Raw genomic sequence first — 57671 nt, forward strand, 5'->3', positions numbered from 1 at the left:
AATTATGTCCTCATTATTTTCTGTTATTATAGCTTCTTCCTTTATATCTTCGCTTATCTCTTCATTATTTTCTGCTATTATAGCTTCATTTTTTATATCTTCGCTTATTTCTTCATTATTTTCTGTTATTATTTCTTCGTTATTATATTTTTTCAAATCATTTGTTATATAGTTTAGTTTATCTATAATATATCCTATTGCAAATGTAGCTATTGAGTAGAATAGGAATGGTATAGAAGCCGTTCCAAAATAGTTTATTACACTTTGTAATTCATCCTTTATTACAAGACCTTGAGATCCTAGACTTGAAATATAAATGTATGAGGTATATATTGTAAATATTGTGTAAATACCTAAAAGTATTGATATTGTGTAAAACGCTAGAACTACTGGATTTTTACTTTTTTTGTTATCTTTTCTCATAATTAATATTACTCCTTTTTTATTTGTTTTTTTAGTTTTGTTCAATGGTTTAGATTATAGTATAGCATCCTTAATTTAACCTTAAGTAAATACTTAATAAGTAAAATACATTAAATTTAAGGTGATGAGAGTATCACTCTTATTTTCAATGAGTTATCGTCAGGTAAAATAAGTGAAACTATGGGAAATGTAAATAATACACCAAATGATTTAAATAGGAATATTACAATGATAGTTTTATCTAATAGTAATAATAATGTAACATCGTTGTTTGCATATCAGACTGATATATTTAACCTATATTATAAAATAAAAACACTATAAAATAACTGAGTTTTATGTTAGATAACTCAGTTATTCTTATAGTGTTTATATCAATAATATTTTAATCAATTTCTTTGTCTACAATATTTAATAATTGTAAAATTCTATCTAAGTTAAATTAAGATTTTATTTAACTCATGCGTTATCTTAATTGCTCCGGATTCACCCATGTGATCAAAATCTATAAAATCATCTTCTTCAAATATATCTATTTTTGAAAAATCAATTAAGGTAACTTCATTTTTTTCTTTAATACCATTTATAATTTTATAAAATTCGTCTTCAAATGTTTTATTTGCAAACTTACTATAATATTTAGTGGTTGGAAATACAACTATTATCGGCTCTACACTTTTTTCTTCTAAAAAATTTATAAACTCATTAAATATACTATTATATTCTTTTTTAGTTTCAGTAAACTTAGACAAATCATTATGTTGATTAGCTCTCAATTCACCTAATCTATATTTTTCATCTTTACTAATATTACTTAATTTAACTCCACGTAAAACACTAGTCATTTCTCTCGTGAAATTTTTATTGAAGTATCCATTATTTTCCCTATATACTAAATCTCTAAAATGGTCGTCCAAGAATTCTAGATTGAATATATAGTCTATTAAATCATTATTTATTACTTTTTTTAGATTTAATAAATCTATACCATCCACTTTTTCTGAGTGGTGTTTATCTTTTAATATAGGATAATATATATGTTTAACCATATTAACAGAATAATCACTCTTACCTTTAGATAAATCATGATTTACTAGATAATATCCAGCCCCTATAATACATCTTTTGATATTTCCATTCTTATTTATAGCTTCTTTTGCTAGTTTATAAGAATAATATAAATCTTGGCTAGATAAAGATACATTTACTGATTTATTTGATAAAGATTTAATGTCTATACCTGTTAATGGATAAGAGTTACCTACTACTAACGTATCTATATTTTCACATTTACACTTTTCTAAAGATTTTATTAAATAATTGTAATCATAATTTTCATAATATATTTTTTCACTTGTTTCGAACATAATATTCATTAATTTATCATAATATAATACATCATTAAAATATAAGTTAAAATCTAAGTCACTATATATGGTTTCTTCACTTAATATCAATACGTTAATTTGATTAGTCTTGAATTCATTATTTAAACGTATATACTCATCAATATTATCTATATATATAACTTTTTCATTTATACATTTATATATTATATTATATTTATCTTTTCCACAAAAATATAAACTAACTTTTATATTATTAATATCTTTTTTTAAGTTAGATAAGTTTTTGACTAAACTATCTACTCGATTCTTTTTACCTATACTTAAATCAATACTTTCATTATTGAAATCCTCTATTATATTTACTACCACATCTGCTAATTTATTAAATGATTCTAAGTGCTCATACTGAAGATTATTTTTTATAAAATCAGCTAAAGAATTAATAATATCTATTTCCATATCTGTATTAATATCATCTTTACTTAATGTACTTATAATACTATTGATGCTATTCTTTCCTTGTATATATTTGTATAAATCATATTTATTATTCATAGTCTCATATTAACTCCTTACACATTCTTGTTGTAAATCACTTAATAAACTATCTATGCTATCCCATACCCTAGCACTTGATTTTTCATCTTTGTGATAATAAAAAATATCTTTTATAGTGTTACGTTCTTTTTTATAATAATTTTTATCATTAATACAGTTAATTATTTCTTCGGATAAACTTCCTTGATTCTGTACTTTAGGTCCAGCTGCCCAGAAATCATAAGGTTCTAAAATTATCCCTCTTTCTTTTTCATATATTTCCATATCTGTATTTACAAATATCGTAGGCTTATCCATATATAAGAAATCTCCATATATACTTGAATAATCAGTAATTAAAATATCAGCTGCATTTAAAATTTCATATAAATCCAAATCTTTATTTTCTAAATCATTATTAGATATAAATATCATATTATCTAAACTTCTATTCTTTACTTTATTTGTAATACTTTTTTCTTCTCCATGATGTACCTTAGATATACAGATTATATTATTGTCTATTAAAAATTGATTAAATTTTTCATAATCAAAGTTTTTTATTTTTATAGCATCATCAAGTTCACTTGAACCACTTACTACCCCTGAATTATCATGTACATAAAATGTTGGCATATTAAATATAACTTTTTTGTTTTCTAAAGATATTCCTAATAACTTTTCTAAATTTCTTTTTCCATCAGATAACATAAGAATATCCGTTCTAGGGTTTCCTGTTATTTCATATTTATCTTCTGGAATAGAAGCAAATGCACTTAACATTAACATAGACATTTTAGATGTAGTATATATTTTATCTATCTTTTTATATTCTTCTGGCGTAAATGCGAAATTCTTATTTTTCTTATCCATTAATCCGCACCCTTTAAAACCTACGACCCCATGACCTACCTCGATATTATAAGTGAATTTTGGATAGGCAGTACAAAAAGTATTAAATCCCGAAACAGTAATAGGTGATATAAGAGGTACTTTAATTATATTTTCTAAATTGTAAACATCAGTTCCGTTAATAACATTTAGCTTATACTTATCTTTATATTGTTTTGGCATATACTTTATTAATGCATATACATTTGAGTCTGCTACATTAAATCTATTTAATGTTATTGTTCTTTTATAATCTTCATCTTTTAACCCTATCATAGTTTCATTATCTATATCAATAAGTTTAAATTCTCCCTCAGAAGAAAGTAATACCGAACAATTTTTTAATCCTTTTGACGCTATGTTTCTTATTACATCTATATAGTTAATATCATAAGGAACTATTACATCAAAACCTGAATAGTTATGATCACATACAAAATCGTCAATGCCTATAATTTCTTTATTTGTAATAACATAATCATCTTTTATGTATGCCCAGTTATTTGCTATATTATTTTCATATGAAATATGTATATATTCTTTGTTCATATCGTTGAAGTGACCGGCTATATACATTATTAAACTAATGTTATTTCCTTCTACATAAAAATTAGTTTTAACTTCGTTCAATACTTCAATATACTTTTTTGATGTTTTTTCATATTTATATAAATTATTTATGTCATTTATATAACTTGTATCATCAATGTATCTTAATGATATACTTGCATTCAATACCGATTTTAATTTTTCTCCTGTAATCATATATGTATATATTAAATTAAAATATGCATCTATATAGTCATACTTAATATTGATTGAGGTTTTATAACAACCTATTGCCGCTTCATATTCTTTTATTTTAGAACATAGAATACCCCTTAAATTCCAGTATTCCGCATTGTTTATATATTGTTTCTCATTTTCAATTATGCAATCATACGCATTTTCTATATCATTTTCTTTTATTAAATGTTCTATTTTATTTATTATTTCCATATTGATAATTCTCCATCGTATTTATAAATTAGTCTTCATGTTTAACCTTTAAATGTATTGCATTTTCTACTTTACTTGTGATACCTTTGTATCTTTTATATTGGTAATAATTAAATTCACCATTTTTACATTCCCTACTACATCTCTCCTTTTTACCACTGAACCAACAACAATTAAATTCTATATTATATGTAAATTAATACCAATCGGATTATATCTACTATTATATTCTATAACATACTCTAAAATCCTTCTTATTTTAACAAAATAATACTTCTTGTTCTAAAAAGGGACATTTATTTCAAGCATATCATGCTTCGATGACTCTATCACGATAGTTAATTTTTACATATAAAAGCTAATTAATTTCACTTAATTTTTCTTTTTTATATATGTTAACAAATTATTATTGTTGTTATGCTATTTGTAAATTAAACTAAAAAAGAGAGTAGCAATTGCGCTACCCTCTAACATATCTACACCAATTTTCTATCTACAACCACGATTTAGTATTCTAGTTTATTATTAATTATTAGATATTTACTTAAAATTAAATTCTTTTAAGTGAACTTTTTATTTCTTCTGTATATATTCCACCATGATAACATATTATCTTATCAATATCATAGTTTAAAAATTTATATACTGATTCCTTAGCTTCCCACAAATCTAGTGTATAATTTGGATTAGCTATAGTTAACTTATTATTCTCTATCACTAATGCATCTCCCGATATTAAAGTCTTACTTTCCTTAGCATAAATCGATATATGACCCGGCATATGACCTGGTGTTTCAATTATTTCCATACCCCCACACCAGTCAAATTTATCTCCATCTTTCAATAACATATCTACTTCAATATTTTCTATTGATTCAAGCATCTTTTGAAAATTCATAGCACCTTCTTTTTGTTCTTCTGGCAATTTATCATATATTAATTCAGCTTGTTGCAATCTTAAAGATTTTTCTTTTCCATTAATATATTTTTCATCTATTATGGACGATAGTATTTTTACGTTTGGATACTTTCGTTTAAAATCAGCTGCTGAACCCATATGATCAAAATCGTGATGGGTTATAATTAATTTCGTAAGTTCACTTAAATCTATCCCATTTTTTATTGCACTTTCTTCTATTAATGATAAAAAGTTAGGATAACCACAGTCAATTAAAATCATATCATTGTCGTCTCTTAATATAACCGGATATATTGCATCTATAATTCCATTAAATTCAAATTCTACTTTTAATACATTTAATTTATTCACTGTACTACCTCCATTGTATATAATCCCCTAATTCAGATTAAATTATATCACTAGAATAATCTAGGTAATAAGTTAATAAATAAGTCTGTATTAAACTTGATTGTAAAAAATTTTTATACAATCTCCTTTTGTTGTCTAATTATTCTTCTAATACTACTTTCAGTAAGATAATATTGATTAACAAGTTCTTTAACTGATATTCCTTTATTATATTTATTAAAAATTTCTTTATTTCTTTCACTTAACTCTTTTTTTATTCCGCTTTTTTCTCCCCACGATTTTTTAGTGTCTTTTTTAGTAGGTATATATAAGTATCCTCCATCTACATATTCTTGAATTAATTCAATTATATCTTGAGGTAATATCTCTTGTGCTTTTTTGTACTTCATAACCTTTTCTCCTAATCTATTATTTTAATTTATAAATAGTTAGGCAAAGACTGTACAAAACATACAAGCCATATTTAATTTTTTATTATGGCTCCAAACAAAACTTTTTTGTAATTGTCTTACAGTCTTTGCTTGGAGCTAATTCTATAACCATTTTTGATTTATTAAGCATTTGTACACTTCCTTTCTTAAATATATTATCATAAAAAAACACATTGAATATTTCATCAATGTGTCTTTCGTGGATTTCAATGGTAGAGAGACAAATCGTATAACTGATTTAATTATATTCGTAAAAATCCTAAAAAGTCTTCACCACTAAACCGAGGATACTTTAAATTAAATGTCAATGATATTTTTTCTTGATTTTAAGTAATATTAATTAACTTAATGAGATATATTTGTAATATAAAGATATAAATATATCACATTAACAGGGGGATTTATTTATGAATAAAGGTGTAAACAAGTATTCATTTTTCTTAGGATTTTTAGGCTTTCAAGGTTTTAAAGAATTAAGTGGTGATCCATTAGGGCTTTTAGCTTTTTGTTGGTTTTCATTTTTTTCTATTTATTGGTGGAACAAGCTAGGAAATTGTGAAGATGAGCGCTTAATTTATAATAAACATCGAGCAGGTTCCATAGCACTTTATACAGGCTTTGTTCTAGCAGTTGCAGCAAGTTATTTAATCAGGCTATATTCAGTAGATATACTAACACTTTATAGGATGCAAGTATTAATACTAGCACTTGCTTTTGCAATATCAATGAATTTATGGGCATTTTTAACTTACAAATTTGATTTTGGAGTTTAAATATCATGACAAAGTTTATAAGTAATTTAAAAAAATATCGCCAACTTAAAGAATTAACTCAACAAGAATTGGCTGATAAAGTAAATGTTAGAAGAGAAACTATCGCTCGTTTAGAGAATGCTAAATATAATCCTTCACTTGAATTAGCCGTTAGAATATCAAAAGTTTTAAATACTCCGATTGAAGAATTATTTATCTTTGAATTTTAACTAGTCACTCAATTTAAAATGTATCTGAATACATTACATAAAAAATAGGGGTAGCAATTAAGCTACCCCTGTTTACTCTATTTAAATCCCCTATCCAACGCCACAAATACAGTGTATTTGTCTGACAAATTAAACTTCTTTAGTGCTTACTCACTTCTGCCATAAAAAGGTATTACCGAAAAATCGGTAATACCTTTGTTGTTATATTTTTATAAATTAGCATTTTAAGTGATTTTTCTTAATCTCATCAAGTAACCCATCTTTTAAATAAATTTCTAATGCACATCCCACCATTGCCTTTACTGTTTTGTGAAGTTTATCATAGGCTTCCTTAGAATTTGCATAATTTAAAAACTCTTTTTCATGAACATATACCATTGGATTTATATCTAAAGCTATTTCTGTGTACATAGTAGGACAAACTTGGCTTACATTTCCTATATCTGTTGAGCCAGTTGGCCCATCTTTTCCTTCCAATATATTTTTTATCCCTACATCAATTAGATTCTTCTTTGTTATATCTTGAAGCACCCTGTTGTTAACTATATTGTCATAAGAATTTTCAAAATAACTGTAAGAAAGCTTAGCACCTGTCATTAACTCTGCACCTTTTGCACAATTTATAACCTTTTTAGTTACTTCATCTAAATAACTTCTTTCACTAGCTCTTATGTAAAACTTACAAGATGCCTTTTCTGGAACTATATTCGGAGCTTCTCCCCCATTTGAAACTATCCCATGTATTCTAACATCTGATTTTACATGTTGTCTTAATGCATTTATTCCTGCAAATGTAAGTTGTACTGCATCTAATGCATTAACCCCCATATGGGGGTGACTAGCAGCATGTGCTGCTACTCCTTCAAAACTAAACTCTAACGAATCTATTGCTAAGGCCTTGCAGTTTATATTATTAAAAGCTTCTATATGCATCTGATAACTTACATCAACATCATCAAAAGCCCCTGCTTTAACTAAATCACATTTTCCTCCTGTTGTTTCTTCAGCTGGTGTTCCTATTAATACAATTTTTCCTCTGAAATTCTCTTTTAACTTACTTAATACTAGACTAGCCCCTAATGTAGATGCTGCAATCCAATTATGCCCACAAGCATGAGCTGGTTCTTTATTCTCTCCATATCCAGGCAATGCATCATACTCTGCTAAAAATGCTACAGTAGGACCATCATTATCTCCTAGTTCCGCTCTAAAAGCAGTATCTATATTGCAGTATGGATAAGTTGTATCAAATCCATACTCCTTCATTTTATCAACTAAGTATTTAGATGATATATATTCTTCTTCTCCTAGTTCTGGATTATTAAATATAAAATCGCATACTTCTTCAATTTCTTTTCCCAGTTCATTCTCTATCTCATAAGATCTTTTCTTTATACTCTCTATCATAATTTACCTCCTATATTAGAACCCTATATATAAGCCTGTTGTTAAAAATACCATTGTAGTTATTACTAACACTATTATTAAAGGCATTACGAATCTTACCCACTTTGACCAAGGTATATTAGCTAGTGCTAGTGCTCCCATTAAAACCCCTGATGTAGGAGTTATTAAGTTAGTTACACCTATACCAAATTGATAAGCTGTAACTATCATTTGTCTAGATACATCTACTAAATCTCCCAGTGGTGCAAGAACTGGTATTGTAAGTGATGCAAGCCCTGATGCTGACGGTATTAAAAATGCTATTAAACCTTCTATTAAGAAAGTCAAATTTATAAATATAGCTTTTGGTAATCCATTTAATACACTTGCTGCAGAATTTAAGATTGTATCTATAATAAATCCATTTTCTGCTATTATTACTATTCCACGTGCAAATGCTATACATAATCCTGCTGATATCAAATCTTTTGATCCACCTATAAATGAACTAACTATCTCATCTTGTTTAAGCCCTGATGCTATTCCTGACATTACACCTATCGCTGTAAATATCATTGCAATTTCACTTATATACCATCCTTGTTTTAAAACTCCATATACCATAATTCCCATACCTAATGCGAAAATAGTTATTACCATAGCTTCTCTTTTTGTAAACTCTTTTATGTTTGTATCACTATTATCTATTGCTTCTTGATTAAGAGATAAATCCTGCACTAATGACTTTGTAGGATCTTTTTTAACTTTATTAGCATACAACATAACAAATCCAATACATATAGCCATATATATTATAAACATAACCACTCTAAACTCTATTCCAGAACCTGGCGCAATTTGTGAAAGTGCTTGTGCTATACCTACAGAGAAAGGATTAGTAGTGGCTGCTCCAAATCCAGCTGTTGCTCCTATAAATACTGTTGCCACTGCTGTTATTGAATCATATCCCATGCTAGTCATAAGTGGAATAAATATCATATAAAACGGTAGCGTTTCTTCACTCATTCCAAATGTTGTTCCACCTAGCCCAAATAAAATCATTGAGATAGGTATTATTAAAAATTGAGATTTCTTCATTTTATTTACAGTATGAGCTATAATTGCTTCTATAGCTCCTGTTCTATTAACTATTCCAAAGGCTCCTCCAACTATTAAAACAAATCCGACTACTTCAGCTGCATCTATAAACCCATTTATAGGTGCTTTAAATACTTCAGTAACTCCTTGTGGATTTGATGATACTTTTTCATAAGTTCCAGCTACAACAACCGATCTTCCTTCTATATCTACTCTTTCAAAACTTCCACTCGGTATTATCCAAGTAAGAACTGCCATTACTATTATTAGTAAAAATATTATAGTAAGTGTCTGCGGCATAGTAAACTTTTTCTTTCTTAAATTACTCATTTTTATAATACCCCCATTTTTTAAGTCAAAATATTTAATTGCTTTCCCTTTTTCTATCTTAGTTTGTATAGATGTAAAAAAGCCCAACATGAATACATGTTGAGCTGAATGTGCTAAAACAACATACCTACATCTTCCCTTTATCTTATTTAAGATAGCTCCCCATCAAAATTTGGGATAATTTTGATGACAGTACTGTATTTATTAAATACAGCCCCAGCACTAGCTTTGGACACTAGCACTTCGGCACTTACTCCTTTTATATTGCTTCAATGGCTTCCGACCTGTTCAATATTAATCTTAGTAAATGCGACCTCTACCTCGATCTTTTAATTAGATGAGGTATTCCTATTAAGTTTTATATATTGTATGTAATTGTAGCATAACATATCAAGATTGTAAATGTTTAAAGTTTTTTAGTATTTATTATATTTAAGTTATTTATACTCTATATGTAATAGTATTAACTACACAATTGAATTATAATTTAATATAAAAAATTTATATAAAGTTTATTATTGTGTGTTCTCTGCTATTTTTTTAATTGAAACACATTATAGCAGACATCAGTGATTATCTTATTTATTTAAAACCTGAAAATCAAAAAATTTTTATACAAGCAAAAACCATTATATTAGATCTTAGGGATAGTATTATCAATGAAGGTTATTGACCTTAAGTAATATTTAATGAGACAACTATCCAACGCCACTAAATACAGTGCACTTGTCTGACAATTTAATTTTCTTTAGTGATTATTCACTTCTACCACATATAGCATATAAATTATGTGCTTTTTATCCCTCACCATAATATTCTGCGAAATATAGAAACCCTTTCTTTGCGACTTTGTAGTTTCTTAACTCACCTTGTGTTGCTTCTTCAATTGGCGGATTTGTTAATGTATAGCACTTTGCGTTTTCCTTTTTCAAAAGTTCCTTGTCTATCTTGTTGTGATGTTCATCATCAATAACATTCGTTGTCAATGCTTTTATTGGATAGCCACTAAAAAATACATGGGTTTTTAAAGCTAAAACTGGGGTAGAGTGAAAAACTAAAAATAATACAAAAATAGATAAAGATATTAATATTATTATCTTTGATTTTTTAATGAGATCTCCTCCTTTATTATTTAAATATGCACTTACATTTGCAACCTCAAGATAATACTAATTCAAAGTTGTTAAATGAACATAAGATCTAGGGTATTTATTTTCAGGAGCTGCTGTATTAATATTTGTCATCCATCTTTTACCAGTATGACTTGCTATTTTAAAATTAGGTCCTGGAGCAACAACTATATAGGTATGGAACCATGTTGATCCATTATGTATAAATGTTATATCTCCTAACTCAAGTGCTGAACCATATGTAATAGGATGTCCTCCAGGACCTCTATAGCCATTTTCATTCCTAACAAGAAATGCTCTTAGATAATGTGCTTGAGCCCATGCATCACCATAAGTTGGATTAATATGCCAAGAGTCAGGTGTTAATGACCAAGTCCTATTTTTTCCATCTATATAAATAGAATGGTTTTTATCTGCTCTAGCACCAGCTTTTCGTAAAGCTTGAGAAGCATAGTTTGCACAATCATACTGAAATGAAAGATAGTTTGGGTTACGTCTTTCCATTCTATATGCATACGCATAATCATAAATAGTTTTTCGTTGACTATTTGTAATAGCACCTAATCTTTGAACTTTATTAACTTCTTTAATTTCTTCATTTGAATATTCTTTTAACGGCTCTGAGTATATATCTTTTAAATAACTCAGTCTATTAAGTATTTTTTGTAAATTATCATCAGTAGCATTGCTATAATTTTTTAAATTATTTCCCTCATATCCTAATTCTTTGTTAATATTTCTAATAGTGATTTATACTTAAAAGTCTAATTAACTATAACATAATCGTATCAATATATTTATTCAACTATTATGGTAAAACTGGGCGATTAAAAGACATAACTGGGTAAAAAAGCAATTTTAAATAGTTTTATGCTGGAATTCAACAATAAAAAGAGAAAAAATCATTGTAAGAAAAAATAAAGGCAAGTACAAAATTGTACTCGCCTTATATCTAAATCAATTTTCTATTCTCACCCGCTCTACAGGCTATTTAGTTATTTCAAATCAATAAAAACACACTCTTTTATTTTCTATGTATTAAATCACATCATTTTATTTCATAAAGAATTGTCATTAAGCTGTCACACTTCCCTGTGATATGACTCCACTCCATGCCGGATAAACGAACTAATTATTAGTATAGTAGACGAGTCGCAGGAATCATACCCACGATTATTTTTAATCTTAACTATTGAAAGAATAACTAACATAACTAATTCAAGTTATTTAGGACAATAGTAATTATTTACAAGCTAATCTCTACTTACATCACACTTATTATAAGAAAGGTTTTTATTTTTATACGTTTTAGCCTCAACATATTCAAATAACGCTGGATTGAATACGACTAAAACTTATAAATTTATCTTCAAATATTTTAGTGTATCAGAGTAAATTGCAATAGGTTTTTCCCAAGAGTCTTTTCTCTCTTCTTTAAAATTAATATATATTTTAAAAAGAAATTTTTCATCTTCATTCATATGCATTCTTTCTACTACTCTCTCAATTGATTCTTTCTCTAATAATAGAAGTGTTCTGTACCAGAAAATGCAGATTTAACTTCATAGTAATTTCTTTTAATAAAATCTCCAACATCTGACTAATTTTAGGGTCATCTTCTACAATTAATATCTTAATCATGTATCCCTCCCTTTACCCATGCTTATATTTTTTATTCATAATTATATGATTTTTGAATATCGTGCTTCAAATTTCATAGCTACGCTCCTTATTGCAATCATAATAAATTATGTTTATCATATTGTATAGGTAGTGCTATGTGAATCTGTGTGCAGTATGTGATTTTTGTAATTATAATATAATTTCCAGTATCATATAATTGCTAAACAAATATTAGTGACCCTGACTATCCTACTAAAGTAAAAAAATAGAGTGGCATAATAGCTACTCTATTTAATAATTGATTAGATAATTTTGATACATTTACAAAACACTATTTATCTATTATTCAAATCTCACAAATATTTTATTTTCAATAATTTTAATTCCACCGAAGTTTGGATATAAATCCATTTGTTCTATCTCCTCTTTATTGCTTTTATATACTTCGTCATCGCTCTCTAATTGGATGTATCTATATCCGAGAAAGTTTTCTATAGATTCTTTTCTCGAATACGTATTTAATGGAGAGGAGTTACCTCCATATTTAAATGGCGTATATCTCCACCTCTCGTTATCAAATGTCTTGTCAGTGATCTTTTCTCCAACAAAATAAAGCTCCATATCTTGAGTGTAGTCTTCTGTAGATTTAATTCTAGTCATTAAAGTTTGATAGTAGTTTTCCAACTGTTTGTTTTCAAAGTACAGCGAACGATAGTTACCATTATTTTGCCAAGTATAGTTAAATACAGATACAAACACTATAAATAAAGTGAAAAACAACACTACTTTATTTAATTTATATTTATTAAAGCTCTTAAGTTTATTAACTCTACTAGATTTGTTGACTGTCGCAACTTTTTCATACGAACCTTCATTATTCAGCAATGAGCTTACCAATACAATTGTCAGATAAAATAAAGAGACAAATCCCATTTGCATAAGAGTATATATCTCGCCATTAGGAACCATAATAACCACAAAGTTTGCAGCTATAGGTAATATCAGAATAAATATTGCCATTAAAATAAGCTTAAGTACAGATTCTTTGTTAAATGATTGATTTTTTATGTGAAGTACAATTGCTATACAATTAATAATATACATACCTATAAACGAGTTTTGAATTACTTTCGTTGCACTTATTGACATATAATCCCTAAAAGTTATCCTTACTATTGATTTGTAAATCTCCTTAATTTGCATTGGAAGTGATTTGATATCTATTTGCCCCATCTGATCTATACCTTGATAATTACTAAGCTGCACATCATTTACATTTAGGTAAAATTGTAAAAATACATTGTACAGTAGGTATCCAATAGCCAAAGAAATCAGAAATTTAATCCCTGTAAGTATAATCTGCTTAAATGTAGTCCCAGAATCCATACACAATTTTATCAATATCAATAAAAATATCGCTCCACACAAAGGATAGTATGCTTGATATATACCTATCGAAAAGGAAAACAACAACACACCCATTATAAATCCGAATAATTTAAAATCCTTTATTAAGTAAATCCCCAAAAAAGTAAAAAATATAGCTACTGTGTAGTATGCGACTGTAAATGAATATATCATTGTGCTGGCTATAGGTGGAAATACAACAGTAATACCACCTACCAAAACACATAACCATTTATTTTTTATATCAAAAATTTTTATAATTATACAACAAGCAATCGCTAATATAAATATAGCTAAAATGCAATTAAATAGAGGTATATTATAAATTCCCCAATTATATTCTACAAAATCACCCATTACATTTAAAAACCATCTTCCACTACTGGCACCTGCTCCATACCCTTTAGGTGTATTACTTATACTATCATGGTTATATATATTATTTACAAAAAAATATAAGTATGATAATAGACCAAAGAATATTGAAGAGAAAAAGCAATAGACAGTGCTTTTATCTTTAATAAATTCTCTTACTTGATAAATTTCTTTTTCTTCCATTTCGCCTCCAAAAATTTCTGTTTTTTAAAACATACTTTTACTCCAAGATTTTGTTGTATGTATGTAAACATGCATACATATATATATTACACTAAAAGCTTATAATTTACTGTCTTATTTTGCTTTTTATTGTATTTTAATATTTTTTTTCAAGAGTGCTGCCTTCATCTAATATTGCTGTTTTAATTATTGGATAGAGTTGATACCGTATTTACTTTGACAGAAAGTTGTTGTCCTATATTGGTGCACTTAAAAAACTCAATATGAATACATATTGAGCTAACTACCTACTTTTGACTAATCCTAGAAATCTTTTAACTCTGCATCAGCTTCAGAAGTTGTACCAACTAAATCTTCCGGCATACTGTAAAGTTCATCAGTAGTATGTCTGTTTGAAGCAGGAGCCCCCCTAAGACTGTCCAAACCTTAATGGGACATTATGATACAGGTATAACGATAGATATTTATACTTTTGTTATGAAGGGTTTTAAATTAGAAGATGTAGATAAAATTAACGATATTTTTGCTTAACTTTTATATTGGTGTATAAATATAATAAAACGCTAGTTATCTTTTCGATAAATCTAGCGTTTTTAATATTTCCAAGTATCCATTTTTTAAATTGGTGTAGACGAATCGCAGAAATCAAAACACGATAATTTACTTAACCTTATTATCCGCCACAATATAAATATTTCCTTAATTATTTAACCTTATTTTTATATTTATACTGCTAAATTTAACATTCTAGTCTTAGTTCTTTGCTGTAAATTATCGATAAACCACTTACTAGCTCTCTCATTTTGAGCAAATACATCTTTAACTATCATAAGAATCTACAATTCTTTTCTTCTCTTCTTAAGTTAAAGAAGATTCATTTTTCAGGACACAGCTTTACGTTTAAATGAATATCACTAATTTGATATAATTTTGCCGTCGCTAATTGTTATAACATTTTCTGCAATCTTAGCTATTTCATCATTATGAGTTATCATAACTAATGTCTGTTTATATTCATTAACACAAAACTTTAATATGTCAATTACTTCTTTAGTCGTTTTACTATCTAAATTTCCAGTCGGTTCATCTGCAAATATTACTGATGGTTTATTTGCAAGTGCTCTAGCAATTGCTACCCTCTGCTGCTGTCCCCCTGATAATTCATTGGGGAATTTCTTGATTTGAGATTCTAGTCCTAATTTGATTATTAAATCTTCTATGTAATCCTTATTTACTTTTTTACCACTAAGCGAAACAGAAAGCACTATATTATCATAAACACTTATAACTGGTATTAAATTATAACTTTGAAATATAAATCCAAATTCTTCTCTTCTTATCTTAGACAATTTATCATCATTTAAAGTATATAAATCTAAATCATCCATAAATACTTTGCCGGAAGTCGGTTTATCAAGCCCTGCCATACAATGAAGTAGTGTACTCTTTCCAGAACCACTTTGCCCAATTATAGCTGTAAATTTATGAGGTTGTATTTCCAAATTGATTCCATCAATCGCTCTAACTTCACTATCACCCTTCCCGTATATTTTTCTTAAATCTATAGTCTTTAAAGTTTTCATAACATAACCTCCCAATACAATAAATGTTTGTAACTCCCTAATGTATAAATATTATTTATATCTAAGTAATTAATCGTTATCTTTTATTCCCTCAATAATACTCATCTTTTTCAAATCCCTACTGCTTGTAGCTACTGCGATTAAACATACAGTCACTGATATAATAAAAAATATTATCGATTGTTTAACTGGAAATTTAAAAGACATAAAATGCTCTATTCCATAGTTTTTATAAGCACTATTATTACAGTTTACAAATTTAATTAAGTTTATCATCGATGGAATTAAAGTGATTATAAAACTTAACATTGCATATGTTAATGCTTCATAAGTAACCATTTTTTTTATATCTCTTATACTCAATCCTATTGCTCTAAGCGTTGAAATTTCTTTTTTCCTCATAAGTAAATTGGTTTTTATTGTACAGAAAATGTTAATTCCTGCTATTATTAAAACCAACATTATTGTTGATATTTGTGACTTAATATAATCTTCATAACTCTTTTGCATCTCATTAAAAGCCAGCTTACTTTCAAATTGAGATAAATGAATACAATTAGAAACTTTTTTTACTTTTTCATTTACAGTTTTATCATATGGGTCCTCTAAGTTTATACCTAATTTATTATATTTTTTTTCTCCAACAATATGTTTAGAAAGGCTGCTAGCTGTTACAATCTCAAAATTACGGCCTAAGTCGCCATCTCCCTTAGACATCCAATCAGATTTCAATATTGCACATACCCTTACTTTACTTTCTTTATATTCAGTGTTTCCGTTTTCCGTAATCGGAACTTTTATTGTTATAATATCTCCTATCTTTAAATCAGGAAAAACTTTTTTAAACGTATTTGTCCCAGATTCATCGTAAAAATAATTATATACTGCTACATTTGGTACCCCTTTGTTTAATGTTCCAATCTCATATATGTGCCCTTCTTGTAAGAAGTTTTTCAATGTATATTTTATATAATCCGGTCCAAATAATTTTAGATCCATTTTATATTCCATTTGATCTTGTTCTTGTATTCCTTTGCTTTTTGCAAAGTCTTGATCCATTTCATTCTTTTTATAATCTAATATTCCACTTTCTATTTGAAGTGTAGTCACACTTTTTACACCATCTACATTTTTTAACTTATTTACATCACTCTCTGTATACTCTGCATTATCTATATCTGAATTTACTCCAAATTGTATTGTTATATCATATCTTTTTTGCATATCCTCAATTTTATCATTTAATTCGCCTTGCATACTTGAAAATGTAGTTAAAAATATATATCCTCCTAGTGCAATTGATATCATAGATATAAGCGCTCTACTTTTATTCCTTCCAATATTTTTAAGTCCTATAAATCCATAAAATCCAAATATTTTACTTGAAAATTTGCCTAATCTGTAACTTCCTCTATAACCTTTAAACTTATCTGTTTTCTTTGTAGCTTCAATAGATGATATATTACCTACCTTCCAAATAGGTATAATACAAGAAGTAAGAACAGAAAATACACCTGTTATTATAGCTTTCATAATATTTGCGTTACTTACATATAACTTTGGCTTTATTACTGCCTCTTGATATATCGAAGGATTAGATATATTAACTACTATATACGAATATATGGCACCGAATATTAATCCTACTACTATACCTGCAACCATTATAATTAATGCCTGGTATATTATCGTGCATCTAACATTTTTCTTACTTGAACCTATTAATCTAAGTAATCCCATTTCTTTTATTGTTTCATTTAATGTTATATTAAAAATATTGAACACGAAAATTCCTGCTGTAATTATAATTAAAACTTCTCTTTTATAAGCATCTGGATTATCCTTTTCTATTTTTTTATTCATTAATTGTCGTACAAGGGGCATATTTGGTGAATAACTAGCTTCCCCTAAATTATGTTTTGCCATAATTTTATGAGCCTGTCCATCAATATTTTGCCAACCGCTTTTTAAACTTAAGAGATTATTATAACTAATTATATCTTGTGGTATTAAGTCATTTTTTTCATCATTACCGTAAGTAAATGCTTCAAATGCAATATTAATATCATAAAAATCATAAAATCCCTTTGGTTTTTCTACAACTCCTACTAGTTTAAATTTTTTATCTACAGTATAAATTCTAATACTTCCTTCATGATCTTTATATTTCTTTTTTACTGTAAAATCTAAAGTAGAATTTAATTTATCTGATATATTCATTGCTTCTATAGCTTCTTTTTCCATTACTATTTCATTATTATCCTTTGGAAATCTACCTTTTATCAATTTAGAAGACTTATCAGTTATGTAATCTTTATCTGTTGATTTTAGTGGAAAAGAGTTTCCCTTTTCATCTACAATATTACCTAAGTTTTGTACTGTAGTAATTTTTGATACATCTTTATCATTTTTTAGCTTTTCAGTTCCATCGGAATTTAAATCAATAAATTCTAAATGATATCCACTATAAAGTTTATTTATTGCTTCTACATCATTTTTATTCTGGGATTCTTTTAAAACACTAGTTCCAAATATCAAGACTACACCTAGTGCAACACCTAATATCAATAATGAAGTTTTAAGTTTATTTTTCTTCAAATATGCCAGTGACATTTTCATATATATTCCCATAAAATCACCCTCTCTTTATTTTAATTTAAATTCCTCATTAAATCTTAGCTCTAAAATCTTAGTTGACTTATCAATTTTATTCACCAAAATATGTATGCCATTCATATTAGGAAGTTCTACATTACCCTCACCTTTATTATATGTTTTTTCAATTTCATTAAAAAATTCTTTCTCAGCTAATTCAGTATCAGTTAGTGATTTAAATATGTTATAAATGGCTTTTAAAAATTTATCACTTTCATTTAATTTTTCATCATTGGTATATTCTCTAACACATTGAATATTTAGTATTTCCTTAGTATTTTTATCATCTGGTACCATAGAATAATTTAAAACTTGATCGGGTTGCTCTTTAGATTTTTCCAAATTTCCTAGAGATAAAACAAAACTACCATCTGGTAAAACTTCAACCAACCTAAGACCACTATCTTTTATAGATTTTGAAATCTTCTTTGAAAAAATTTTTTTTATTTCAGACACTTCTTGTGCTGTATAAATTTTTTTATCTGGATCGGGTTTAGAAGATGCACATCCCACCATTAGACCCGAACTTACACTTATAGCTACTAATAACATAGCTACTATAAATTTTTTTACTTTCATATACCCTTTGCCTCCATTATTTTTACAACCCTCATTTATTAATTATTTCTGATATTAAAAGACTTTATGGTTCTTCTAATAAAAATTCGCTTCGCTCATGCCGCCAACTACTTCGTCAGTTGCTCAAAAAAATAAGGACATTATCTTTAGCTATTAAAAGATAACATCCTTATTTTTTAGTATCAATATATGTGCCCCAACTAGTAGGTTAATCGACCCAACTGTCAATTTTTTGATTAAGTGGTATGTATATGTTTAGTGTAAATTTGTCTTTCTTGTCTTCAAATAATATTTCTCCATTATATTTTTCTAAAGAAGATTTAATACTTTGAATTCCTATTCCATGTATGAACTTATCCATTTTGTCCGTTAATAATCTATTTTTATTAATTCTAATACTATTAACTTTGCTATTCTCACATTTAAGTACAAAATATGATTTATTTATAGTTCCTTTTATTCTAATATATCTATCAATATTTTCATCCTGTATTTTATCACATGCTTCTATTGCATTATCTAAAATATTAGCAAATATACTCGATACATCTACGGGTTTTATAAAATCAACTTTTGAAAAGTTTATATCACAAATAAATTTAATTCCTTTTTTTGTGCATAGTTCACTTTTTTCATTGATTATAATATCTAATATCATGTTTCCTGTATTATATTTAGATTTAAATTCTTTAATTTCATATTTTAAGTTATTTACATACTCATTAATTTCTTCACTATTTTTTTTAAGATTATCTATGCAACAAATATGATTATTTATGTCATGATAAAGCTTTTTAACCTTCATATGAGATTCTTGAATGCTTAAGTAGTGAGCATATTGCATATCTAATTTATTTTTTATTAGTTCATCCTGAGCTTTTAATTTATTTTCTTTTATTGTTTTTCTAAATAATATTATTATAATTATACTACTAGCTATTACTAACTTTGGAATCACCAATTGGTCAAAATAAGGCCATTCATCTTGTAGTACAGGTACTGACATCCTCCATTTAAATAAAAGCTTATTTAGAGTATAATAATCACCTATAGTATAAACTCCCATTGTATATCTTCCAATTATATTAATAATATTAGCCATTAACGCAATAAGTAAGTATATATAATATTTTTTTTCACTGTCAAATAACTTTAACTTATTGTTAATAAATGCAAATATAACAAAAACAAATATAATAAATATATACGAATATACTTGAATTTTGAGTCCATCACCATAAGATACTAAAAGTGCTTGTTCAGATGATAGAGAACTACCTGTAACTCTGATGAATAATATCCTATATACAACTTCTGTAAATAAGTCGTAATATACATTAAATAAATAAAATGAAACTATATATTTAATATATCTTACGTTATGAAAGTAATTGTAATATATCCCCCAAACAATAAATACTATAGCATCAATTAAATAATTTATATTAGTATGGTACTTTTCTAATACAACTATTAGAGATATGATATAAATTAATAATACTAAGATATAAAATACAATTTTGTAATTTTTATTGCTTTCTTTTTTATAAGTTATTAATGCTTTAAATATAAAAAAACGTATAAATATTGATAATGCTAATATTAGACAAGACATAAATTTTAACATATGGAATCCCCAAGGAATTTTAAGAATTTAATCTTAACATCTTTATATCTATATCTACTAACAGGCACTTCTTCCCCACTTTCTAATACTGCAATATTTGGCTTTATATTTTCTACATAATTTAAATTAGCTAGAAAGCTTTTATGACATCTTACAAATTCATCTTGATTTAAGTCTTTTTCTATTTTTTCTAGACTATACCGCACATCAAAACTCTTATTTATTGTGTGTATTAACATATCCTTTTTTTGAATTTCTATATACTTTATTTCATTTGAGTTAATCTTGTATGTATTAGACTTATTCTTTATTACAATATAATTGTTTTTATTTATTTCAATCTCTTTAATACATGTTAATACATGTTTTTTTAATTCCTCTGATTCTATAGGTTTTAATAAATATCTATAAGCTCTTACCTCATATCCTTCTTGTACATAATCTATTAAAGAAGTTATAAATATTATCTCCATTTTATTGTCTACTTTTCTAATCTTCCTTGCAGTATCCATTCCATTTATTTGCCCCATTTGTATATCAAGAAGTAATATATCTATATCTTTTAAGTTACATTCAAGTAACTCTTCTCCTAAACTAAATTTTTGTATTTCATATTCTATATTTATATTCTTTAATATATTATCAAGATAATCTTCTATTAATAGTTGTGTTTCTTCTTCATCTTCACAAATTGCTATCCTAATCATAAGTTCCCCCTTATGTACTCTTTCTTAGTATGAACTATTAAAAGCTTTTTAGTTGATATATTCAAATATTGTTTTATATATCCTATACTTTAGGATAACATTTTCAAGTTATTTTTATCAATACTCATGTCCAAATTAAAATTGATTGTTATAATGTATTCTTTTGTTGCTTCTATTGTTGCATTATTAAATTTTAATGTGATTTTTTAACAAAACTCTAAATATATTAAAAACACTTATACCCAATAGATATAAGTGTTCGTGGATAGTCGCTTTAATCATTAACATTACTAAGACCATTAGTGATATTAAACTACTATTTGACTTCCTCATAAACCTCCCTTATTTATGATGTCTTTAAAATTTATTAATTTAAATGTCAAATTTATTATATAAAACCAATTGAAAATAATTTCAAAAATAAGCTAGTAAATACTATTAAGAAATAGAACTATAAGACCAATCACTTTTATTTAGAGATCTGGCTTTTTCTTTATCAGTATTTCACCTATTCATCTTTTCTTAATTTATTTTTTATTTATTTAATATCAAAGTTACTTTTACAAATGTAATTCTTTATATAAAAAAGGTATATCAGCATTAATAGCCGATATACCTTTTCGTGGTTTTCAATGGTGGAGACGAATCGCAGGAATAATATCCACGATTATAATTCTATCTCCAAATTACTACTTAAACATATTTGCTAATTTATTAAATGCATTTTCATTTCCATTTCCACCGACCTGAGTTATCGCCTTAGGCTGTTTTTTAGATAATAAACTTTCTTGCTTATCATTTAAATCATTTCCTACTATAACTACTGGTGATTTTTTTTGAGAAGCTAGTACACCTACTGACAATGCATCTATTAAATCATCAGGTTTCTTCATTCCATCTTTAGCAATAAATATGTTATTTAATTCTTCACTTGTATAGAACTTTTCTAATATAACTGCATTAGTCTCATTTCTATCTATTCCACCTAATCTTTCTGGATTTGGTAGTTTATTAGCTATTTTATTTGATATAGCTGCTTCTTTTCCTATAATATAAGATTTATTTATATATAGATTGTTATCTTTTATATATTGATCAAATGCTTTAATTCCTTCTTTTGGTGATACTAATACTATTGGCATATCTTTCTCTGCTGCAACTGGCGCAATACTTACTGCATCAGGAAGCCCTGTTACACCATTTACAACTGCTATTTCTGATGGTGAATTTAATTTTTTAGCTATCTCTAAAGATGTCTCGTATCTATCATTCCCACTTATCCTCTCTACATTAAGATTCATAGACTTTAATTCATTTATAACTGAATTTGATACAGATCCCTCTCCACCTATTATACGAACTCCTTTTGCTTTAAGCCTTAATATTTCTTTTTTAGTATCACTATTTAATTTATTTCCTTCTGTTAAAAGTATTGGCGCATTTAACCAATTTGCATATGGTGTTGCACTAAGTGCATCTGCCATTGAGTTTGAGTTTACTATTACTATAGTATTTGCTACATCCCATCCTTCATTACTTACTTTTATAGCTGTTTGATGTCTATTTTCTCCAACTAATTTATTTTCATATACAACAGACTTCGGTTCATTTCCTTCTCTATTTTTCGTACTATAATAAGTATATGACCATTTATCAGTTACTCTTTTTATTTTACTATCATCATAATGCACCTTAGTATATGTACCTTCATCTTCTGCTTTTATTGTGTATGTATCTCCTTTTTGCTTTATATCTCCATCTATATATAGTTCTACTGGATTCTCTGTACTACTCTCACCTTTCTTTAAAACTATTGCGTCTTTTTTTGCACCATCAATCTCTAATGTTCCCTTTATTCTTATCTTATTTTCAAGTTTCTTGCTTCCTTTTGCATATATTGCATGGTCACCTGGATTTGTTATTTTTATATTTTCTAACTCTATATTTCCTCCATTTAAACTTATTGGTACAGCATAGCCTTGACCTTCTATTTCAGTATTGATTATTTTCGCTATTCCAACTTTATTTTCATAATAATCTGAGATTGAAATTTGACTATTTTTTAATTTACTTGAATTCACAACTAGATTCCCGTTACCAGATATTGACGCATAATCCATTTTTACATTTTCTAATGATACATTTCCTTCCAACGATATTGATGCACCATTAATTTCGCTGTTATTTACTATATCTAAGTTTTTCCCCTCTACAGTGTAGATGCTTCCTCCACCTATCTTTAAATTATCCATTTTTGTATTTGTTTTTATATTGAACCAATTTGATCCTGTACTATTGCTTATTGTGTGTCCATTTCCTTTTATTTCTTTTTTATTTCCAGATATATATATATTAAATGGTTCGCCTATAGATGAATTTATATCTATATCATTTCTTATATCTATTGTTTTTATATTTTGATCTTCTAATGATCTTAGTAAATAACGTTTATCTGTTACTACTGCAAGTGAATTTTCATAGCTAGGAAGTGGTGGTTTAATCCCTTCTCTATTTTTAGTATTGTAATATTCATTTGAGTATAGGTCAGTTCCTTTTTCTATTTTACTATCATCATAATATATCTTAATATGGTTTCCTTCATTTTCTGCTATTACTGTATATGTATCCCCTTTTTGCTTTATATCTCCATCTATATAAAGCTTTAAAGGTATATTTTTATTACTATCATTTTCCATCTTAAGAACTATTGCCTCGTTCTGTGCACCATCTACCTCTAACGTTCCTTTTATTCTTATTTTTTGTTCTGTTATATCTTTTGAGTGACTTCCTGCTGCATATATTGCATTACTACCTGGGTTTATTATCTTTACATTTTCTAATTCTACATTACCTCCATATAAATATATTGGTGCTTTATTGCCTCCATGGTCGCTCGGTGCAATAAGACCACTACTCGGATGATGCTCTTTTATTTCAGTATTAATTATCTTCAATTCTCCAACTTCATCTCCAAAATGTTTAATTATACTCTTGTTCATTTTACTTGAATTTATAACTAAGTTTTTATTACTTTTTATCATTGTATGATTTACTTTTACATTTTCTAATGTTATATTCCCACAATCTGTTATCTCTCCATTACTTATTTCACTGTTGTTTACTATATGTAAATTTTCTCTATTTGCGCTCGTTATAGCTATTTCTTTCAGCTTTAGATTATCTATTTTTGTATTTGTATTTAATAAAAAATTAAATATTTCACCACTACTTACTGTATATCCATTTCCTCTTATTTCTTTTTCATTTCCTTTTATTTCTATCCTTAGTGTAGGATTTGAATCTTTTATTACTATATCATTCTTTATTTCTACTGTCTTTATATTTGGATTTTCTAGTGCTATTATTAACTCTTCTTCGTTTGTTACTTTTACAATCTCTTGTTTTACATAATTAGAAGACTTTGGTTCGTTTTCTTCTATACTTTTTTCTAGTGTAGTTTGGTTTTTATCATCTTCCAGTGCATATGATATCGTTGTGATTTGTGTATTAGTAGCTATTACTACTCCCGATAAAATAATCGCCATATTTTTATTATATTTTCTCATGTTACCAACCCCCTATTTGTAATAAATGCAATAAAATTAATTAAATTTTTTTGTTATAATTTTTATATTTAAAGCTGTCAATGTATTTTCGTGGATTTTATTGGTGTAGACGAATCGCAAAAAATAAACCCACTAATTTCGCATAACTAATAATGCAATTATACTATGCCTCTACATCGCTACCACCACATCTTGTAAATTAAATATCTTCTCGTATTATACAAAGACTACCATAGTATATAAGAAAATTTTGTCATTTTATGTACTATTTTATATTGTATTTTATTTTCTCTTAATTTATTAATATGTAAATCAAAAAAGACCATATTGAATACTACTTTAACATGATCTTTAAATAAACATTTATTGCTCATTAAATATACAATCTTTCATATTCAATTTCTATTTATATCACTCATGATGATTCAACAGGAAAGACTTTTGATGATATAAGAAATGAAATAGAGTTAGAGAATGAACTTAGACAGTTGGAGAATGGGAATTAAGATTATGGTGAGTTTGTGTGTAATCGGATTTTTAAAGTTAAAATAGTTGTATATATTCATATTATTTTCCCCTTATATAGTCTTTTTATTTTTAATATTATATATCCCCCATTCCAAACTCCATTGCCACTTAAAATTTAATTTTATTCATTATTTTCTGTGGTTTGCGTATAGCTGAATTTTCAGATAACTTAAAATTGTAATTTATTTTTAAACAAAAAATATATTGGTCTTAAGACCAATATATTTTCGTGGATTTCAATGGTGGAGACGATTCACGAAAATAATACCCACAATTTTACCAAATTTTCTACCTAAGTTTACTTCCACGTACATGTAATCTCGCTTATTAATTATTTTATTAAATGGATTATTTTTTTTCATCGACTCTATCTCTCTCTAATCTAAATATAATAAACGCTTACTTTATTTAATTTTTAATGAAGGGTTAGCAGAAGATAATATCTCAACAAATTTTATAGAAGCTAATGAAAGTGGAACGCTCTTTAAATAACAAACACCAATGCTTCTACTAGGTATCTCTTCTGAAATATTAACCTCATATAATAATCCCTTTTCTAAATAATCCCCTGAGAACTCCTTTACTATACAGGCAATACCTAAATTTATCTTTGCAAACTCCAATAATAAATCAAAAGATCCAAGTTCAAAATCTGGAGAGATTTTTATCCCCTTGGATAGCATGAACTTTTCTACATACTTTCTTGAATTTGAATTAGCTTCTAGGAATATTAAAGGATATTTTACCAATTCTTCTAATGAAATTTTCTCCGTAGATAAATCCTTATACTTCTCTCCACAAACAAAAATATCTCTAACCTCTCCACAAGGTATTAATTCTAATGAATGATCATCAATTGGAAAATTACAGATTGCAATATTAATTTCTCCTGACTTAATTAAGGCGCAAAGTTCTAAGGTAGTACCATTTATAATCTTAAACTTAATATTAGGATATCTATTATGAAAGAACTCTAAATATGGAAGTAAAAAATACTTAGATATAGTATCTCCTACTCCAATCTTTAACTCTCCCACAGTTAAATCTTTAAATTCTAATATTTTTTCTTCTCCAGCATTGATTAAATTAATTGCTGAATTTACATATTCAAATAAAAGATTCCCCTCATTAGTTAAGGATACACCCTTTGGTGTTCTATTAAAAAGTCTAATATCTAGTTCTCCTTCTAATTGCATTATCGCTTGGCTTACTGCTGGCTGTGTCATGTAAAGAGCCTTTGATGCCTTTGTAAAGCTTTTGCTTTTTCCTACCTGACAAAACACCTTATATAAATCTAATTTAGTAACCATATAAGCACTCCTTATATCATATATTCATTCTATTTATTTTACTTATATCATTTATTGGTGTATATTACAATAGTATTAAGTATTTGAAATCAATTTTAAATTGTTAGGAGAGATTATTTTGGAAAGAGTTATTGGTACAGTTGTTAGGGGACTACGTTGTCCAATCATTAAAGAAGGCGATAAAATTGAGGATATAGTTATAGAAAGTGTACTTAAAGCTTCAGAAGTTGAAGGATTTACTATAAATGATAAGGATATAATTACTGTAACTGAATCAGTAGTTGCACGTGCTCAAGGAAATTATGCTTCTATAGATAATATCGCTAAGGATGTTAAATCTAAATTTGGTGACGATACTATTGGTGTAATATTCCCTATCTTAAGTCGTAATCGTTTTGCAATCTGCCTTCGTGGTATAGCAAAGGAAGCTAAAAAAATAGTATTAATGTTAAGCTATCCATCTGATGAAGTTGGAAATCATCTAGTTGATTTAGATATATTAGATGATAAGGGCGTTAATCCTTGGACAGATGTTTTAACAGAGCAAGAATTCCGTAATCTGTTTGGGTATAATAAGCATGCTTTCACAGGTGTTGATTACATTGATTATTATAAATCTTTAATTCAAGAATATGGTGTTGAGTGTGAAGTAATATTCTCAAACAATCCTAAAACTATCTTAAATTATACAAAGAGCGTTCTTACTTGTGATATTCATACAAGATTTAGAACTAAGAAAATTTTAAAAACAAATGGTGGAGAAAAGATCTATAGCCTTGATAATATATTATGTGAATCTATTGATGGAAGTGGATTTAATGAAGCTTATGGACTATTAGGTTCAAACAAATCAACAGAAGAAACAGTTAAGCTTTTCCCTCGTAGCTGTCAACCTATCGTTGATAATATACAAGCTATTCTTAAAGAGAAAACAGGAAAAGATGTTGAGGTCATGATTTATGGAGATGGAGCTTTCAAGGATCCAGTCGGTAAGATTTGGGAACTTGCTGACCCAGTTGTTTCACCAGCTTATACATCAGGCTTAAATGGTACTCCAAATGAAATAAAATTAAAGTATCTTGCTGATAATAACTTCGCTGATTTAAAGGGTGAAGAGCTTAAGAAGGCAATATCAGAATATATTAAAAATAAGGAATCAGATTTAGTTGGAGCTATGGAATCACAAGGTACTACTCCAAGAAGACTTACTGACCTTATAGGATCATTATCTGATTTAACTTCAGGAAGCGGAGATAAGGGAACCCCTATTATATTCATCCAAGGTTATTTTGATAATTACACAAAGTAATAAATTAAAAAAGTGGCTACCGTTTCAGTAAATTAAAAATCAATTAGTGGTAGCTACTTTTTTAGTTATTCAAATAATCAGCAGTGTAAATAATTTTATAATTAATATATAACTATAAAGTAAAAATCCACGATATCTCTATCGTGGATTTCATTGTTGGAGACGAATGAATCGCAGGAATAATACCAACGAGCATATCTATAACATCTCTGCTTTAGTAACTTTTCGTGGTCTACCTTTTATATTTTTAGTCTGTAATGCTTTTAATACCATATCACCTTTGTTATTTAGTACTTCAACATAAGTAGATACATCAAGTACACTTATAACACCAATGTCTTGTGCACTCATACCTTCTATACTACAAAGTGTACCAACTATATCAACAGGTCTCATCTTAGTTTTTTTACCAGCATTTATATGCAATTTCATGATTTCTTGACTTAGATTTGCACCTTTATCTTCTTTAATCTTTTGTCTTTGCTCTAACTTCTTATCAAATTCAGACTTTAAGCTCATAACAAATCTTTTACTTGGTTTCATCTTCATTGTTAATTCCTTGCCTGTGTATGAGTATATTTCAAATATACGTCTTTCATCAGATTTCATAACAAAGGTAATAGCTCTACCTTCTTTACCTGCACGACCTGTTCTCCCTATTCTATGAACATAATTTTCTTTTAATACAGGTACATCGTAATTTATTACATGAGTGATATTATCTATATCTATACCTCTAGCAGCTACATCTGTTGCTATTAGGTATCTAAAATATCCTTTTTTAAAGTTATTCATTACTTTTATTCTCTCATCTTGTTCCATAGCACCATGTATTTTGTCACATGGATATTTAAGTTTAGTTAATTCATTGTACAGTGAATCTACTTTAACTTGAGTGTTACAGAAAATCACACAGCTATCAGGATTTTCTATTATTGTTACGTCTTTTAATAAATTTAACTTTCCTGTTTCTTCTACTCTATATCCATCTTGTTGTATTCTTTCTACTGTTAAATTTTTTGCTTTAATTTCTATTGTAACAGGGTCTTTCATATACTTTTTTGATAATAAATCTATATCATCTGGCATAGTTGCTGAAAATAACATAGTCACACGCTTAGCAGGTAGTGCTGATATTATCTCTTCTACTTGTCCTAAGAATCCCATACTAAGCATTTCATCTGCTTCATCTAATACAAGGTATTTTATATTATCTGTTGTGAAGTTTCCTTCTTTGATATGATCTATTGTTCTACCTGGTGTTCCAACTACTATATGAGTTTTTTGCTTTAGCTCTTTTGCTTGTAGTTCAAAAGATGATTTACCGTATAACGCTGGTACCTTTATTCTTTTGAATCTTCCTATGTTAAATATATCTTCCTTAACTTGTATTGCAAGTTCTCTTGTTGGTGTAAGTATTAGTGCTTGTGGTTTGTTTTCTTCCCAGTCAACTAGTTCACATAATGGTATTGCGAATGTTGCGGTTTTACCACTTCCTGTTTGTGATTTTACTAGTACATCTTTATTTTCTAGTACAACTGGTATTACTTCTTGCTGAACTTTTGTTGGTATCTTATAGTTTAGCATATTAAGCGATTTTAGTATCTCATTGCTCAGTTCGTAATCTTTAAAGTTCGTTTTTGTCATTTATATTATCTTCCTTTATGTCATTGTAGTATTTTATATCTATCCTCACTACTAAATAATATCATAAAAATTCTATATCTCCTAATTAGAAAAAAGTAGTGCCTTTAAATGATTTTTCCATTAATTGAGACTCCCTTTTGTATAATCTCTATCTCCTTATTTAAATATAAAAATAAGCTAGATGTTAGTAGTAATCACCTCATTATACTAATCTCTTACAGTGAATTTCAATTTAAAAAACCATATTGACTATTACATCAATATGGTTTTCGTGGATTTTATTGGTGGAGATAATAAGGACGCATAAGAACCTCCATTATCCCGTATTTCATCTAGTAGAAACACGTCCACTTGCACAGGCGGCTGATTGCTCACATTGAATATTACAGTTGCTCTGTGACCTCAATCATCGTCGATAAAAATATAGACACTATTAACCATGGCAATCTCGCCAAAAACATAATTAGCGGTTCTTACCGACGCCTTGCCAACCTTTAGAGATTCTAAGAGATTGGCTTTTTGTTTGCTGTTTTCTTTCAAAAGACGTTGTAGCCGCTTCAAATTGGGATTGTCTCGCTCATGTTTACAAAGAGCGGATATTTCACGAGCGATCACGCGCTGATTATCCTCTGTAAGCATGTCCCGTACGACTTCAATTACCTTGTCCTCGATCTTATGCTTGGTGACGGTAAGGTTTTTACAACCTTTGTTCTTCTCCTTATAGTAGCTATGTAGTTTCCCGCTCTTGCTTGTGCCACTGGTTCCTGTCATGGGTATTAGGCAATGCCCACAAAATAGCCTGCCGCTCAAAATGTAGTCCTCTACAGCTTTCCCTCTTCCTCCGGCTCCGATATTCTCAACAAGTCGCTTTTGTACTTTGTCAAATAGTTCTTTCGAAACGATGCGGGGCAAAGCATCTGGTGTATCGATCCCTTTATAGCTATATATTCCGACATACCTTTTATTTCTCAAAATCGTCCAAAGACTGTTGTATGTAAATGGTCTTCCGTGAGAAGTCCTCGCACCAAAACCGTTTAAATATTTAATGATTTCCAGCATCGTTGCACCGTTGGCGTACATTTCATACACGCGAACAATGTGATGGGCGTTCGCATCATCAATAACGATCTGCTTGTCCACAACTTTGAAGCCAAGACCGGGGTTGCTTCCAAGGCTTAAATGTTTAGATGCGTTGATTGCTCTGCCACGCTGTATCTTCTGCGATAATTCCTGCGAATAGTACGCTGCCATACCCTCTAGCATGGTCTCCATCAATATGCCGCTTGCATCCTCTGTGTTGACCCGCTCCATTGCGGATATGACCTTGATACCGTTTCTGTTCAGTTTTGCTTTATATATAGCGTTGTCGTACTTGTTGCGGCTAAATCGATCAAGTTGGTATACAATGATGTACTCCCAACGCCCACGGACTGAATCTGCAATCATGCGCTGAAAGCCGGGACGTTTTTCCGCGGTCTTTCCGGTTAGCTTCTGGTCGGTGTATTCACCCATGATGTGATAGCCCTCCCGATTGACGTATTCGCGGCAGACTTTCAAATGTCCCTCTATGCTTTGGGAAGTTTGCTGACCACCGGGACTATATCGGGCATATATCACTGCTTTTTTCATTCTGAATCCTCCTTCTCATAAAGATAAGAGTATTTCTCTAACAATATTTCTTTGATTTTTTCAGTTGCACGCTCAAGTTCTATGTCTAAAAACCATTCTGCTATTATCTTCGGGTCTATAGGAATGGATTTAGGTTTATCACTAGTATAACTAAAGGTAAGTTTGCCCGTACTAGTAAATAATATAAAATCTTCTAAAGCTTTAATTAAGTTCGTCATAATTCCCTCTTTGAAAAGTGTGTTAAGAATTTCTATAAGTTGCTTTTCATTATGTTCTTCTGAATATTTTTTTATAATGTTAATAGCGTCTTCCGAAAGTCCTGTATACTCATGGGTTATTAGAGTCGGGATTTTTGGGAACATTTAATATCATATATTTGTAGTCATAATTTGTCTTAAAATGACTTATGACGACAAAAAAAGGTAGCTTAATTGCTACCCACCTTAAATCTGTATTAATTTCTTTTTTGTATTCAGTTGACAAAACAACATAAAAACCCTAGAATAGTTGACTTCAAACTTCAACTTAAAAAATATAATCTACATTAATTTTCTATTTTCCAACCACGCAACCACTTTTCTATATATATATTTTTGAAATACTCACTTATAAAAAATAAAAACTTATGTTATTTATATAATCCATTCTTTCCCAATTATGCACTTTAAACGACCAGTTTTGCTAAAATTATTGAATATTTTTATTTATTTTAGTATACATGTATAAATAGTATCATTTAATTTTATCTATATTCAGAATATAATATTTAAAAATTTGTAAACGTGGAGGTGTTAGTTATAAACAAAAATAGATTTTTATTAGTTTCTTTAATATCCTTATTATTTATTTTGAGTACTATATTTTATTTAAATAATAGATCAATTGTATTTACTGGTGAATCATCAAATTGGACCGCTAAATACACAGTTCAAAAAAATGACATAAGAAATTTAGAGGTAATATATAAAGATAAAATTAAAAAGGGAGAAGAAATAAAATACATTTGCAAAGTAATTGAAAACGGCGATGAAATAACTCGAATCGAAGATAGCTTAACTGAATTTAATGATAAAATTATAGGTAAAAGCAACATTGAGGATCACCTATATAAGAAAAATAATAAATATTTAATTATTATTGAATGGAATAATAAAACAGAAAAAATATCTTTATTTCGGAAATAATTTAAGAAAGAATAATTTTATTATATTTTAAAAATAAAATAAAGGAGAGTTTTTATGAGAATAATAAGAAAATATCTTGTATTAACATTATCAATATTTATGATTGGATCATTAGTACCTGTCAATGCAGAAGAAACATCTGGAACTGGTGATAAAACACTTACTTATTCAGAAAAACAAATTACAGATGTAGATTCTCTATACAATCTGGCAGAGAGCGGGATTAGCGATGTTGCAGAGAATTCAAATGATGTAGCCACAGTTACAAACCCCGAAACTGGAGAGGAAGAATTTTTAGAAACGATGTCAACAACTCAATTAGTTGAGGTGAAACAAGCAAGAAGCGAATCAGAGGAAACATATGTAAAAACAACTTTTATAAAAGAACCTGAACCAGAGAGTGGAGTAATTCAAACTAGAGCTAGTAAAAACGAAGGTGCCTATGATAAAACAGGTGGAGTAAGAGCATACTCAACAGTAACATATACAACTTCAAGCGGGGATGGTAAATTTACATACATAAAAATGACTAAAATGTCTGGTGGATTTTCTATAAAAGACAGTTCAATACAAATTACTAGCCGCTCTGTTAAAATGAACCAATATGGTAGGTTGTCTGGTAAACAGCAAGGGGTTACAAATACTACAAGTAGAAAGCCTATTAATAATACTTTCGGTTACAGTGTCCCAAACTGGCCTGCAGTTGGAAGAGGAAGTATAGGATATGATACAGGTGTAGGTATAACAGGCAATTTAAAAAGAGGAACTTACAAGTGGTCTGTTAATTTTTACAATTCTATATAAATATAAACAAGAGTAGCTTTTTTCAGTACACCCCAATTTAATATTTGGGGGTGTACTGAAATTAAGCTACCTTTTTACTTTACATTAATTCTTTCTTTGCCAATCACTCAACAACTTTTCTATATGTCTCCTCAAAGTCATTACCCACAAATTTAGTTACGTGACCGCTAAACTTATCTATATAGTTACTCGCTCCTTTTTTAAGTGCTGTCATATTAATCCTAAAAATTTCGTTTTTGTCTTCATCAATACAATAAATATCAGAACCGCCATTTACATATATATCATCAAACTCATTTATTAAAATAGAAATACCATTAAGGTCTTTATACCATTTCCATACACCATTAAAATCAATTTTGTCTACACGTTCTCTATATAATACGAATGCATTTCCCTTGCTATCTACTCCAATATCTAATGCACCAGATAATAAACCGGTACTACTTGATATTTCATTTAATTCATTATCTATTTTTATTACTAGATCATCTCTGCTCCTTTTTCCAATTGCATAAATTATATTGTTTCTAGATGTACCAATATAAAAATCATAACTTCGGTTAAATTCATTTGTTTTAATTATTTCACCATTAGAATTTATTTTTTGAATATGACCATTTACATTACGGTGATAAAGTACATAAATATTATCATCATCATCAATAATCATATCTGTAGCACTTGTGTTTAATGTAGCATTTGTACTTTCAAGTTCTTTAGTCCATTCTAATATACCGTTATTATTTAATTTGCTTAATGTGTAAAACCGGATAAAACATAAATATTTTTATTAGAATCTAATAGTATTTTTTTAATATTTACTATTCCCTTATATGTCCAAACAATATTTTTTTTCAAATCCATTTTCCTAATTAAACTAATATTTTTATTTAAGGAAGGAGGAGTACAATATATATATATCTATCTTCATCTATATCAAAATTTCTTAATACATAATCAGCTATACCTACAAAGTTATAAGTAGCATTTTTTCTTGATTTTATTGGTAATACAACTTTATCTTACTATTTCTTTAAAGCCTTTATAACTTCCATCTTCCCATTGAACAACCCCTATTTCATCCTCAGCAATAGGTGATCTTACTATAATACTATCTATATTATCCTTCATAACTTGCAAACTATCGTTAGCATTTGTAGGCACTTTCTTGCTAGTAATCGCAGTCGCTAGACCTTCTTTCTTAGTCTGCAAATCTGCACTTATTTGTTATGCTATGTCTACTACTTCTTTTAGACTTGCCCCTGTTTCTAATGGCATTATATCACCCCCTATAACTTGGATTCTAAACTGTTAAGAACATCTATCGCCCTAAGTCTTTGCCCATAAACTTCTGTATTTAAAGCCTTTGTCTCAGTTGCTAACTCCTTTAATGCTCCCTCTACTGTTCCACTTACAAAGTTGTTGTCTGTATCTTCTATTGTTACTTTATTTCCTGTAAGTTCTATGTTCCCTAAGTCTGTAGCAACTTCATTTATTGCTGCAACTAAATTACTTTTATTTTTAGTTACTAATTCATTTTTATCACCAGTTATTTTTTTAAATTTACTTTCAACAACTTCAATGTCTTTTTTAGTCGCTATCATTACAGTAGGATCGAGGCTGGAGTCCCCCCGAAAACGGTACAAACTTTAATGGGGCATTATGATATCAGCATAACTATGGATATTTATACTCATGTTATGGGAGATTCTAAACTTGAAGCAGTTGAAAAAATTGATGATTTATTTAATACAAAAAATCTCTAGGTGGTCATATGGTGGTCATAAACAACAAAAATGCCAAAGTTTATTTTCTAAACCTTAGCATTTCCAAAGTGTTCAATCATCATTTTTTAAAATTGGTGGAGACGAGGGGAGTCGAACCCCTGTCCGTAAGTCTTTTCCTCGTTGCGTCTACGTGTGTAGCCAGCTTAATTAAATCTCGCCCCACATACAGATAAGCGGCAATCTATATATGAGACCAGCCCCAGTTGTTCCACTTTAAGTCGAGACACCCATAAAGTAGTTCCCTGCATAGTGACGTCCAGTCTTAGCCGGCAGGAGGGCTAAGAGGGACGAGCAGCATTAGGCTGCTAACGCGTAATTATCGTCTGCGTTTGTTTTATAAGTTCCCCAGTTTTTACGTGACCCAGAGTAACACGACACGCAGCCCCAAGTGCCAAACCCACGTCGAAACCTTTACGCCCCCGTGGTAGTTTATAGTCTTTGAGACTTCTTATTTCTTTTGCAAACAATATTTACTTTGTTGTACTTTATATAAATTATCTAATTGTTAATTAGTATTTACCTGTCATTTCTCTTTCTATACGTCTTTGTGCATCTTTTTTAGCCATTTCTTGACGTTTATCGTATAACTTTTTACCTTTTGCTAGTGCTAACTCTACTTTCACTTTACCGTTTTTTAGATATAAACTTAACGGGATTAGTGAATAACCTTTTACAGTTGTTGCACCTATTAGCTTTCTTATTTCTGATTTGTGAAGAAGCAGCTTTCTTACTCTCAAAGGATCTACATTAAATATATTCCCTTGTTCGTATGGACTTATATGAACTTGTTTTAAATACACTTCACTGTTATCTACAGACGCATATCCATCACTTAAATTTGCTTTACCTTGTCTTAAAGACTTAACTTCTGTTCCTTTAAGCTCGATTCCACATTCGTAAGTCTCGTCTATAAAGTATTCGTGTCTTGCTTTTCTGTTTGTAGCTAAAACTTTTTTACCTGCCATATAAATCACCTTCTTCACTATCTTATTAATAGTAAATATAGTTATAAACACTACATCTACGATAATCTATGATAACATAATTGATAACTATAGTCAATATGCCCGCACCTAGTAGTATTTTCATATACAGTCTTTTTAATTCAGTTTTTCTACAATTTGTAGTTAATTATATATAAATCAATACATAATTGTATACAATTTTACAAAAAAATTGTAGAATAGACATAAGAGATAAAGTTAGTTATGTAGATTTTGCAAATACTAGCTTCTTTGATTTATGAAAGTATCTGAGCTAATTAAATTTAGCTACATATTAAAATAAAACTAGCTAGTAACAGGGAGGAATTATAAACATGGATTTAAGTAAAAAAGTAAGAGTACTGGAAAGTTATTCTGATGGAAGAAGTGAATTCGAAATATTAGAATACGATAAATTAGAAGGAGCTACTGATCCTCTAATGGCTATGGCACTTCATTTCTCAAACGAGGCCGGTCTAAAAGGTAGACAAGTGAGGGTAAAGTTAAACAACTCTAGTGTTAAGACTGAGTCAGGTGCTTTATACTACTATAAAGGACAGATATCATCAGATGCTAATATTGGAGGGGTTGGGGGATTCTTCAAGAAAAGTATCTCTGGTGCTTTGACAAATGAATCAGCTATGAAACCACAATACAAAGGTACTGGAGAGGTTTATCTAGAGCCATCTTTTAAACACTATATGGTAATGGAATTAGAAAACGATGTGTTGATTGTTGATAAAGGGACTTTCTTTTGTTGCTCAGATACTATAGAGGTAAGAGCATTTGCACAAAAGAATGTATCATCTGCACTTCTTGGTGGCGAAGGTATATTCCAAATAGAATTAAAAGGAACTGGAACTGTTGTACTTGAGCTATACGTTCCTAAGAATGAGATAATAGCTTACGATATAAGACCTGGTGAAGAGTTAAAGGTTGACGGTAACTTCGCTATAGCTAGAACATCTGGTGTTAACTTTGCAGTTACTAAATCGGATAAATCTATTGTAGGATCAATGTTAAACGGAGAAGGTCTTCTAAACACTTTTACAGGAGAAGGAACTGTTTGGTTAGCACCAACACAACCAATGTATCAATCTCTATCATTTGGATCTATGCCAGGTAATAAATCAATGAACAATACAGCTACAAACGCTAAAAATATATTCGGAAGTTTTATAGACTAAAATTTAAAAATTTAATAAACAAATAATAAAACCAAGATAGTAGCTCCTTAGCTATTACCTTGGTTTTTATTTATCTTACATTAAATTTGATATTTGTTTTAGTCCGTTTTTTAGCTATCGTTAATTATTAATATTAAAAAATTATTTTTTATTTTATTTAAAATTAAATTTTAATTTTTAATTTTTATTTGATATTTGCTATTTGTTATTTGAATAAATAAAATATATTAATTCTCTATCTTATTTAATATCTTCTATTTCTACAGTTTCTACTGATTCTGCTGTCTCTAATGTCTCTTCAGTATCATCCATTTCATTTTTAACTATTGAAAAATCAATTTCTCTCAAATCGACATTAACCCTTTCAACTTTTATTTTTAGAGGATCTCCGATTTTGTAAGCTCTCTTACTATGCTCTCCTATTACGCAATAATTTTTCTCATCAAATATATAGAAATCATCGTTCATATCGGCTAGTCTTATTAGACCTTCTATAGTGTTATCCAGCTCTACGAATATTCCAAACGAAGTTACTCCTGAAATATTACCTGTAAATTCTTCACCAACTTTGTCGTACATGTACATAGCTTTGTAGAAATCATGTACGTCTCTCTCAGCCAACTCCGCTTTTCTTTCTTGCTCTGATGACTGAGTTGATGCGTATTCAACTATAGTTGTTAGTTGTGCTTGTCTCTTATCGTTTATCTTGTTGTTTAACGACTCTTTTATAATTCTGTGAATCTGTAAGTCAGGATATCTTCTAATTGGAGAAGTAAAGTGTGAATAAAACTTAGCTGCAAGACCGAAGTGACCGTGACATTCTGGAGAGTACTTCGCTTGTCTAAATGATCTAAGCATTATTGAACTAATTGCTCTTTCTTCTTTTTTACCTTTTATTTGTTCAACTACCGATTGCAATGCCTTTGGATGAACTTCTTCCAAGTCACCCTTAATATGATATCCAAATGTAGAAATGAAGTTCCCCAAATTTTCCATCTTTTCTTGTGATGGAGTTTCATGAATTCTATATACAAATGGAATATTCATCCAATAGAAGTGTTCTGCTATTGTTTCATTACTTACAAGCATAAACTCTTCTATTATTTTATTAGAAATTCTTCTTTCATAATCTTTTATATCTGCTACTTTTCCTTCACTATCTAATATTATCTTAGCTTCTGGGAAGTCGAAGTCTATTGATCCTCTTCTCTTTCTCTTTTCCATCAGAATCCTTGCAAGGTCTTCAGATATATTGAATTCTTCTACTAAATTCGAAAAAGTCTTCTTAAGCTTTTCATCATCTTTTTCTAAAATGTCCGAAACCTCAGTGTAAGTCATTCTGGCTTTTGAGTTGATTACACTCTCTAATATATCGTGTTTTACAACGTTACCTTTTTTGTCTATCTCCATCATTATAGATAGTGTAAGTTTATCTTCAAATGGATTCAAACTACATACCCCATTTGACAGAACTCTCGGCAACATAGGAATAACCTTATCTACTAGATATACTGAAGTTGCTCTTTTTAATGCTTCCTTGTCTAATTTACTTTTTTCTTTTACATAGTGAGTAACGTCCGCTATATGAACACCCAACTTATAATTACCATTAGATAAACGCTCTATAGAAACAGCATCATCCAAATCTTTTGCATCTTCCCCGTCTATTGTAAATATCTTTAAGTCTCTTAAATCAGCTCTTCCATCTAATTCTTCTTTAGGAATTTCTACTGCGACAGATTCAGCCTCAAATACAACTTTTTTAGGAAATTCTTCTGGTAGTCCATGTTCTCTAATTATTGAGTCTATTTCAACACCGCGTTCACCTTTTTGACCTAGTACCTCTATTATTTTACCTTCAGGTTTTTTATCCTCTTCAGGCCATACAGTTATCTTACAAACTACCTTGTCCTTTGCTCTTGCTCCACTAAAGAACCTCTTTGGTATATAGATATCCTTATTAAATTTTTTGTTGTCCGGAACTACAAACCCAAACGCATTACTAGGCTCAAAAATTCCTACAACAGTATCGTTCTCTCTTTTTACTACTTTTACTATTTTTCCTTCAGCTCTCTTACCTTCCTCAGCTGGAACAATTACTTCAGCAACTACTCTATCATTATGCATTGCTCCATTTACATCATTAGCAGGTATAAAAAGATCTTGTTCAAAATCTTCATCTGATTCTACAAATCCAAATCCCTTTTTATGTGAAATGAATTTACCCACGAAATTCCCCACGCTCTGTGGTGATACTATTTTACCTTTTTTAGTAATAGTTATATATCCATCTTCCTCTAATTCTTTTATAAAATTATAGAAAAGAGGCATCTCTGATGAGTGTATGTCAAATATAGTAGCTAATTCTTCTTTTTTTAGCGGTTGATATGATTCTTCATTTATTAAACCTAAAAGGTTTTTCCTTATTTCTGGCGTCATCTTGACCTCCTTGCGTTTATTTGCACTTCTACCATTATACACCAATTAAAGTACAATGGTAAATTCATATTGCAGTTACTAATTATATTAGTATGCTCAAATTTATTTATATTAATTTATAAAACTTATATTTAGCAAAAATACATTTATATTGTCTGTGTATAGATTTATAAAGAGAATATTTCCATATAATTTTTTACCCAAATAAATAAGAACGATATCAAATAATACACAAATCTAAAATTCTTACTTAAATTTACATATTATTTTCATCGTTCTTCATATATAATTAATTTAAAATTTTTGTTATACGTTTTTAATTTATATTAATCTAAATAATTTAATTTTACTTTTCCGACATCACTTCTGACTTTTATGCTATTTCTACTATCTCCATATACATTTTTGCTAACATTATTGATAACTTTACCTGCACCTGTATCAGCATCTAGCATAAACTTCTGGCTTTTATCAATATTTAAAATTACACTTCCTACATCAGTCGAAAAGTCCATATGACCGTCTATTTTTTCTATATTACAAATCACATTTCCTACGTCAGAATATACACTACCTTTGCCTGTAAGTCTCTCTATAACTACCTTGCCAACATCTGATTCAAACTTATAATCTTTGGCTTCAACTCTACTAAATTTTATGTCTCCTGTATCACTACTTACATTTAAATTTGAAGTTACAATTTTTTTATCTGAGATAATTTCTCCTACGTCACTTACTAAATCAATCGCATCTAATTCTAGATCATTTTTTATATATAAATCACCTACATCTGTTTGTACTCTCAGTTTCTCTTTATAATTTTTCGGTAAATATATCTCTACAATTTTTTTGTCGTTAAATCCAAATAAGTTGAAATTGAAAAACTTAGATGGCTCGATAAAACTAAGCTCACTACCATTTCTTGAGATATTTAGTATCTGATTATTTTTTAGCTTTTTATTCGATCTCTCTATAACTTTTATTTTACTATCATCTGTAGTTTTTAGGACTACTTCGCCAACATCAGTTTCAAAATTGATTCTATCAACACCACTTAAACCTTCTTCTCTAACAATCCTATTTTTATAAGCCCAGCTTGGATTTTCCCGATTACTAAACCAGTTGAAATTGATGCTATTACTTATTCCGTTGACTAAAACACCTGTCATAACAACAATAAGAAGTATTAATGCAACTATCCTCATCCTCGTAAACTTTCTAGACATGTTCTTTCTCCTCATTTAAATCTATAAATGCACTTATTAATTCATCTACCGCGTACCCTATTATAAATACAACCCATGTTATATGCCATGAACCAGTTAAAAAACTTAATATAAAATAAACCGATATGATTATCGACCACACTGCTGATGTAATCGTCTTTTTTACTCTGCTTTTTTGATAACTCACAGATTTTTTTTCCTTTAATTGTTCAACTATTGATTCATCTTCTCTATCGTATTTTTTTATCTTAGACATATTGTTGTATACTAACATACCTGTCGCTATCGCTACCATAGCAAATAACATAAGCACTCCTATTTCTTCAACAAAATTAAATGCCTCGCAAAGTATAACACCGACCGGACTAAGTATATATAGAACTACTGCTATTGCAGTGATTTTTGCAGTTTTTTTTCTTTCTTCGGCTTCATTATGGCTATAATCATTATAATCTACTATAAGATCCTCTACATTACCGATATTGCCTACAACTGAGTCATAAGCATCATCCTCATCTATTCCAGCATCTACTAAATCTTTATATCTATCTAAGGAATTTGATAGTATCTCCTCTTTTAATTCTCTTGTACGTCTATTTGATGGTGCTTTTTCAAACAAATTCTCTACATATATTTCTATCTCTTTTCTCATAATATCCCCCCTTATTTAATCAAGCTATCGATCAGTTTCTTTGCATCTTCCCAGTCTATCTTATTTTGTTCGTATACTACAGATCCTAACTTCGTAATCTTATAGTATCTTCTTCTTGCCCCTTGGTTTTCGTTTCCCCAGTATGATTCAATCATGCCACCTTGCTCGAGTCTTCTAAATGCTGAATACAATGTGGCTTCTTTTAGTTCATACTCATTATTTGTTTTCTCTTTTATAGATTTATTTATTTCATATCCATAGCTATCCTTCTCTATAAGTCTAGCTAGTATTATTGTTTCTGTATTTCCTCTAATTAGATCAGAAGTAATAGACAAATCATCTTACCTCCTTTACATATGCTTATTTGTAATAATAGTATAATTATATATACCTCGCCTGTCAAGGTATGTTTAAAAATAAAACACTATTATATTTTACTTATATCCAACTAAAAAAGCCCCCCTAATAGCTAATTTATTAAAACTATTAGAAGGGTATTACAATAATATATTTAGTATTTTTTATTTAAATCGTTACAACTATAACTCCTAACCCTTATAATAATAAAGATATGTCTCTTTTATTTAAAAGCATGAAATAGAACGCAACAAAAAAGCTGGGATCATATGATCCCAGCTTTTAACTCAAAAATTAAATTTAATCTTTAAATCAATTTATTTATCAAATTAATGGCCAGTTAAATTGATATTCTATTTTTCTAATATAAGTAACGCTAAAGCGTTTATAAAGAATAACACTGCTGTTATTTTGGTAATTTTTCCAAGAAATGCTTGCTTACCTTTTGGTTTGAAGTATGTTTGGTTACCGTCTCCACCAAATTGTGAAGGTATAGCACTCTTAGTATCTTGAGGCATTATACTAACGACCATTATGATCCCTAATACAATCTGTAATCCCATTAAAAAATTGTTTAAGCTCACTTTTTATCCTCCTGTTCACACGTACTTAAAATCACTACTCTCCAGTGTATCACAACGTTACATTTAATTCAAGTAAATACGTCTATAGATATACTTAAACCATATTAGGTTATTAGTATATCTATAGACTATTATTATTTATTGTTATTTATTATGATTTTTTAGTTATTTGTGAGTATATTTTTAAATTTCTACGTGTTACTTAATTGATTATCTTAAGTTATAGAATGAGTCTAAACCACAGTATCTCGCTGGCTCACCTATTATTTCTTCTATTCTTAATAACTGATTGTACTTAGCAACTCTATCAGTTCTTGATGGAGCACCAGTTTTTATTTGACCAGCGTTTGTAGCTACTGCTAGGTCTGCTATTGTAGTATCTTCAGTTTCTCCTGATCTATGAGATATAACTGCAGTATATCCTGCTCTCTTAGCCATTTCTATAGCATCTAGAGTTTCTGTAATTGTTCCTATTTGGTTAACTTTTATAAGTATTGAGTTACCTACACCTGATTTGATTCCTCTTTCTAATCTCTCAGTGTTTGTAACGAATAAATCGTCTCCAACCAATTGTATTTTGTTTCCTAGTTTTTCAGTAAGTAATTTCCATCCATCCCAATCTTCTTCGTCTAGTCCATCTTCTATTGTAACGATTGGGAAGTTTTTAGACCATCCTTCATATAATTCAACCATTTCAGCTGCAGTAAGCTCTTTGTTTTCTCCAGCTAATACATATTTTTTAGTCTCTGCATTATATAATTCAGTAGCTGCAACGTCTAATCCTAACATAACGTCTTTTCCTGGAACATATCCAGCTTTTCCTATCGCTTCTACTATTAATTCTAAAGCTTCTTGATTTGAATCAAGGTTTGGTGCGAAACCACCTTCATCACCTACACCACAAGCTAATCCTTTTTCTGCAAGTACTTTCTTAAGTGCGTGGAATACTTCAGAACCCATTCTTAATCCTTCTTTGAAGCTTTCAGCTCCAACAGGAAGTATCATAAATTCTTGTACATCCACGTTGTTATCAGCATGTTCTCCACCGTTTAATATATTCATCATTGGAACTGGTAATTGTTTAGCATTAACTCCACCTAAATATTGGAATAATGGTAGTCCAACTTCTTCTGCAGCAGCTCTTGCAACAGCCATAGAAACACCTAGTATTGCATTTGCTCCTAAGTTTCCTTTATTATCTGTACCATCTAGCTCTATCATAAGTGCATCGATCATCGGTTGATCAAATGCATCCATTCCTTCTAATTCTGGTGCTATTATCTCATTAACATTGTTTACTGCTTTTTCTACACCTTTTCCTAGGTATCTTGAGCTGTCTCCATCTCTAAGTTCTACAGCTTCAAAAGCTCCTGTAGATGCTCCTGAAGGAACTATAGCTCTTCCAGTTTCTCCACTTTCTAACACTACCTCAACTTCTACAGTTGGGTTTCCTCTTGAGTCTAATACTTCTCTAGCATATACTAAATCTATTGCTGACATTTTGTTTCTCCCTTCACTCAATAAAAATTTATTAATATCGACTTACTTTTTTTATAAGTCTTATTATATTACACAGTTTTTGTTTTGTTAATAAAACTTACTTCTCAATCAATGTATGGCCGTCCATTTCTTCAGGTTTACTAAGATCCATCATATCTAAAACTGTCGGTGCAATATCAGAAAGCCTTCCATCATTTAAAAGCTTAGCCCCCTTGTACTTTTCACCAACCAAAATAAATGGAACTTCGTTTGTTGAATGTGACGTAACCATCTTTTTAGTTTCATGATCTATCATGTATTCAGCGTTTCCATGATCCGCTGTTATTATAGCTGAACCACCTACACTTACTATTTTATCTACTAATGATCCTACACAATTGTCTACTGTCTCCACTGCTTTTACAGTAGCCTCTATACTTCCTGTGTGACCGACCATATCTGGATTTGCAAAATTTATAACTATAAAATCAAACTTATCTTCATCTACTTTTACAAGAGTCTTATTTAAAAGCTCATGAGCAGACATTTCTGGTTGTAAATCATATGTTGCAACTTTAGGTGAAGGTATTAGCATCCTCTCTTCTCCATGATTTGGTTCTTCTACGCCACCATTGAAGAAGAATGTAACATGCGCGTACTTTTCAGTCTCAGCTGCTCTAAGCTGTGTCTTCCCATTCTCTGCCAAATATTCGCCTAATGTATTTTTTAGTGATTGAGGGTTAAAAGCAACCTGTACATTCTCGATAGTTGAGTCGTATTCAGTTAGACACACAAAATTAGTATTTATATATTTTCTATCGAAATCTTCAAATTTTTTTTCTACGATAGCTCTCGTCATCTGTCTAGCTCTATCGGGTCTAAAGTTGAAGAATACAATGCTATCTCCATCTGATATCTTACCAACAGGTTCACCATTTTTTTGTATAACTGTAGGGATTATAAACTCATCGTTTTTTCCTTGATCATACGAATTCTTTACAGCTTCTTCAGCAGATGATGCTGTTTCTCCAACACCATCAACCATAGCATCATATGCCAACTTTACTCTATCCCATCTCTTATCTCTATCCATTGCGTAGTATCTACCTGATACAGTCGCAAATTGACCTAAATCTACATCTTTTAGTGTACATTCAATTTCTTTAATGTACTCAATCGCACTTTGGGGATCAGTGTCTCTGCCATCTGTAAAAGCGTGGATATACAATTTCTCTACGCCTCTTTTTTTTGCCATAAGTATTAGCGCCTCAACATGTTCTATGTGAGAATGAACGCCTCCATCAGATAGAAGTCCCATTATATGAAGTGCATGGCCTTTAGACCCATCCATGACATTTAACAGTACTTCATTTGTAAAGAAATCTCCATCCTTTATTGATTTTGTTATTCTAGTAAGATCTTGGTATACTATTCTACCAGCACCTATATTGGTATGCCCAACCTCAGAGTTACCCATTTGTAGGTATGGCAATCCAACATCAAGTCCACTAGCTTTTATAAGAGTATTTGGGTACTCCTTAGTTAATCTGCATAGATTTGGAGTCTGTGCTTTAGCTACCGCATTACCTTCAGCATTTTCACTATATCCAAAACCATCCATAATAATTAAAGCAACTGGTTTTTTCATTGTTTCACTCCTTAAAAGTTGACAAGTTCTAAATAGTCTTTTGAAGCTAAGCTTGCTCCTCCAACTAATGCTCCATCTATATCACTTTGTCCCATTATTTCTTTTACATTAGAAGGTTTAACACTTCCTCCGTATTGTATTCTTACATCTTCACATAAATCTCCATATAATCCCTTTATAACTTCCCTTATGTAAGAGATTACGTCGTTTGCTTGCTCAGCTGTGGCAGTTTTTCCTGTACCTATAGCCCAAATTGGCTCATAGGCTACTACTACTTTTGCTAAATCAGAGTCTTTTACTCCTTTCAAAGCTTCTTTTACTTGAACCTCTACTACCTTTTTAGTATTATCAGCTTCTCTTTCTTCTAATGTTTCACCTACACATACTATTGGATTTATGCCCGTATCTAATGCCTTTAAAACCTTTTTATTTACTGTTTCATCAGTCTCATTAAAATACTGTCTTCTCTCAGAATGCCCGAGTACAACGTAATCTATATCTAACTCTTTTAGCATATTTGGAGAAACCTCTCCTGTAAAAGCTCCATTTTCTTCATAGTGCATATTTTGTGCAGCTATTTTTACATCAGTACCTTTAGTAGATTCTTTTAAATCTTTCAAAAGCGTAAATGGTGCGCATATAACTGCGTCTACTTCGTCGCTAGTTTTTCCTTTGATATCTGAAACAAACTCTAATGCTTCTTTTATTGTTTTATGCATTTTCCAGTTTCCAGCAATTATAGGTTTTCTCATCTGTTCAAATCTCCTTATATAAAGTTTGTTTATTTATTTAAAAATATAATTTATATTACTTATCATCTAAAGATGCTATACCTGGGAGCTCTTTTCCTTCTAAAAATTCCAATGAAGCTCCTCCTCCGGTTGATACATGAGTCATTTTATCGCCATATCCAAGTTGGTTAACAGCCGCGGCGCTGTCTCCTCCACCAATTATAGTAGTAGCATCTTTTAAATTAGCCATCGCTTTTGCTACTTCAAGTGTTCCAGTCGCAAAGTTTGCAAACTCAAATACTCCCATAGGTCCATTCCAGACTACTGTTTTAGATTTATTTATAGTATTAACAAAGATATCCACAGATTTAGGCCCAATGTCTAGTCCCATATATCCCTCTTTTATGTTGGCATCTTCTGTAACTATAGGTTCAGCATCTTCTGAAAATTTTTCAGCCATTACTACATCTATTGGAAGCAGTAAGTTTACACCTTGTTTTTCAGCTTTTTCCATCATCTCTTTTGCGTACTCTATTTTATCTTCTTCTAATAAAGACGTTCCTATTTCATATCCTTGAGCCTTTAAGAATGTATATGCCATTCCTCCACCTATGATTAAGTTATCCACTTTATCTAATAAATTGTTAATAACTGCAAGTTTATCAGAAACTTTTGCTCCACCTAATATAGCTGTAAAAGGTCTTATTGGATTTGTAACTGCTTCTCCTAAAAATTTAAGTTCTTTTTGAATTAAGTAACCACAAACTCTCTCTTGCATAACTTCACCTGCACCAACTGTAGAGCAATGAGCTCTATGGGCAGTACCAAATGCATCATTTACATATATATCTGCAAGTGATGCCAACTCTTTTGAGTATTTTTCTTCATTTTTAGTTTCTTCTGCTCTATATCTAGTATTTTCTAATAGTACTATATCTCCATCTTTCATATTTGCTACTGCAGCTTTAGCATTATTTCCTACTACACTTTCGTCAGCGGCAAATACGACTTCTTTTCTTAACATCTCAGATAGTTTTTTAGCTACTGGTGATAATGAAAGCTCTGGTTTAGGCTCTCCTTTTGGTTTTCCTAAATGAGAACAAAGTATAACCTTTGCGCCTCTTGATACAAGGTTTTCTATTGTCGGTATAGCACCTCTTAATCTATTGTCGTCAGTAATTTTTCCGTCTTTAAGTGGTACATTAAAATCACATCTTACTAATACTTTTTTTCCGCTTACTTCTATATCCTCTATATTTTTTTTATTTAGCATTGACATAGTTAACTCTCCTTTTAAGTAAAGAAATTTATCCTACATTAATAGGCATTAATGTATACTTTTATCATATTTAATATATCATATTATTGGATATTTATGTATAGTATGTCACAATTATTTACGTAAATTTTATGTTTTTTGTGTGATTTTACAAAAAAGTCCATACCTATGGTGCTGCATAGGTGTGGACCTTTTAATTGTTAAATTTAGGTAATCGGTTTACCATATTATAGGTGACCGGTTTAGTAAGGATTCTCTTCCTTAGTAAATTTTCCCATCAATCCTAGCAATCTTATTAGCTGTGCTGTATAAGACATTTCATTGTCGTACCAAGCTACTACTTTCACAAGTTGCTCTCCATTAACTTCGATTACTTTTGTCTGTGTTGAATCAAATAATGACCCATATCTAATTCCTATTATATCTGATGAAACGATCATGTCATCTGTATATCCAAATGATTCATTCGATGCTTCTTTCATAACTTTGTTTATTTCTTCTACACTTACTTTTTTATCTAGACTACATACCAACTCAGCAATAGATCCAGTAGGTACTGGAACTCTTTGAGCAGCTCCATCTAATTTACCTTCTAAATCAGGAATAACTATTCCGATAGCTTTTGCAGCGCCTGTACTGTTTGGTACTATGTTATTAGCTGCAGATCTAGCTCTCCTAAAATCTCCTTTTGGATGAGGTGAATCTAAAGTGTTTTGATCATTCGTGTAAGCGTGAATTGTAGTCATAAGGCCTCTTTGTATTTTATAATTGTCATTTAACACTTTCGCCATAGGAGCCAGACAATTTGTTGTGCATGATGCCCCAGATAATATCGTTTCAGATCCGTCTAATATATCGTGATTTGTATTGTATACAATTGTCTTCATTTCACCAGCACCTGGTGCTGAAATAATTACCCTCTTAGCTCCTGCCTTAAGGTGCTCTTCGGCTTTCTCTTTAGACGAGAATAAACCCGTACACTCTAACACTACTTCAGTTCCTAACTCTAACCAAGGTATATCTGCAGGATTTCTTTCAGATGTGATTTTCACTTCCTTGCCGTCTACTACTAAGCTATTTTCATTTACTTCTATTTTGTTGTCTAGCCTACCTTGCGTTGTATCGTATTTAAGTAAATACGCCAACATCTCTACATCTGTTAGATCGTTAATTCCGACAACTTCAAATTTTTCAGGCTGCTCCATCATCAATCTAAATGCCAGTCTTCCAATTCTTCCAAAACCATTAATGCCAACTCTTATCATAAGTTTACCTCCTGTTAGTATGTTATATTTTAATATAATCAATGATTATATTTATAATGTCATATCGAAATATTTAATAGTATTAAATACTGTCAGGCTTTAGGATATTTCGTCTTTTACCTAGTAAATCAATATTATTTTAAAAATTATATTTACTAATACATATTTAGTATTGTCTATAAAAAAATTAATATGAAAATTTATAATTGTATAAAAACGTTTATCATTTCACAATTAACAATTTATTTAAACTTAGTTAAAATTATCTATACACTTTTAAATACTTATATATTTTTAAATTATTTATAATAATTTATACTAACTATTTTTTAATGTGTAAACTAAATTTTAAATAGATTTATTTTTATACTTAATTATCATTTTTTTTACAATATTAGACAAACATCCTTTTTACTATCTTATCATAAAAATTGGCTTATTTTTAAAGTTTTTTTAATGCAATTTAATTGTTTATTTCTGATTATTTCAATGTTCTTCGATGATTTTTATCTCTATTTTTTCAATCTGTTTTGAGTTCTTTTAGGGTCCATTTTGATAGCATAATCTATCTTTTTTGTTCTTAAATGTTTATTTATGTTCATTTAGATTTTTTAAAATTTTTTTCTTCTACTTGAAGACAGTATTCCCAACTCTTCACGGTATTTAGCCACAGTTCTTCTCGCTATATTAATACCTTTTTCTTTTAACATTTTTGAAATATGATCATCACTTAGAGGTTTATTTTTATTTTCACTCTCTATCATTTCTTCAATAATTTTTTTTATACTAATACTGGAAGCCTTTTCATCACTTTCTGTATCTATTGCACTGCTAAAGAAATATCTAAACTCATAAAGTCCAAACGGAGTAAGCATATACTTTCCATTTACTCCCCTACTTATAGTTGATTCGTGAAATCCAAGCCTTTCTGCTATTTCCTTCATCTTTAATGGTTTGATATATTTTGTTCCCTTTTCTAAAAATTCCCTTTGAGCCTTTAGTGTTTCTTCAGCAATTCTTAAAATTGTAGATTTTCTATTTTCTATATTTTTTATAAGATCAGTAGCCGAATTAAGTCTCTCTTTTATAAAACATTTAGCATTCTCATCAGAATTTGAATTGCTCAAAATTTCTTTGTAATAATTATTTATCCTTATTTTATATGAGTCTTTTTCGTTAGTATGAACTACAAACTCTCCATCAATCTTTTCTACAACAACATCCGGCTGAATGTATACGCTTTTTTCGGAAGATTTTGCCCTTCCTGGCTTCGGATCAAGCGATTTAATAATATCAATCAACTCAACACATTTTTGCATAGAGATGTTGTATTTTTTGCTTATTTGTTTATACTTGTTGTTCGCGAGTAAAACTAAATCATTTTTTACTATTTCAGTAAGTATCGGGTTGAATATATTCAAATTATCCATTTGAATTAAAAGACATTCCGATAAATCTCTTGCACCAACTCCAACTGGATCTAATTGCTGCACAGTTTTGAGGCATTCTTCAAACTCTTCTTCGGAAATTCTTAGTGCATTTATAATATCAATATCTTTTACTCTTAGATATCCATCTTCATCAAGACTGTCTATTATATATTCACAAATTTCTTTTTGTTTTTCAGCAATATTATATAGACTTATTTGAAACTTTAGATCCTCGTATAGATTTGAAGAATATCTAATTAGATTTTCTAAATCCACATCATTGTCTGGATTATAGCTAGACTCTGCTTTATATGTAGATCTAGAGTACTCCATATCTTTTACATATTGCTCCCAGTTTATCTCGCTTTTAGTCTCTAATTCAATTAAAGGGTTATTCTCTGATTCTTTTTTTATTTCTTCATCTAGTTCTAATTTGCTCATGTTTAAAATAGTAAGCGATTGTTTAATCTGAGTTGTCAAAATTAACTTCTGTGACTGGCTCAATTCTAATCTATTATTAAGGCCCAACTTCGTCACCCCACTTTTAATTATATTATAAATAAAAAACCCTTCTTTATAATTACATTCTAACATTATAGACATGTATTATGCAAAAGGGTTTTTCTTTATAAACAATTTTTTAGTAAGTTACTTATTTTTTCTTTCTATATGCTGTATCTTCAAGTGGCAATTTAGTTCTAAATTGCTTATCAAATACGTAGTAAGCATTTTGAACAGCAGGTGCTGCTGGTATTGAACATATCTCTCCAACACCTTTCGCTCCGTATGCTAAAGGTGCATCGTTCTTCTCTACTATAATTGGTTCTATTTCAGGAATATCAATTGATTTAAATAATCCTATAGTACCAAATTTACCAGTAGGAACAGAATCTACTAATGGATAGTCTTCTGTCAAACCGTATCCAAGTGACATAACTACTCCACCTTCAATTTGACCTTCAAGACTTATTGGGTTTACAGCTTTTCCAACATCATGGGCAGCTACTACTTTTTCTAATTTACCTTCTTCATCAAGCATAACTACTTGAGTAGCGTATCCGTATGCCACGTGGCTTATAGGGTATTCTTTGTCAGATCCCATTTTATCTGTAACTGCTACGTATTCTCCGTAGAATTCTTCACCTTCTAAATCTGTAATTGTTTTGCCTGAGTCTAAAGCTTCCTTTAATTTAAGAGCTGCTACTTTTGTAGCTTCTCCTGTAAATACCGTTTGTCTAGAAGCTGTAGTATTACCTGAGTCTGGTGTTGTATGAGTGTCAGGGAAATCATGTACTATAAGCTCTGGTGAAAGTCCTGCAGTTTCGCAAGCCATTTGTACCATTACTGTACCTAGTCCTTGACCTATACATGATGCACTTGTTCTTATATGAACTTTACCATCTATGATAACGAGATTACATCTTCCTGCATCTGGAACCCCAACACCAAGTCCTGCATTCTTCATAGCACAGGCAATACCTGCTCTTGGATGAGCTTCGTATTGATCTTTAACTGCTTCAAGAGTTTCAACAAGTCCAGTACTTGGATCTGCTATTTGACCATTTGGTAATACTTGGCCTGGTCTTATAGCATTTCTATATCTAAATTCCCAAGGAGATATTCCTACCATCTCAGCTAGTAAGTTTATGTTACACTCAGTTGCGAAACAACTTTGGGCAACACCAAATCCTCTGAAGGCTCCTCCTGGAGGGTTATTTGTATAAACTGCTCTTCCAGTTATATCTATATCTTGGTAATTATATGGTCCAGCTGCATGTGTACAAAGTCTTTGTAAAACCGGTCCACCTAGAGATGCATATGCACCTGTATCTGATATTATATCAGCTTTCATAGCGGTTAAATTTCCGTTTTCATCACAAGCAGTTGTGAATTCCATTTCAGTTGCATGTCTCTTAGGATGAATTATTATACTTTCTTTTCTAGTAAGTTGAACTTTAACAAATTTCTTAGTAACATAAGCAAGTAATGCGGCGTGGTGTTGAACACTCATATCTTCTTTTCCACCGAAGCCTCCACCTACCATTCTATTTATAACTCTAACTTTTTCATGAGGAAGACCCAACATATCTGCACACTCATGTTGTGTAGCATATACACCTTGGTCTGTTGAATAAATTACTACTCCATCTTCTTCATATGGTCCAGCTATAGAACACTCTGGCTCTAAGAACGCATGCTCAGTCGGTGGTGTAGAGTATCTCTTAGTTACAACATATTTAGAATTCTTTATTTTTTCTTCAGCATTTCCTCTTACAAGATGCTCTTTTACAAGTAAGTTACCAGTTTCATGTATAAGTGGAGCTCCATCTGCTAATGCCATCTCTGGAGTGCTAATTGGCGTTAACTCTTCGAACTCTATTTCAACTAAGTTTTTAGCTTCTTCTAATGCTTCTCTAGTTTCTGCAGCTACAAGAACTATTGCATCGCCTAGATATCTTGTTGTATCACCTTCTGGAATTAAAGTATCCCAATCTTTCTTTAAGTGACCAACTTTAACTGTTCCTGGTATATCTTTTGAAGTAAGAACTGCAACTACTCCAGGATGAGCTTTTGCTTTTTCTATGTTTATTTTTTTAACTATTGCTCTTGGATATTTTGTTCTAACTGCAGAACCGTAGATCATACCGTCTATCCTCATATCATCTACATATTCAGCCACACCAAGTGTTTTAGCTACTGCATCTACTCTTTGAAGGTTATCTCCAACTAGACCTTTACAAGCTACTTTAGGAACTTCAGTACCTTCTCTAAAGATTTTTGCAACTAATTGTATAGCTTTAATTATTTTTACATAACCAGTACATCTACATATATTTCCTCTTAATGCTTTCTTTATATCATCATCAGTTGGGTCAGGATTGACATCTAGTAAAGCTTTTGCACTAATTACCATACCAGGTATACAGAAACCACATTGAACTGCTCCTTGGCTAGAGAATGCGTAAGCGTATACATCTCTTTCTCTTTCAGTCATACCTTCTATTGTAACTATACTTTTTCCTGCTAATTTATCTGTTTTGAAAACACATGCTTTTGTAGCCTTGCCGTCAATTATAACCATACAAGTACCACAGGCACCTTCAGAACATCCATTTTTAACAGAAGTAATATTTTTATCTTCTCTCAAGTAGTCTAGAAGCTTTTTTCCTTCTTCTGCTACGACTTTCTCTCCGTTAAGTATAAATTCTACCATCTACTTGGCCCCCCTTGCTTGTCGCCTTTTTACATACTGTCCAGTCGGCGATTTGCTAATAACTTTACCATCTTTTACGACTTCTGTACCTCTTAGGTACACTCTGCTAATTGCACAATCTACCTCAAAATCTTCATATGGAGTATAATCTACATTTTGAACTTGATTTTCCGCTTTTATTACATCTTTGATATTTGGATTTATAACTGTTATATCAGCATCGCTTCCGATTTCAATAGCCCCTTTTTGAGGATACATTCCAAATACCTTGGCTGGTTTAGTTGATACAACGTCAACCAGTTGATTTATTGTTATTTTGTCTCTACAAACCCCATAAGTGTATAGAAGTTTTATTCTGTGTTCTACTCCTGGTCCTCCATTAGGTATTTTACTGAAATCATCCTTACCTAAATCTTTTTGCCCTTTAAAGTTGAAAGAACAATGATCCGTTCCAATAGTATCTATATCACCATCAGAAATAGCCTTCCAAAGAATATCATTATTAGACTTCTCTCTAAGTGGTGGAGACATAACATATTTTGCTCCTTCAAAGCCATCAGTAAAATACTGTTCTTCATCAAGAAGTAAATATTGAGGGCATGTTTCTACAACCACATCCACACCTCTAGCTTCTGCTTTTTTAACTTCTTCTAAAGATTCTTTACAACTTAGATGAACAACGTAAACTTTTGATTTTGCAACTTCAGCTATCTTCATCAATCTTGATGTAGCTTCTGCTTCTAATATGGCTGGTCTAGTAAGTGGATGATACTTAAGAGACAAATGTCCGCTTTCTTTAGCCTCTTTTATAAGCTCATCAATTACCTCTCCGTTCTCACAGTGAAAACCTATAATACCACCTATTTCTTCAGATTTCTTTAAGGCTTCATATATAACATCATCTTTAACTTTAAGATTTTTATATGCCATATACATTTTGAATGATGATACACCCTCATTTATCATTACATCCATTTCATCTCTAACAGAATTATTCCAATCAGTTATAGCCATATGGAACCCATAATCTGAATACGACTTATTGTCAGCTTTCATATGCCATACTTTAAGCCCATCTGTCAACGATTCACCTTTTGATTGTGTAGCAAAGTCTAAAACCGTAGTGGTACCACCTGCTATAGCCGCTTTAGTTCCAGTAGCAAAACTATCAGCTGTCATTGTGGCGCCGTTGTCTAAATCAAAGTGTGTATGAGTATCTATCCCACCAGGAATAATATAACTTCCAACAACATCAACTATCTCATCTCCACTTACTTCTATATCAGATCCTATCGCTACGATCTTTTCACCATCAATCCTTACATCTGAACTGTAAGTTTTTTCATTTGTTACTATTTTTCCACCTCTGAGTACAATTCCCATGCTTATTCCACCTTAATTCTTATAGCAAATCAGTGTTTCTAATTTTTAATTTTAATTTATAGATATTATTATTATAAATGCATCTTTTGCGCATCCAATTGCACAAAAGATGCATTCAAATTTTAATTATTTTTATCAAAACATTTCCATTTTTTAATTTTTAATTTTAATTTAATAATTAATTTTAATCATCTTACTCTTATATAAGTTATTTATTTTTTGTACCTATTCATAAACGTTTTCAACGATTTGTAATTTACTATCCCAATTTGCTACCACACTAAGCAAAGTTAGCAGCAATCTATGATAGCAAGTTGTCATTGATAGCTTATAACACCCATCAGGCGATGCTACCATCCTAAAACGATGTCATTTTAGCAGGCAGCATGCATGACAAATGACGATACTATCATTTAGCGACCTGCAGTCAAATATATTTACTGCGCTTGTTCTTGAGTTGCTTTTTTCTTACTTCCTATTTCATTGAAGAATATATTAAGTAGTACAGCAGCTAAACTTCCTGTAGTTATTCCACTGTGGAAAATAGTTTGAACCCATGCTGGGAAGTTATTATAGAAGTCAGCATTTACTATTGGTATAACAGATAAACCAACACTTACTGCGACTATAACTCCATTCATAGTTCCATTAAACTGTACTTTGCTTAGAGTTCTTACTCCTCCAACCATTACCATACCAAACATAGCGAAGGCTACCCCTCCAAGAACAGGCTTCGGTATAGCTGCAACAATGGCTGCAATCTTTGGCACAAATCCGAATAGTAGAAGCATTGCACCTGCGTACACTGCTACATATCTAGATTTAATTCCAGTAAGACCAACAATACCAGTATTTTGACCAAAAGGTGTTATCGGGAAAGAGTTAAATATACCTGATAAAGCTGTAGATATACCATCCCCAAATAACGCTCTTTTAATGTTTTTACCTGTTACTTCTTTATCCACCATTTCATGGATAGCTATCATATTTCCAACTGACTCAGTCATCAGTACTAACATGATTAAGCATAACGACAATATAGCTGAAACATCAAATTGCGGTAAACCAAATTTAAATGGAGTGTTTATAGTAAACCATCCTGCATCAGCAACACTGCTGAAGTCAGCCATTCCAACTGCCATTGCAAGTACTGTACCTAGTACTATACCTACGATTATAGCAGCACTGTTCCAAGTACCTTTTAGTAGTTTAAAAGATAGTAGAGTTATTGCAAGTACTGCCATAGAAAGTGCAAAAGTCTTTGGATCAACTGCTTCTATCTTATTGTTAGTGATCCATTTGATACCAACTGGAAATAAAGATATACCTATAACCATTACTACAGTTCCTGTAACAACACTAGGGAAAAATCTTATTAGTTTTTCAAACACTGGAGCTAATACTATACAGAAAATACCTGCTACTATTACTGCTCCAAAGACATTTTGAATTGCAAGGTTCGGATCATTATATGACGTAGCTATAGCTGTCATACCCGCAACCGCTGCAAAACTTGTTCCCTCGATTACTGGTATTCTAGCACCTATAATATTTCCTATACCAACACTTTGTATGAGAGTTCCTATACCTGCCATGAATAGACAGGCATTAATTAAAAATACAATACTAGTTTGATCTAGTCCTGCAGCACTTCCTATCATCATGGGAACTGCCACCGCTCCTGCACACATTGCTAATACGTGCTGTAGTGAAAATACCCATGCACTTTTGAATGACATTTTTTCATCTACTGGAGCTATTTTAGGGCTGTTATTTTGAGACATAATTGGTCTCCCTTCCTTTTATTCTATTAAATTTTGTCTTATATATATCTTACACTAGGTAAGGATGACAATCTTTTAGTGAAGCTGCAAAGTCAGCTATTACTTTTGGAGCATCTGCTAAAGCACATTCTTTAGTTTCTCCTTCAAAACGGTACATAACTTTGTCACCATCTAATAGTAAGAATCCTTGATTTGTACTATCTTCAAAATCACCTTTATTTGAGAATAGTGTTATACGATCTTTGTACGGAGTACACTTATCTGGACAGAATAGGTAACAGTTACCACACTCGTTACAGTAATCATCTATGTGTAGTAATCTCTTTTCTCCATTAACCATAGTTACTATGTTAGCTCTATTTGGACATACATTAGCACAGCTACCGCATACAACTTTACAAGCTACACCTACTTTTTTGTTTTCATCGAAAGATATAAATCCTTTTTCACGAACTGTAGGTGATTTTGAGTATTTTTCATCAGCTATAGATTCTTTAGCTAGTTTTTCAACTAATTCTACATCTACTACTTGATTCTTTGGATAATCGCATCCTGCAACTAAATCTGCTAATTGCTTAACTTTATTGTATCCAGTTGGTTTAAGTAGAGTAGTAGCTACTGTTATAGGCCAAATACCTGTGTTGAATATCTTTTCGATATTTCCTGTATCTGCTCCACCTGAATATGACATGGCAAGT

45 protein-coding genes, 1 other RNA gene and 1 riboswitch (2 of these 47 only partly in view) are annotated in these 57671 nt (G+C 30.0%); of the genes, 6 read left to right on the forward strand and 40 right to left on the reverse strand.

The window, feature by feature from the left end:
- The 5 genes from KQI18_RS04365 to KQI18_RS04385 form a co-directional block, all read right to left on the reverse strand.
- On the reverse strand, nt 1–423 hold the 5' portion of the coding sequence (locus KQI18_RS04365; protein WP_216466460.1) for a hypothetical protein. It extends 24 nt beyond the left edge of the window; the window shows 423 of its 447 coding nt (coding positions 1–423); the start codon lies at nt 421–423; the stop codon falls past the left edge of the window.
- A 437-nt stretch (nt 424–860) separates the two neighbouring features.
- Entirely contained in the window at nt 861–2327 is a 1467-nt protein-coding gene (locus KQI18_RS04370; RefSeq protein WP_216466461.1) for a hypothetical protein, read from the reverse strand.
- A gap of 9 nt (nt 2328–2336) precedes the next feature.
- Nucleotides 2337–4199, reverse strand: a complete 1863-nt coding sequence (locus tag KQI18_RS04375) for a CDP-glycerol glycerophosphotransferase family protein (RefSeq protein WP_216466462.1) — start codon at nt 4197–4199, stop codon at nt 2337–2339.
- A gap of 550 nt (nt 4200–4749) precedes the next feature.
- Nucleotides 4750–5469: an MBL fold metallo-hydrolase gene (locus KQI18_RS04380; protein ID WP_216466463.1), complete on the reverse strand. Its 720-nt coding sequence runs from the start codon at nt 5467–5469 to the stop codon at nt 4750–4752.
- A 113-nt stretch (nt 5470–5582) separates the two neighbouring features.
- Complete coding sequence (locus KQI18_RS04385) at nt 5583–5858, reverse strand: CD3324 family protein (RefSeq protein WP_216466464.1); 276 nt, start codon at nt 5856–5858, stop codon at nt 5583–5585.
- Nucleotides 5859–6307: 449 nt separating this feature from the next.
- On the opposite strand from KQI18_RS04385, the gene KQI18_RS04390 reads away from it, so the two are divergent.
- A complete protein-coding gene (locus KQI18_RS04390; RefSeq protein ID WP_216466465.1) occupies nt 6308–6673 on the forward strand; it encodes a DUF3796 domain-containing protein in 366 nt (121 codons plus the stop codon).
- Nucleotides 6674–6678: 5 nt separating this feature from the next.
- Entirely contained in the window at nt 6679–6882 is a 204-nt protein-coding gene (locus KQI18_RS04395) for a helix-turn-helix transcriptional regulator (protein ID WP_216466466.1), read from the forward strand.
- Between the two features lie 216 nt (nt 6883–7098).
- On the opposite strand, the gene KQI18_RS04400 is transcribed toward KQI18_RS04395, so the two are convergent.
- The 12 genes from KQI18_RS04400 to KQI18_RS04455 all read right to left on the reverse strand — a co-directional run bounded on the left by KQI18_RS04400 (nt 7099) and on the right by KQI18_RS04455 (nt 26969).
- Nucleotides 7099–8289, reverse strand: a complete 1191-nt coding sequence (locus tag KQI18_RS04400; RefSeq protein WP_216466467.1) for a M20 family metallopeptidase — start codon at nt 8287–8289, stop codon at nt 7099–7101.
- Nucleotides 8290–8304: 15 nt separating this feature from the next.
- Nucleotides 8305–9696 (reverse strand): YfcC family protein, encoded by a 1392-nt coding sequence (locus KQI18_RS04405; RefSeq protein WP_216466468.1) that lies wholly within the window; start codon nt 9694–9696, stop codon nt 8305–8307.
- 147 nt (nt 9697–9843) lie between these two features.
- Nucleotides 9844–10023: riboswitch (Lysine riboswitch) on the reverse strand.
- Nucleotides 10024–10493: 470 nt separating this feature from the next.
- Nucleotides 10494–10682, reverse strand: a complete 189-nt coding sequence (locus tag KQI18_RS04410; protein WP_216466469.1) for a hypothetical protein — start codon at nt 10680–10682, stop codon at nt 10494–10496.
- 183 nt (nt 10683–10865) lie between these two features.
- Nucleotides 10866–11576 (reverse strand): amidase domain-containing protein, encoded by a 711-nt coding sequence (locus KQI18_RS04415; protein WP_330654360.1) that lies wholly within the window; start codon nt 11574–11576, stop codon nt 10866–10868.
- A 1215-nt stretch (nt 11577–12791) separates the two neighbouring features.
- Entirely contained in the window at nt 12792–14414 is a 1623-nt protein-coding gene (locus KQI18_RS04420) for a glucosyltransferase domain-containing protein (protein WP_216466471.1), read from the reverse strand.
- 914 nt (nt 14415–15328) lie between these two features.
- Complete coding sequence (locus KQI18_RS04425; RefSeq protein ID WP_216466472.1) at nt 15329–15997, reverse strand: ABC transporter ATP-binding protein; 669 nt, start codon at nt 15995–15997, stop codon at nt 15329–15331.
- A 69-nt stretch (nt 15998–16066) separates the two neighbouring features.
- Nucleotides 16067–18628, reverse strand: coding sequence for an ABC transporter permease (locus KQI18_RS04430; RefSeq protein WP_216466473.1), 2562 nt, complete (start codon nt 18626–18628; stop codon nt 16067–16069).
- Between the two features lie 15 nt (nt 18629–18643).
- Nucleotides 18644–19231 carry a hypothetical protein gene (locus KQI18_RS04435; protein WP_216466474.1) on the reverse strand — a complete coding sequence of 196 codons (588 nt, stop codon included), beginning with the start codon at nt 19229–19231 and terminating at the stop codon, nt 18644–18646.
- 208 nt (nt 19232–19439) lie between these two features.
- Entirely contained in the window at nt 19440–20858 is a 1419-nt protein-coding gene (locus KQI18_RS04440) for an ATP-binding protein (RefSeq protein ID WP_216466475.1), read from the reverse strand.
- On the reverse strand, nt 20852–21565 hold the full coding sequence (locus KQI18_RS04445) for a LytR/AlgR family response regulator transcription factor (protein ID WP_216466476.1): 714 nt from the start codon (nt 21563–21565) through the stop codon (nt 20852–20854). Before KQI18_RS04445 ends, KQI18_RS04440 begins: the two co-directional genes overlap by 7 nt.
- A 689-nt stretch (nt 21566–22254) precedes the next feature.
- Nucleotides 22255–25131, reverse strand: a complete 2877-nt coding sequence (locus tag KQI18_RS04450; RefSeq protein ID WP_216466477.1) for a cell wall-binding repeat-containing protein — start codon at nt 25129–25131, stop codon at nt 22255–22257.
- Nucleotides 25132–26063: 932 nt separating this feature from the next.
- On the reverse strand, nt 26064–26969 hold the full coding sequence (locus tag KQI18_RS04455) for a LysR family transcriptional regulator (protein WP_216466478.1): 906 nt from the start codon (nt 26967–26969) through the stop codon (nt 26064–26066).
- A 118-nt stretch (nt 26970–27087) separates the two neighbouring features.
- On the opposite strand from KQI18_RS04455, the gene KQI18_RS04460 reads away from it, so the two are divergent.
- Nucleotides 27088–28278, forward strand: a complete 1191-nt coding sequence (locus tag KQI18_RS04460; protein WP_216466479.1) for a coenzyme F420-0:L-glutamate ligase — start codon at nt 27088–27090, stop codon at nt 28276–28278.
- Between the two features lie 198 nt (nt 28279–28476).
- Here KQI18_RS04460 and KQI18_RS04465 read toward each other — a convergent pair whose 3' ends face one another.
- The 3 genes from KQI18_RS04465 to KQI18_RS04475 all read right to left on the reverse strand — a co-directional run bounded on the left by KQI18_RS04465 (nt 28477) and on the right by KQI18_RS04475 (nt 31772).
- Entirely contained in the window at nt 28477–29925 is a 1449-nt protein-coding gene (locus tag KQI18_RS04465) for a DEAD/DEAH box helicase (RefSeq protein ID WP_216466480.1), read from the reverse strand.
- 402 nt (nt 29926–30327) lie between these two features.
- The gene (locus KQI18_RS04470) at nt 30328–31554 is read right to left on the reverse strand and encodes a recombinase family protein (RefSeq protein ID WP_216466481.1); all 1227 of its coding nucleotides are present in this window, start codon (nt 31552–31554) and stop codon (nt 30328–30330) included.
- Nucleotides 31551–31772, reverse strand: coding sequence for a hypothetical protein (locus KQI18_RS04475; protein ID WP_216466482.1), 222 nt, complete (start codon nt 31770–31772; stop codon nt 31551–31553). The genes KQI18_RS04470 and KQI18_RS04475 overlap by 4 nt, the downstream gene beginning before the upstream one ends.
- A 570-nt stretch (nt 31773–32342) precedes the next feature.
- Between KQI18_RS04475 and KQI18_RS04480 the strand changes: the two genes are divergently transcribed.
- Nucleotides 32343–32738 carry a hypothetical protein gene (locus KQI18_RS04480; protein WP_216466483.1) on the forward strand — a complete coding sequence of 132 codons (396 nt, stop codon included), beginning with the start codon at nt 32343–32345 and terminating at the stop codon, nt 32736–32738.
- Between the two features lie 54 nt (nt 32739–32792).
- Nucleotides 32793–33542: a hypothetical protein gene (locus tag KQI18_RS04485; RefSeq protein WP_216466484.1), complete on the forward strand. Its 750-nt coding sequence runs from the start codon at nt 32793–32795 to the stop codon at nt 33540–33542.
- A gap of 103 nt (nt 33543–33645) precedes the next feature.
- On the opposite strand, the gene KQI18_RS04490 is transcribed toward KQI18_RS04485, so the two are convergent.
- The 5 genes from KQI18_RS04490 to smpB form a co-directional block, all read right to left on the reverse strand.
- Nucleotides 33646–34215 (reverse strand): hypothetical protein, encoded by a 570-nt coding sequence (locus KQI18_RS04490; protein WP_216466485.1) that lies wholly within the window; start codon nt 34213–34215, stop codon nt 33646–33648.
- Nucleotides 34216–34562: 347 nt separating this feature from the next.
- On the reverse strand, nt 34563–34757 hold the full coding sequence (locus KQI18_RS04495) for a hypothetical protein (RefSeq protein WP_216466486.1): 195 nt from the start codon (nt 34755–34757) through the stop codon (nt 34563–34565).
- A gap of 77 nt (nt 34758–34834) precedes the next feature.
- Nucleotides 34835–35149, reverse strand: a complete 315-nt coding sequence (locus KQI18_RS04500; protein WP_236887642.1) for a hypothetical protein — start codon at nt 35147–35149, stop codon at nt 34835–34837.
- Nucleotides 35150–35404: 255 nt separating this feature from the next.
- Nucleotides 35405–35753: a transfer-messenger RNA gene (gene ssrA, locus KQI18_RS04510) on the reverse strand.
- A gap of 88 nt (nt 35754–35841) precedes the next feature.
- Nucleotides 35842–36297, reverse strand: coding sequence for an SsrA-binding protein SmpB (smpB, locus tag KQI18_RS04515; RefSeq protein WP_216466487.1), 456 nt, complete (start codon nt 36295–36297; stop codon nt 35842–35844).
- A 353-nt stretch (nt 36298–36650) separates the two neighbouring features.
- Here smpB and KQI18_RS04520 point away from each other — a divergent pair, with 353 nt between their 5' ends.
- The gene (locus KQI18_RS04520) at nt 36651–37502 is read left to right on the forward strand and encodes an AIM24 family protein (RefSeq protein ID WP_216466488.1); all 852 of its coding nucleotides are present in this window, start codon (nt 36651–36653) and stop codon (nt 37500–37502) included.
- Nucleotides 37503–37742: 240 nt separating this feature from the next.
- On the opposite strand, the gene rnr is transcribed toward KQI18_RS04520, so the two are convergent.
- From rnr to KQI18_RS04595, 15 genes are all read right to left on the reverse strand, one after another.
- On the reverse strand, nt 37743–39941 hold the full coding sequence (gene rnr / locus KQI18_RS04525) for a ribonuclease R (protein WP_216466489.1): 2199 nt from the start codon (nt 39939–39941) through the stop codon (nt 37743–37745).
- A 326-nt stretch (nt 39942–40267) separates the two neighbouring features.
- Nucleotides 40268–41167 (reverse strand): DUF4097 family beta strand repeat-containing protein, encoded by a 900-nt coding sequence (locus tag KQI18_RS04530; RefSeq protein ID WP_216466490.1) that lies wholly within the window; start codon nt 41165–41167, stop codon nt 40268–40270.
- On the reverse strand, nt 41160–41819 hold the full coding sequence (locus KQI18_RS04535; protein ID WP_216466491.1) for a permease prefix domain 1-containing protein: 660 nt from the start codon (nt 41817–41819) through the stop codon (nt 41160–41162). Before KQI18_RS04535 ends, KQI18_RS04530 begins: the two co-directional genes overlap by 8 nt.
- A gap of 11 nt (nt 41820–41830) precedes the next feature.
- Nucleotides 41831–42154: a PadR family transcriptional regulator gene (locus tag KQI18_RS04540; protein WP_216466492.1), complete on the reverse strand. Its 324-nt coding sequence runs from the start codon at nt 42152–42154 to the stop codon at nt 41831–41833.
- Nucleotides 42155–42529: 375 nt separating this feature from the next.
- Entirely contained in the window at nt 42530–42739 is a 210-nt protein-coding gene (secG, locus tag KQI18_RS04545; protein WP_216466645.1) for a preprotein translocase subunit SecG, read from the reverse strand.
- Between the two features lie 231 nt (nt 42740–42970).
- Entirely contained in the window at nt 42971–44260 is a 1290-nt protein-coding gene (gene eno / locus KQI18_RS04550) for a phosphopyruvate hydratase (protein ID WP_216466493.1), read from the reverse strand.
- Nucleotides 44261–44357: 97 nt separating this feature from the next.
- Nucleotides 44358–45887: a 2,3-bisphosphoglycerate-independent phosphoglycerate mutase gene (gene gpmI / locus KQI18_RS04555; RefSeq protein ID WP_216466494.1), complete on the reverse strand. Its 1530-nt coding sequence runs from the start codon at nt 45885–45887 to the stop codon at nt 44358–44360.
- Between the two features lie 11 nt (nt 45888–45898).
- Nucleotides 45899–46639, reverse strand: a complete 741-nt coding sequence (gene tpiA, locus KQI18_RS04560) for a triose-phosphate isomerase (RefSeq protein WP_216466495.1) — start codon at nt 46637–46639, stop codon at nt 45899–45901.
- Between the two features lie 55 nt (nt 46640–46694).
- Nucleotides 46695–47897, reverse strand: coding sequence for a phosphoglycerate kinase (locus KQI18_RS04565; protein ID WP_216466496.1), 1203 nt, complete (start codon nt 47895–47897; stop codon nt 46695–46697).
- A 242-nt stretch (nt 47898–48139) separates the two neighbouring features.
- The gene (gap, locus tag KQI18_RS04570; RefSeq protein WP_216466497.1) at nt 48140–49162 is read right to left on the reverse strand and encodes a type I glyceraldehyde-3-phosphate dehydrogenase; all 1023 of its coding nucleotides are present in this window, start codon (nt 49160–49162) and stop codon (nt 48140–48142) included.
- Nucleotides 49163–49773: 611 nt separating this feature from the next.
- Nucleotides 49774–51129 carry an RNA polymerase factor sigma-54 gene (rpoN, locus tag KQI18_RS04575; RefSeq protein WP_257432116.1) on the reverse strand — a complete coding sequence of 452 codons (1356 nt, stop codon included), beginning with the start codon at nt 51127–51129 and terminating at the stop codon, nt 49774–49776.
- 115 nt (nt 51130–51244) lie between these two features.
- Complete coding sequence (xdh, locus tag KQI18_RS04580) at nt 51245–53806, reverse strand: selenium-dependent xanthine dehydrogenase (protein WP_216466499.1); 2562 nt, start codon at nt 53804–53806, stop codon at nt 51245–51247.
- Nucleotides 53807–55189: a dihydropyrimidinase gene (gene hydA / locus KQI18_RS04585; protein ID WP_216466500.1), complete on the reverse strand. Its 1383-nt coding sequence runs from the start codon at nt 55187–55189 to the stop codon at nt 53807–53809.
- Nucleotides 55190–55626: 437 nt separating this feature from the next.
- Nucleotides 55627–56973 (reverse strand): nucleobase:cation symporter-2 family protein, encoded by a 1347-nt coding sequence (locus KQI18_RS04590; RefSeq protein WP_216466501.1) that lies wholly within the window; start codon nt 56971–56973, stop codon nt 55627–55629.
- 49 nt (nt 56974–57022) lie between these two features.
- A protein-coding gene (locus KQI18_RS04595; RefSeq protein ID WP_216466502.1) for a selenate reductase crosses the window boundary here: on the reverse strand, nt 57023–57671 show its 3' portion. Its footprint extends 1037 nt past the window's final position; 649 of the gene's 1686 nt are visible here — the last part of the coding sequence; the start codon falls outside the window, past its right edge; its stop codon occupies nt 57023–57025.

The sequence above is a fragment of the Metaclostridioides mangenotii genome (assembly GCF_018917235.1).
GTDB lineage: Bacteria > Bacillota > Clostridia > Peptostreptococcales > Peptostreptococcaceae > Metaclostridioides.

Excerpts from the sequence above, each read along its gene's own strand:
- KQI18_RS04370 (WP_216466461.1), bottom strand. The coding sequence starts at position 2,327 with ATGAATAATAAATATGATTTATACAAATATATACAAGGAAAGAATAGC.
- KQI18_RS04375 (WP_216466462.1), bottom strand. The coding sequence starts at position 4,199 with ATGGAAATAATAAATAAAATAGAACATTTAATAAAAGAAAATGATATA.
- KQI18_RS04385 (WP_216466464.1), bottom strand. The coding sequence starts at position 5,858 with ATGAAGTACAAAAAAGCACAAGAGATATTACCTCAAGATATAATTGAA.
- KQI18_RS04390 (WP_216466465.1), top strand. The coding sequence starts at position 6,308 with ATGAATAAAGGTGTAAACAAGTATTCATTTTTCTTAGGATTTTTAGGC.
- KQI18_RS04395 (WP_216466466.1), top strand. The coding sequence starts at position 6,679 with ATGACAAAGTTTATAAGTAATTTAAAAAAATATCGCCAACTTAAAGAA.
- KQI18_RS04400 (WP_216466467.1), bottom strand. The coding sequence starts at position 8,289 with ATGATAGAGAGTATAAAGAAAAGATCTTATGAGATAGAGAATGAACTG.
- KQI18_RS04405 (WP_216466468.1), bottom strand. The coding sequence starts at position 9,696 with ATGAGTAATTTAAGAAAGAAAAAGTTTACTATGCCGCAGACACTTACT.
- KQI18_RS04420 (WP_216466471.1), bottom strand. The coding sequence starts at position 14,414 with ATGGAAGAAAAAGAAATTTATCAAGTAAGAGAATTTATTAAAGATAAA.
- KQI18_RS04425 (WP_216466472.1), bottom strand. The coding sequence starts at position 15,997 with ATGAAAACTTTAAAGACTATAGATTTAAGAAAAATATACGGGAAGGGT.
- KQI18_RS04430 (WP_216466473.1), bottom strand. The coding sequence starts at position 18,628 with ATGGGAATATATATGAAAATGTCACTGGCATATTTGAAGAAAAATAAA.
- KQI18_RS04435 (WP_216466474.1), bottom strand. The coding sequence starts at position 19,231 with ATGAAAGTAAAAAAATTTATAGTAGCTATGTTATTAGTAGCTATAAGT.
- KQI18_RS04440 (WP_216466475.1), bottom strand. The coding sequence starts at position 20,858 with ATGTTAAAATTTATGTCTTGTCTAATATTAGCATTATCAATATTTATA.
- KQI18_RS04445 (WP_216466476.1), bottom strand. The coding sequence starts at position 21,565 with ATGATTAGGATAGCAATTTGTGAAGATGAAGAAGAAACACAACTATTA.
- KQI18_RS04450 (WP_216466477.1), bottom strand. The coding sequence starts at position 25,131 with ATGAGAAAATATAATAAAAATATGGCGATTATTTTATCGGGAGTAGTA.
- KQI18_RS04455 (WP_216466478.1), bottom strand. The coding sequence starts at position 26,969 with ATGGTTACTAAATTAGATTTATATAAGGTGTTTTGTCAGGTAGGAAAA.
- KQI18_RS04465 (WP_216466480.1), bottom strand. The coding sequence starts at position 29,925 with ATGACAAAAACGAACTTTAAAGATTACGAACTGAGCAATGAGATACTA.
- KQI18_RS04470 (WP_216466481.1), bottom strand. The coding sequence starts at position 31,554 with ATGAAAAAAGCAGTGATATATGCCCGATATAGTCCCGGTGGTCAGCAA.
- KQI18_RS04475 (WP_216466482.1), bottom strand. The coding sequence starts at position 31,772 with ATGACGAACTTAATTAAAGCTTTAGAAGATTTTATATTATTTACTAGT.
- KQI18_RS04485 (WP_216466484.1), top strand. The coding sequence starts at position 32,793 with ATGAGAATAATAAGAAAATATCTTGTATTAACATTATCAATATTTATG.
- KQI18_RS04490 (WP_216466485.1), bottom strand. The coding sequence starts at position 34,215 with ATGATTATTGATGATGATGATAATATTTATGTACTTTATCACCGTAAT.
- KQI18_RS04500 (WP_236887642.1), bottom strand. The coding sequence starts at position 35,149 with ATGATAGCGACTAAAAAAGACATTGAAGTTGTTGAAAGTAAATTTAAA.
- smpB (WP_216466487.1), bottom strand. The coding sequence starts at position 36,297 with ATGGCAGGTAAAAAAGTTTTAGCTACAAACAGAAAAGCAAGACACGAA.
- KQI18_RS04520 (WP_216466488.1), top strand. The coding sequence starts at position 36,651 with ATGGATTTAAGTAAAAAAGTAAGAGTACTGGAAAGTTATTCTGATGGA.
- rnr (WP_216466489.1), bottom strand. The coding sequence starts at position 39,941 with ATGACGCCAGAAATAAGGAAAAACCTTTTAGGTTTAATAAATGAAGAA.
- KQI18_RS04530 (WP_216466490.1), bottom strand. The coding sequence starts at position 41,167 with ATGTCTAGAAAGTTTACGAGGATGAGGATAGTTGCATTAATACTTCTT.
- KQI18_RS04535 (WP_216466491.1), bottom strand. The coding sequence starts at position 41,819 with ATGAGAAAAGAGATAGAAATATATGTAGAGAATTTGTTTGAAAAAGCA.
- secG (WP_216466645.1), bottom strand. The coding sequence starts at position 42,739 with ATGGGATTACAGATTGTATTAGGGATCATAATGGTCGTTAGTATAATG.
- eno (WP_216466493.1), bottom strand. The coding sequence starts at position 44,260 with ATGTCAGCAATAGATTTAGTATATGCTAGAGAAGTATTAGACTCAAGA.
- gpmI (WP_216466494.1), bottom strand. The coding sequence starts at position 45,887 with ATGAAAAAACCAGTTGCTTTAATTATTATGGATGGTTTTGGATATAGT.
- tpiA (WP_216466495.1), bottom strand. The coding sequence starts at position 46,639 with ATGAGAAAACCTATAATTGCTGGAAACTGGAAAATGCATAAAACAATA.
- KQI18_RS04565 (WP_216466496.1), bottom strand. The coding sequence starts at position 47,897 with ATGTCAATGCTAAATAAAAAAAATATAGAGGATATAGAAGTAAGCGGA.
- gap (WP_216466497.1), bottom strand. The coding sequence starts at position 49,162 with ATGATAAGAGTTGGCATTAATGGTTTTGGAAGAATTGGAAGACTGGCA.
- xdh (WP_216466499.1), bottom strand. The coding sequence starts at position 53,806 with ATGGTAGAATTTATACTTAACGGAGAGAAAGTCGTAGCAGAAGAAGGA.
- hydA (WP_216466500.1), bottom strand. The coding sequence starts at position 55,189 with ATGGGAATTGTACTCAGAGGTGGAAAAATAGTAACAAATGAAAAAACT.
- KQI18_RS04590 (WP_216466501.1), bottom strand. The coding sequence starts at position 56,973 with ATGTCTCAAAATAACAGCCCTAAAATAGCTCCAGTAGATGAAAAAATG.